The organism is Halovulum marinum, assembly GCF_009697225.1.
In the GTDB taxonomy this organism is placed as follows: domain Bacteria; phylum Pseudomonadota; class Alphaproteobacteria; order Rhodobacterales; family Rhodobacteraceae; genus Halovulum; species Halovulum marinum.
In genome coordinates, this window is sequence record NZ_WIND01000001.1 from 110,682 (window position 1) to 164,314 (window position 53,633).

The window sequence follows — 53,633 nt, forward strand, 5'->3', positions numbered from 1 at the left end:
CCTGCCCCAATCGGTTTTTCTTGATCCTCTAGCACGAATCATCCGGTTTCCAATCGTGTCCCGTCGATACAGCCCGCGATGGGCGGGATTATGTCGCCCTTGCCCACGGAATGGGCATCCAGTATCCCGCCAGTGGTGCTCGCGAGCAGGATAGGGACCCGATGTTTACCGGAATCATAACAGACGTGGGCGAAGTCGCGGAGGTGAGCGGCCGCGGCGACCTGCGCGCCCGGCTGATCACGGCCTTTCCGGCCGGGGGCATCGCGCTGGGCGCCTCGATCGCCTGCGCCGGCGTCTGCCTGACCGTGGTCGACCGCGGCAGCGGCGACGCGCCCGGCATCGCCGGCGACTGGTTCGACGTCGACATCTCGGCCGAGACGCTGTCGAAGACCACGCTGGGCGCCTGGACCCCCGGCACCCGCGTCAACCTGGAGCGCGCCCTGCGCGTCGGCGAGGAACTGGGCGGGCACATCGTTTCGGGGCACGTCGACGGCACCGCCGAGGTGCTGTCCGCCGAGGACTCGGGCGACAGCACCGTGATGACCTTCGAGGCGCCCGCGCACCTGGCGAGGTTCATCGCCCCCAAGGGGTCGGTGGCGCTGGACGGCACCTCGCTGACGGTGAACGACGTCGACGGGCCGCGCTTCACCGTCAACTTCATCCCCCACACCAAGGCCCACACCACCTGGGGCGCGGTGCGGCCGGGCGCCCGCGTGAACCTGGAGGTGGACACGATGGCGCGCTACGTCGCCCGGCTCGACGACATGCGGAGCAGCGGAGCATGAGCGACACCGGGAACTACGCCGCGGCGATCTCGTCCATCGACGAGATCATCGCGGACGCGCGCAACGGGCGCATGTTCATCCTGGTCGACCACGAGGACCGCGAGAACGAGGGCGACCTGGTGATCCCGGCGCAGATGGCGACCCCGGACGCGATCAACTTCATGGCCACCCACGGCCGCGGGCTGATCTGCCTTTCGCTGCCCGGCGCGCGGCTGGACGCGCTGGGCCTGCCGCTGATGGCGGCGTCGAACTCGTCGCGGCACGAGACCGCGTTCACCGTCTCGATCGAGGCGCGCGAGGGGGTGACCACCGGCATCTCGGCACACGACCGGGCGCGCACCGTCTCGGTGGCGATCGACCCGCTGTCGAAGCCGCAGGACATCGCCACTCCGGGGCATGTGTTCCCGCTGCGCGCCCGCGACGGCGGCGTGCTGGTCCGCGCCGGCCACACCGAGGCGGCGGTGGACATCGCCCGGCTGGCGGGGCTGAACCCGTCGGGGGTGATCTGCGAGATCATGAAGGAGGACGGGTCGATGGCCCGGCTGCCGGACCTGATCGCCTTCGCGCAGCTGCACGGGCTGAGGATCGGCACGATCAGCGACCTGATCGCCTATCGCCGCCGCTACGACAACCTGGTCCGCGAGAGCGCCGTGCAGCACATGGAATCGGAATACGGCGGCGAGTGGCTGCTGCGCGTCTACACCGACGAGACCGCCGGCGCCGAGCACCTGGTGCTGACCAAGGGCGACATCTCGACCGCCGAGCCGGTGCTGGTGCGGATGCACGCCGCCAACCCGCTGGAGGACATGCTGGGGATGCGCCCCGGCCGCTCGCACCAGCTGGCGGACGCGATGCGGATGATCGCCGCCGAGGGCCGCGGCGTCGTGGTGCTGCTGCGCGACATGTCGATGAAGCTGAACTTCGGCGACGAGGGCGCGCCGCAGACGCTGCGGCAGTACGGGCTGGGGGCGCAGATCCTGGGCTCGCTGGGCATCCACGAGATGGTGCTGCTGACCAACTCGCCCAGCCCCAAGGTCGTCGGCCTGGAGGGCTACGGGCTGTCGATCGCCGGCACGCGGCGGATCGAGCTTCCCTGAGATGCGGCGCAAACAAGTGGGCCGCATACTTCTTGCGGTTTTGGCCGGTGTACTAATACTCCCATTGGTTTGGGTAGCGAGTGCGACCACCGGCGCCGAGCGGCTGCAACGGCTGGCAGAGCTGACGGGCTATCGCCTGCGTGGTTCGAACTTCGATCCGGTGGATGGGGAAACGAAGGGTGTCTTTCGTGGCTCTCCTTCGCATGTAACTCTCACAGGACAGATCTACCACGACCTGATCGTCGCTCAGCAGTGGGGGCAACGTGTTTCCCGCCTGGATACCGCCGGTTCGGTGGTCTGGAGCGTAAAAACAAGCTTACCTGTAGTCGGCGCGGAACTCTTCGATGATCATCTCGTCGTCGCAACGTTGGACAGGGTCATTGCATTGGCCCCCGAAAACGGACGCCAGGTCTGGGAACGTATGATCGACTTCACTCCTTCGGGTCTCGGGCGCGCAACGGGTGCTGCGATATTGCTTCCTCCGGCAGCGGAAGCTGCTCCCCTGGCAGTGAGTTCGGCGGACGGCGAAACCAGCACGCTGCCCGTTCTTCCGCTTGGGATGGCGCGTCACCTGATCGTTCGAGATAACGAGATCATCATCGCCAGAACTTTCGACCACCAAGTGACCAGAACCGGTACCGACGGAAGCCCAATCAATAGTATAGATTCATATTTTCCAAACTACGTTCAAGTTCTGGACGGCGATACGATTGCCGTCGCAGAAGAACACGCCAACCGGATCGTCCGCGTCAGTTTTTCGACTGGAGCCCGGACCAGCTTTGCCAGTTGTGCACACCCATTGTTCGCCGATACGACAACGACCCCAGCGACGATAGTGGCACGACAAGCACGCACCGCTACTTCAACCCGCGGCGTCAATGCCCCTCGATCCCTTTGTGACAGCCGTGTGCAATCCGATGCTATTTATTCGCCGAACGGCTTTCATGTCGTCGATCAGCGATATATCTACGTCGCCGACACGGACAATCATCGTATTGTGCTGTTCGACGTGAACACCGGAAACCGGATCGGAACCCTCACCGGGTTCAATAATCCGATCAGGGTCATCGCGATCCAACCTAAGTGACGCCGCAGGAGACCGCGCCCATGGCCACCGCCATCACCCATCACGCCCTGCCCGCCCCGGTCTTCGACCGGCCGACGCGGGTGCTGATCGTAGTCGCCCCCTATTACAAGGACATCGCGGACCAGCTGCTGCAGGGCGCCCGCGCCGCCTGCGAGGCCGCCCGCGCGATGCACGACACCGTCGAGGTGCCCGGCGCGCTGGAGGTGCCGCAGGCGATCGCGCTGGCCGCCGCCAGCGGCGAGTACGACGGCTATGTCGGCCTGGGCTGCGTGATCCGCGGCGAGACCACGCATTACGACACCGTGTGCAACGACAGCTCGCGCGGGCTGATGGAGCTGGGCCTGCGGGGCCTGTGCGTCGGCAACGGCATCCTGACCGTCGAGAACGTCGAGCAGGCGCAGGTTCGCGCCGAGGCCGCGGGCCAGAACAAGGGCGGCGGCGCGGCCGAGGCGGCGCTGCACCTGATCGCGCTGAAGCGGCGCTTCGCGCGTCCGGCGCCGGCGCTGCCCGAAGGCAGCTTCCAGGTCGCGGGCATGCCCGGCACCGGGGGATCCGCGTGATGGCCGGCTCCGGGGACAGGGCCGACCGCAAGGAGGCGGCGCGGCAGATGCGCTCGGCCGCACGGCTGTTCGCGACCCAGGCGCTGTTCCAGATGGAGGCCGCGGACGCCACCCTGGCCGACGTGCAGGAAGAGTTCGAGACCCACCGCTTCGGCGCCGAGATCGACGGCGACACCTATGCCGAGGCCGATCTGGACCTGTTCCGCACCATCCTGCACGGCGCCGTGGACCGGCAGGCGCGGATCGACCGGCTGACCGACGCCGCGCTGGTCGAGAAATGGCCGATCGCCCGGATCGACCCGACGCTGCGCGCGCTGTTCCGTGCCGCCGGCGCCGAGATGCTGACCACCGAGGTGCCGCCGCGGGTGGCGATCAACGAGTATGTCGACGTCGCCAAGGCGTTCTTCCCCGACGGCCGCGAGCCCAAATTCGTCAACGCCGTGCTGGACCACATGGCGCGGGAGATGCACCCCGAGGCCTTTACCTGAGCCGAGCTTGCCGCTTGCAATGCCGCGGCGCACAAGCCTAGGCTTGCGCCGACACGCCGAAGGCCGAAGGGAAACTGCAAGCGGTGATCCGAACCAGCCTGATCCGCGGGCTCTTTGCGCTTGGCCTCGGCGCTGGCGTGGCCGTGTCGCAGGAGGCGCCGCGGATCACCGGCCATGCGTTCGAGACCAATCCCGCCTACGAGCGCCGGGTGCTGCTGAACCGGCTGCAGACCGATCTGGTCTACGTCGACCGGCTGCGCGGCGAGATCCCGCTGGACGCCGCACCGGCGCCCCCGGACGCGCGCGCGGCCGAACCGGCGTCGGACCGGTCCGGGGTCCTGCGGCTGACGACGCGGCTGGCGCTGCTGCTGCTGGTCGGGCTGGCGGCGGTCGCGCTGTTCCGGCGCCGCGGCTGGCTGGCAGAGCGGTTCGGCCCGCTGCCGCAGGGCCGGCGCGCGCGCCGCACGGCGGCGCCGGCGCGCCCGGATGCGGCGCCGGCGGAGGGCGCGGCGCTGCTGGCGCGGCTGCGTGCGATGACCGACCGCCGCGCCGCGCTGGTCGCGCTGCTGTCGGCGACGCTGGACGCGGCAGCCGAGCAGAACGGGCTGCGCCTGGGCCGCTCCGAGACCGCCCGGGAGCTGCTGCGCCGCCTGCCCCGCGACTGGCCGCACCTGCCGGCGCTGCGCACGCTGGTGATGACCGAGGAGCTGGTGCAGTTCGGCGGCCGCCCGCTGCCCGGGCCGACCTTCCACGCCTGCCTCGGCGCCGCCGCGCCGATCCTGACCCCGGCGCAGGGGGCGGCGGCGTGAGCGCGGGCCGCGGCGCCGAACTGGCCGCCATCGTCGCCGTCGCCGTGGTGGCGCTGAGCGTGGGCTGGATGGTCGCGCGCGGCGGCCAGGTGCCGGTCGAGCGCTCGGCCGTCGGCCTCCGCGGGCTGGTCAGCTGGATGCGCGGGCAGGACGCCGAAATCCGCTATGCCAGCTTCGGCACCGTCGCGCCCGGCAGCGTCGGGCTGCGGGTGATCCCGGTGCTCGACACCGACCTCGACGCCGAGTTCAGCCGGCCCGAGGCGCGGCGCGACTGGCTGATGACCGGGACCGAGCGCGACCTGTCGCGCGGCGTGCTGATCCGCAAGGCGGCGCTGCTGCCCAGCCTGGTGGTGCTGCCGAAGTGGACGCGCGCGGTGCGCCACACCGGCTATGCCCACGAAAGCCTGCTGCTGCCGGGTGCCGACGCCGCCGCCGCCGCGCGCGCCTTCGACGCGCTGCCGGCGCCGCTGCTGCGCCCGGGCGGCGTGCTGCGCTTCGACGCCGGCGGCGGGTACGGCGGGCTGCTCTACGAGCCGCAGCTGTTCGCGCCGCGGCTGGCCGCCGGCTGCGCGCCGGAGCTGTCGGCGGGGCCGGGGCACCTGCTGATCCGCTGCGACCGCGGCGGCGGCCCGGTCTGGCTGCTGTCCGACCCCGACCTGATCAACAACCACGGCCTGCGGCTGGCCGGCAACGCCGACGCCGCCGCGCAGCTGCTGACCCGGATCGCCGGCGGCGGGCCGATCCTGATCGACACCACCAACCACATCTTCACCCTGGCCGACGCGCCCGCCGTCCGTCGCCGCGGCTGGGCCGACCTGGCACGGTTCTTCGCCTGGCCGCACGTTCTGGCCTGGTTCGGCCTCGGCGCGCTGACCGCGCTGCTGCTGTGGCGCAGCTGGGTGCGGTTCGGTCCGGCGCAGGTGCTGTACGACGACCGGCCGGGCGCCGCGCGCAGCGTGTCGATCGCCGCCAAGGCGCGGATCCTGCGGATGGCCGGCAACGATCCGCGCCTGTTCGCCGCCCATGTCGAGAACCGCCTGCGCCGGGTCGAGCGGCGGCTGTTCGGCCAGGCCGGCAGCGCCGAACCGGCGGCGCGGATCGCCGAGTTCGTGGCGCGCACCGACCCGGAGCTGGCCAAGGGGTTCAAGCACGCCGCCGCAGCCGCTATGACACCCGGGACCGGCACCCCGCCGGCGCAATTGCTGACCCTGCTCGACGGCTTCGAGCAGCAGGCCGAGAGGGTGCTGAATGGATCTTGACGATTTCAGAAAGCTGGCCGCGCGCATCCGCGCCGAGATCGGCAAGGCGGTGCACGGCCAGGACGACGCCATCGACATGGCGCTGATCGCCCTGTTCGCGCGCGGGCACTGCCTGCTCGAGGGCCCTCCGGGCACCGCCAAGACACTGCTGGCGCGGTCGCTGGCGGCGGCCATGCACCTGGAGTTCGGCCGCATCCAGTTCACCCCCGACCTGATGCCCGGCGACGTGCTGGGGGTGAACCTGTTCGACTTCGGCACCTCGCAGTTCCGTCTGACCAAGGGGCCGGTGTTCACCCAGATCCTGCTCGCCGACGAGATCAACCGCGCCCCGCCCAAGACCCAGGCGGCGCTGCTGCAGGTGATGAACGAGCGCATCGCCACCATCGACGGCACCGATCACGCGCTGGGCGCCACCTTCTTCGTGATCGCGACGCAGAACCCGATCGAGCAGCAGGGCACCTATCCGCTGCCCGAGGCGCAGCTGGACCGGTTCCTGTTCAAGGTGCTGATCGACTTCCCCGACGAGGCCGCCGAGATCGAGATCCTGCGCCGCCACGCGGCGCAGACGCTGGACCAGAACACCCGCACCGAGGGCATCGTGCCGGTGCTGGACGACGCGCAGCTGGCGGCGGGGCGGGCGCTGATCGACGGCATCCGGCTGGACGACAGCATCCTGAGCTACATCCTGGCGCTGGTCCGCGCCACCCGCGAGGATCCCGAGATCCGGCACGGCGCCTCGACCCGCGCGGCGGACGCGGTGGCCGGCGCGGTGCGCGCGGCCGCGGCGCTGGACGGGCGCGACTACGCGATCCCCGACGACGTGCAGCGGCTGATCGTGCCGGCGCTGCGGCATCGGATCGTGCTGGGCCCGACCGCCGAGATCGAGGGGCGATCCGAGACCGACGTGATGGGCAACATCCTGAACCGGATCGAGGCGCCGAAGTGATCCGCCCCGGCCGGAGGCTGCTGCTTCTGGCGGGGGGCGCATTGGCGCTGACGGTGCTGCTGCTGGCGGCGGACGTGCTGCCGCCGCAGGCGGCGCTGGCGCTGTGGACGGTGCTGGCGGTGCTGGCGCTGGCCGACCTGGCGCTGGTGCCGGGGGCGCGCGCGCTCGACGTGGCGCTGGACGCTCCGGCCGAGGTGTTCGCCGGCGAGGACGTGCGGCTGCGGGTGCGCGTCGGCGCGCGCCGCGGACCGGTGCCGCCGGTGGCCGGCGCCCGCGCCGAGGCCGACGACGCGCTGGGCGGGCTGACCCGGTTCGCGCTGGCGCCGGTCGCGCCGGACCGGGCCGACGGCGCCGTCACCCTGCACGCCGGCCGGCGCGGGCTGTTCCGGGTGGCGGCGGTCTGGCTGCGCTGGCCCAGCCCGCTGGCGCTGTGGGAGGTCGTCGCCCGCCTGCCGACGGACCTGGCGCTGCGCGTGGTGCCGAACATCCGCCCGGTGGTCTCGGGCACGATCGACGCTCAGGTCCGCTCGGAGCTGTACGGCGTCAAGGACACCGTCAGCCGCGGCGAGGGCTCGGAATTCCATCAGCTGGTCGAGTTCACCACCGGCATGGACACCCGCGCCATCGACTGGAAGCACTCGGCCCGCCACCGCGCGCTGGTCGCCAAGGAGATGCGCGCCGAGCGCAACCACCAGATCATCCTGGCGCTGGACAACGGCTATCTGATGCGCGGCGAGGTCGCGGGGCTGGCGCGCATCGACCATGCGATCAACGCCGCGCTGGCGATGACCTGGGCGGCCGGACTGGGCGGCGATCTGGTCGGGCTCTACAGCTTCGACGCCGAGCCGCGCCGCTACATCCCGCCGCAGCCGGGCCGCGCGGCGTTCCCGGCGCTGCGCTCGCAGCTGGCGGAGATGGGCTACAGCAGCGTCGAGAGCAACCACACGCTGGCGCTGGCGCATCTGAACGCGCGGCTGAAGCGGCGGTCGCTGATCGTGATCTTCTCGGATTTCGCCGACACCACCACCGCCGAGCTGCTGGTCGAGAACCTGCAGGTGCTGAACCGCGCCCACGTCATCGTCTTCGTCACCCTGCGCGACCCGGAGCTCGAGACCCGGCAGGACGCGATGCCCGACAGCGCCGACGCGGTGGCCGAGGCGGTGGTCGCGGCCGACATGGCACGCGAGCGGCAACTGGTCCTCGACCGGCTGGCGCGGCTCGGCATACTATGTCTGGAAACCGCGCCGAACACGCTGACGGCGCGCCTGCTGAGCACCTATCTGGAGATCAAGGCGCGGGAACTGATATGAGCGTCGCGCAGAATCTGATCCGCTCGGCCCGGTTCCGCGCCGAACGCGAGGCGGACTGGCGCCGGCTGGAGGCGATCGTCACCAAGGCCGAGCGCCGCGGCCTGAAGGCGCTGGGCTTCGACGAGGCGCAGGCGATGGCGACGCTGTACCGGCAGGCGATGGCGTCGCTGTCGATGGCGCGCGAGATCAGCCTGGACCGGGCGCTGCTGGCCTATCTGGAGGCGCTGTGCGCGCGCGCCTACCTGGCGGTGTATGCCCCGCAGGAGCGGCTGGGCGGCATGATCGGCCGGCTGCTGGTGGTCGGCATTCCCGGCGCGGCGCGGCGGCTGTTCCCGCTGATCCTGATTTCCTACGCGATCATGGCGCTGGGCGGGCTGGCGGGCTGGATGCTGTTCCAGAACGATCCCACCTGGTACGACACGCTGATGCCGGCCGGAATGGCCGGCGGCCGCGGCCTGGAGTCCAGCCGCGAGGAGCTGCTGGCGGTGATCTATTCCGGGCAGGAGGCGCAGTCCGGACAGCTGGCGGCGTTCGCCTCGGTGCTGTTCTCGCACAATGCGCGGATCGCGATCCTGATCTTCTCGCTCGGGGTGCTGGCCTGCGTGCCGGGCACAGTCCTGACCTTCCTGAACGGGCTGACGATAGGCGCGTTCGTGGCGCTGCACGCCGATCGCGGGCTGCTCTACGACATCGTCGCCTGGCTGTCGATCCACGGCGTGACCGAGCTGTCGGCGGTGGTGATCGCCTGCGCCGGCGGGCTGCACCTGGGCCAGGCGGTGCTGTTCCCGGGCGAGGTGCGCCGCCGCGACGCGCTGCGCCGCAACGCCCGCGACGCGGTCAAGCTGGCGCTGCTGGCGGCGCTGATGCTGGTCGTCGCCGCGGCGCTGGAAGGTTTCGGGCGGCAGCTGATCCAGGACCCCGGCGCGCGGCTCCGCACCGGGCTGGCGATCGGCGCGCTGTGGGTCGTCTGGCTCGGCCTGTCGGGCCGCGGCCGCGCCGGGCGGGGCCTGACATGAGCCGCGACGGCGCCCCCGGCCGCGCCCGCCCCGGCCGCGCCCGCCCCGGTGGTGCCGAGCGCCGGCTGCTGGTCGAGATCCTGCCGCCCGAGGGCGTGCCGATCCGCTTCGAGGTCGCCGGGCTGGGCGCGCGCACCGTGGCGCAGATCGCCGACATCCTGGTTACCTTCGCGGTGCTGGTGGTGCTGATGGCGGTGCTGTTCCTGTCCGATCTGGTGTCGCTGGAGGCGGTGATCGCGATCGGCGCACTGCTGTTCTTCGCGATCCGCGTGCCCTACTACGTTCTGACCGAGACGCTGATGAACGGCCAGACCTGGGGCAAGCGGCTGACCGGTCTGCGGGTGATCGCCGCCGACGGGCGGTCGCTGACGGCGCACGCGGTCACCGTGCGCAACCTGCTGAAAGAGATGGAGATCTTCATCCCCGGCACGCTGCTGCTGGCGACCACCTCGCTGGACCGGCTGACGGTGATCCTGCTGCTGGGCTGGATCGGCATCCTGCTGGCGGTGCCGCTGACCAACGCCCACCGCCAGCGCCTGGGCGACATCCTGGCCGGAACCTACGTGGTGATGCTGCCCACGCCGGTGCTGCTGCCCGATCTGGCCGAGCAACCGGTGGCCGACGCCGCCTACCGCTTCCTGCCGCACCACCTGGACCACTACGGCCGCTACGAGCTGCAGACGCTCGAGGCGCTGCTGCAGGTCGACGCCGGTGCGCTGAGCCGGATCGCCGCCGAGCGGCACCGCGCCAACCTGCGCAAGGTCGCCGAAACGATCTCGCGCCGGATCGGCTATGAGACACATGTGCCGGAAGCGGATACCGAGGGCTTCCTGCTGGCGTTCTACCGCACCCAGCGCGCCTACCTCGAGAACCGCAAGCTGTTCGGCGACGCGCGCGAGGACAAGTTCCATCGCGACACCGACGGCAGCGGCGGCGCGCGCGGCTGATCCCGGCGGAGCAGGCCGCCGCCGGCATCCGGTAGCGGCCGACCGGTTTGCAACGCTGCGCCGGGCGGCGTCGCAAGACGTTTGAACCGCCGCGCGGGCAGTGCTACCAATCTGAACGGGCTGGATTTTGAGGGATGTGGGATGGCGGATGCCCCGTTTCGGCCGCCGCTGGGAATCGGGCGGCTGGTAACATCGACCTTCGGGTTGCTTCTGCGCCATGCGCCGCTGTTCCTGGCGATCTCGCTGATCCCGTCGGTGGGGCAGGCGGCGCTGCAGCTGTTCGCCTATCCGACCGATTTCGGCGACATCGCCGCGGGCGAGCCGGCCACGCTGTACCTGACGCGGGTGTTCGCGGTGATCGGCATCTCGCTGATCATCAGCCTGCTGACGATGGGCGCGATCACCATGGCCGCCTATGACGTGCGGCTGGGCAATCCGGTGCGCGTCGGCCGCTATCTGACGCGCACGCTGGGCGCGGCGCCGGCGATCGTCGTGCTGGGCCTGCTGCTGTACGTGGCGATGGGCTTCGGCTTCCTGCTGCTGGTCCTGCCCGGGCTCTACCTGATGGCGCGCTACTGGGTGATGGCCCCGGCGATCCTGGTCGAGCGCGCCGGGTTTCGCGGCCTGGGCCGCGCCGCCGAGCTGACCCAGGGCTACCGTTGGCCGATCCTAGGCGCAGGGGTGCTGATGTTCGTGGTCGTCATCCTGATCTCGATCGGGCTGGCGGAGGCGCTGGGCGTCGCCGCGGGCCCGAACGCCTTCGGCACGACGGCGATGCTGTCGCCGGGCTATACCGTGGTGCTGCTGGTGCAGGCGCTGACCGCGGCGATCCAGATCACCCTGCTGTCGATCTTCACCGCCCTGCTCTACGCGCGGCTGCGCGAGATCAAGGAGGGTCTGGGCATGGAGGACCTGGCGGCGGTCTTCGCGTGAGCGGGCTGGATCTGCGGCAGCTGGCGTCCGACGGCGCTGCGATCCTGCTGCGGCACGGCCGCCGGGCCGGGCTGGACCTGCTGGCGCTGGGCGTCGGAATGATCACCGCCGAGGCGCTGCTGGTCCCGGAACGCTTCGTCGCCGCACGCACCGGCGCCGCCGAAGGCTGGCCGCTGTCGATCCTGCTCGACCCGTTCCTGCTGCTGCACGAGGCCGGCTTCGCGCTGCTGTTCGGCGCCGCCTGCCTGCGCATTGCCGACGACATGGGCGGCGCCGCGGGGCGGCCCACCGGCGGGCGGCTGCGCCGCAACGCGGTGCCGCTGATCGTGACGATGATCGCGCTGGGCTACCTGTCCTATTTCGCGCTGCTGCTGGTGATCCTGCCGGCGCTGCTGCTGGCCGCGGCCACCACCACCGCCTATCCGGCGATCCTGGTCGAGGACCGCGGCTGGGCCGGGCTGCGCCGCAGCATCGCGCAGTGCCTGCCGCATCTGTTCCGGCTGACGGCGGCCTGGGCGGTGGTGTTCCTGCCGTTCCTGTTCGTGCTGTTCGCGATGATCCCCGAAGCCCCGGCCGAGACCGGCGCCGAGACCCCGGTCGAGGCCCGCGCCGCCGTACTGTGGGTTTCGAGCCTGGGGATGGAGGTGGTGCAGACGCTGCTGAACCTGGCCAGCCTGGGGCTGATCATGGCCGCCTACCGGCAGCTGGGCCCCGACGGCGACGCGCGGCAGCTGAACGACGTCTTCGAATGACCGCCCGCCGCCGGGACGGGCGGCGCCGGCGCTAGAGGCCGTCGCCGCCGTTGAACCTGGTGTCCCGCGGGAAGCCGCGCGGCGCCATCCGCCCGGCGCCGGCGCGCTTGCCGATCCAGTCGTCCAGCGCGGTTTCGGTCCGGGTGCGCCCGGCCGGGTCCTTCCAGCTCAGCCCGTCGGCCAGATCGAACGTGGTCACGTCCGACAGCCCCGAGGCGCTGGGGTCCAGCGGCGCCGACGAGGCCGGCACCTTCTGCAGGCGCACGCCCTTGCCGCGGGTCATTTCAGGCAGTTCGGCCAGCGGGAAGATCAGCACCTTCTTGTTGCGGCCCACGGTGGCGACATGGTCACCCCGCACCGCCTTGCAGGCCACCGCGACCACGCCCGGCTTCAGGTTCAGCACCTGCTTGCCGGCGCGGGTCTGGGCGACCACCTCGTCCTCGGGCACGACGAAGCCGTCGCCGGCGCTGGAGGCGACGATCAGCCGGCGGCCCGGCCGGTGCACGAACAGCGCCAGCGGCTCGACCTCGTTGGGCAGATCGACGATCAGACGCACCGGCTCGCCCATGCCGCGGCCGCCGGGCAGGTTGCTGGCGGGCAGCGTGTAGAACCGGCCGTTGGCGCCGAACAGCAGCACCTTGTCGGTGGTCTCGGCGTGGAAGATGTAGGCCGGGCCGTCGCCGTCCTTGAACTTCAGCTCCGAGTCCAGCGCGATATGGCCCTTCATGGCGCGGATCCAGCCCATCTTCGAGCAGACCACGGTGATCGGCTCGCGCTCGATCATCGCCTCCAGCGGCACCTCCTCGGCCTCGGGGGCCTCGGCGATCAGGGTGCGGCGCGCGCCGCCGGTGGCCTTGGCGCCGAAGGTCTTGCGCACCTCGCGCAGCTGGTCGGTGATGCGGTCCCACTGCAGCGCCTCGTCGGCCAGCAGCGCGGTCAGATCCTCGGCCTCTCCGACCAGATCGTCGCGCTCGCGCCGCAGCTCTATCTCCTCGAGCTTGCGCAGAGAGCGCAGGCGCATGTTCAGGATCGCCTCGGCCTGCACGTCCGAAAGCTGGAACTCCGCCATCATCACCGGCTTGGGCTGGTCCTCGGTGCGGATGATCTCGATCACCCGGTCGAGGTTGAGGAAGGCGATCAAGTAGCCTTCCAGCACCTCGAGCCGGTTGGCGATCTTGTCCAGCCGGTGCTGCGAGCGGCGCTGCAGCACCTCGCGCCGGTGGTCGAGGAAGGCGCGCAGCACCTCCTTCAGCGAGCAGACCTTCGGCGTCTTGCCGTCGATCAGCACGTTCATGTTCAGCGAAAAGCGCGTCTCCAGGTCGGACTGGCGGAACAGCGTCTCCATCAGCACGCTCGGCTCGACGGTGCGGGCCCGCGGCTCCAGGACGATGCGCACGTCCTCGGCGCTTTCGTCGCGGATGTCGGCCAGGATCGGGATCTTCCGGGCGGTGATCAGCTCGGCGACCTTCTCGATCAGCTTCGACTTGGGCACCTGATACGGGATCTCGGTGACGACGATCTGCCACTGGCCGCGGCCCAGATCCTCGACCTGCCAGCGGGCGCGCACGCGCATCGCGCCGCGGCCGGTGCGGTAGGCCTCGGCGATCCCCGCCCGGCTTTCGACCAGCACGCCGCCGGTGGGGAAATCGGGGCCGGGAATGTAGTTCAGCAGCGTCTCGTCGCGCGCGTCCGGCGTCTTGATCAGGTGCAGGCAGGCGCCGACCAGCTCGTCGATGTTGTGCGGCGGGATGTTGGTCGCCATCCCCACCGCGATCCCGCTGGAGCCGTTCGCCAGCAGGTTCGGGAACGCGGCGGGCAGCACCACCGGCTCGTGCTCGGAGCCGTCGTAGTTCGGGCGGAAATCGACCGCGTCCTCGGTCAGCCCGTCCATCAGCGCGAAGGCGGCGGCGGTCGAGCGGGCCTCGGTGTAGCGGGCGGCGGCGGGGTTGTCGCCGTCGATGTTGCCGAAGTTGCCCTGCCCGTCCACCAGCGGGTAGCGCATGGCGAAGTCCTGCGCCAGCCGGGCCAGCGCGTCGTAGATCGCCTGGTCGCCGTGCGGGTGGTAGTTCCCCATCACCTCGCCGGTGATCTTGGCGCATTTGCGGAACGGACCGTTCGGCTCCAGCTTCAGGGTCCGCATGGTATAAAGGATGCGGCGATGCACCGGTTTCAGCCCGTCGCGGGCGTCGGGCAGCGCGCGATCGGTGATCGTGGACAGCGCATAGGTCAGATAGCGGTCGCCCAGCGCCCGCCGCAACGGCTCGCTGAGATTGCCCATGTCCGGTATTTCGGGGTCGTCAGTCACATCAACCATAGATGTGGTGATAGCCGCGGAATCGGATCTGGTCCAGAGGATCCTGCCGCTTCCGCGGCGCGGCGCCCGGCGGCGGCATCTTCCCGCCGGGCGCGCGCGGGTCCGCTCAGGCGGCCAGCAGCGCCTGCACCAGCGGCAGGACCAGGCCGGCGGCGATGCCGGACAGCATCAGCCCGCGCAGCAGCGCGCGCCGACCGCGGGTGCGCCGGTGCAGACGCTCGGCCGCCTCGGCCTGGTCGATCGCCTCGCGCGCCAGGCGCGAAAGCTGGTGAACGTTGTCGGGGGTGCTGACTGCTGTACTCATTGCCTCGGTTCTCCGGTTACGGTCGCCAGGATTGGCTGCCGCCGACCGTGGCAGACTCTGCTGAACGCAAGGTAAATGCGCGCGTAAGTTAAGCGCGGGCGGCCGGCGGGCGCGTGCCGCCGGTCTCGGCCCCGCCGCGCCGAAGGGGGATTGAACCGCCGCCACCGCGCCGCTACCACCGCGGCGGCGCCGACCGGGCGCCGGAACGGGCGGACGAATCATGAGCCGGAAGACCGTACTGATCACCGGATGCTCGTCGGGCATCGGCCAGGACGCGGCGCACGGGCTGGCGGCGCGCGGCTGGCGCGTGTTCGCCACCTGCCGCAAGGATGCCGACTGCGCCCGGCTGCGCGACGCGGGGCTGGAGAGCTTCCGCCTCGACTACGCCGACGAGGACAGCCTGGCCGCGGCGGTCGACGAGACCCTGGCGCGCACCGGCGGCACGCTGGACGCGCTGTTCAACAACGGCGCCTACGCGATCCCCGGGCTGGCCCAGGACCTGCCCCGCGACGCGCTGCGCGCGATCTTCGAGACCAACCTGTTCGGCCAGTTCGACCTGATCAACCGGCTGATGCCGACCTTCCGCGCGCAAGGCCACGGGCGGGTGGTCAACAACTCGTCGGTGCTGGGGCTGATCGCGCTGCGCGCCCGCGGCGCCTACATCTCGTCCAAGTTCGCGATGGAGGGGCTGACCGACGTCTACCGGCTGGAGAACCGGATGCGGGACCTGCACTTCATCCTGATCGAGCCCGGTCCCGTCACCTCGCGCATCCGCGAGAACTCGGTGCCGCATTTCGAGCGCTGGATCGACTGGAAGAACTCGCCGCGGCGGAAATTCTACGAAAAGCAGGTGATCCCGCGGCTGTACCGCACCGACGGCAAGACCGACCGGTTCGAGCTGCCGGCCTCGGCGGTGACCGCCAAGCTGGTGCATGCGCTGGAAAGCCCGCGACCGCGCGCGCGCTATTATGTGACCACGCCGACCTATATGATGGGGGCCGCGCGGCGTATCCTGCCGACGCGGGCGCTCGACCGGATCCTGCGGCGGGGCTGACGGCGCGCCGGCCGCGCCCGATCCGGCGCCACCAAGAACCGAAGGAAACAGACCCGGATGACCGACAACCCGCTGTTCTACGTCACCCTTTTCGCCTGCCTTGCGGTGCTGGCCGTGCTGCTGGTCGGCGTCGGCGGCTTCGCCAGGGGCGGCGAATTCAACCGCAAGTACGCCAACAAGATCATGCGCCTGCGGCTGCTGCTGCAGTTCATCGCGGTGATCCTGATCGTGGCGACGGTCTACTTCGCGGGCCGGGGCTGAGGCGATGGTGGTGCTCAACAGGATCTACACCCGCACCGGCGACAAGGGCGAGACGGCGCTGGGCGACGGCGCGCGCGTGCCCAAGGACAGTGCCCGCGTCGCCGCCTACGGCACGGTGGACGAACTGAATGCCGCGCTGGGCGTCGCCCGGCTGCACGCCGACGGCGAGACCGACGCGGCGCTGGCGCGGATCCAGAACGATCTGTTCGACCTGGGCGCCGACCTGGCGACGCCGGAGCCGGACAAGGACGCCGCGCGCCCGCACCCGGCGCTGCGCGTCACCGGGGCGCAGGTCGACCGTCTGGAGGCCGAGATCGACGCCCTGAACGCGCGGCTGTCGCCGCTGCGCAGCTTCGTGCTGCCCGGCGGCACCGTGCTGGCGGCGCATCTGCATGTCTGCCGCACCGTGGCGCGCCGCGCCGAGCGCCTGGTGGTCACCCTCGCCGCCGCCGAGCCGATCAACGAGCCGGGCCTGCGCTACCTGAACCGCCTGTCGGACTGGTTCTTCGTCGCCGCCCGCATCGCCAACGACGACGGCGCCCGCGACGTGCTGTGGGTGCCCGGCCAGAACCGGTGAATGCAGCCCGCGATCCCGGCGCGGGCGACACGCTGGCGCGGCTGATCGCCGCCGCCTACGCGCAGTTCGATCGCCCGCCGCCGCCCACGACCGGGGTCTGCCGCGGCTGCTGCATGGACCCGGCGATCGAGGCGGACTTCCTCAACCACGCCGCCCGCGACCTGCCGCTGGCCTACATCGAGGACTGGTACTTCGCCGCCCACGCCGCCGATCTGGGACGGGCGCACATGGCCTGGCTGCTGCCCCGGATCCTCGATCTGCTGGCCTTCGCGCCCGGCTTCGGCCGCCAGGGGCTGGAGGTGACGCTGAACCGGCTGCCGCCGGCCGGCTTCCCGGACCACTGGCCCGCTGCCGACGTGGCGCTGGTCGCCGACTGCTGCCTGGCGATCTTCTCGCGCCGGCTGCGCGCGCCCGGCGCCTGCCTCGACGAATGGCTGTGCTGCTTCGGCGAGGGCGGGCTCGACATCGCGCCGTTCCTCGCCCATCTCGACGCGCTGCCGGACGCCCGGCTCGCCGCGCTGCTGGCGCGGGACTGGCCGCCCGATCCGGACGCGGCGATCCCGTTCAGCGCGTTCTGGGCGCGCCAGCCCGCCAAGGACCGGGTCTGGGAGTGGTACACCTCGCGCCGGCTGCGCGACCGGCTGGCCGGTGTCGCCCTGGCCGGCGGGCCGCTGGCCGACGCCGCCCTGGCGATGGCGGCGATGATCGAGACCCACGCCGACTGGGCGCAGCCGCCGGGCTGAGACCGGTTTTCCACCGTCCTTCAATATCCCCGCCGGAGGCCACCGCCGCCACCGGCGCGGCGTGCCGGAAGACTCAGGCCGGCTGCCACAGCTCGATCGGATTGCCCTCGGGATCGTTCAGCTAGGCGAAACGGCCGTTCGGATAGCTCTGCGGGTCTCGGCGCACCTCGATCCCGGCGGCCTCGAGCTGGACGATCATCGCCTCCAGATCGCGCACCCGGAAGTTCACCATGAACGGCTTCTCGCGGTCGCCGAAATAGTCGGTGACCTTCTCGAACGGCGCGAACACGGTCTCGCCCGCCTCCTGCCGCCAGCAGGGGGTGTCGTAGTCGCCGGGAACGCGGTCGATGCCCAGGTGCGCGCGGTACCATTCGCCCAGCGCGGCGGGATCCTCGGCCCGGAAGAAGAACCCGCCGATGCCCGTGACCTTTTCCATCGCTCTCCTCCGACCGCGCCACCGAAGCGTGCGCCCGCGCCCCGGCCGGGTCAAGCCTGCAGCCCGGACGCCGCGCCGCCGCGCCCGTCGGGTCCGGCTGCCGCCGCGTCGCGTCGTTTTTGCGCTGTTTCTCCGGGCATGTATTCGCTACACCCGTCCCGTCCGGGGCCGAACCGCCCCGTCCACTGCGAGGGGAGAGACGCGAAATGAAGGTCCTTGTGCCTGTGAAACGCGTGATCGACTACAACGTGAAGGTGCGGGTCAAGGCCGACGGCACCGGGGTCGATCTCGCCAACGTCAAGATGTCGATGAACCCGTTCGACGAGATCGCCCTGGAAGAGGCGATCCGGATGAAGGAGGCGGGCACCGCCTCGGAGGTCGTCGCCGTGTCGATCGGTGTCAAGCAGGCGCAGGAGACGCTGCGCACCGCGCTGGCGATGGGCGCCGACCGCGCGATCCTGATCGTCGCCGCCGACGACGTGCACACCGACATCGAGCCGCTGGCGGTCGCCAAGCTGCTGAAGGCGGTGATCGACGCCGAACAGCCGGGGCTGGTGATCGGCGGCAAGCAGGCGATCGACAACGACATGAACGCCACCGGGCAGATGCTGTCGGCGCTGGTCGGCTGGTCGCAGGCGACCTTCGCCTCCGAGCTGAAGGTCGAGGGCGAGCACGCCGTGGTCACCCGCGAGGTCGATGGCGGGCTGCAGACGATCAAGGTGAAGATGCCCGCCATCGTCACCGTCGATCTGCGCCTGAACGAGCCGCGCTACGCCTCGCTGCCGAACATCATGAAGGCGAAGAAGAAGCCGCTGGAGGAGAAGACCCCGGCCGACTACGGCGTCGACGTCTCGCCGCGGCTGACGGTGCTCAAGACCGTCGAGCCGGCCGAACGCGCCGCCGGGGTGATGGTCGGCTCGGTCGACGAGCTGGTGGCGAAACTGAAAGACGAAGCGGGGGTGCTCTGATGGCCGTACTTCTTCTTGCCGAGGTCACCGACGGCGCGCTGGCGCTGGACGCGACGTCCAAGGCCGTGACCGCCGCGACGCAGCTGGGCGAGGTCACGGTGCTGTGCGCCGGGGCGCACGCCGCCGACGCCGGGCAGGACGCGGCCAAGATCGACGGCGTCGCCCGGGTGCTGGTGGCCGAGGACCCGGCGCTGGGCCATCGCCTGGCCGAGCCCACCGCGGCGCTTATCGTCAGCCTCGCGGGCGACTACGAACACATCGCCGCGCCGGCCACCACCGACGCCAAGAACATCCTGCCGCGGGTCGCGGCGCTGCTGGACGTGATGGTGATCTCGGACGTCTCGGGGATTGTCGACGGCAGCACCTTCGAGCGGCCGATCTATGCCGGCAACGCCGTCCAGACGGTGCAGAGCGCGGATCCGAAGAAGGTGCTGACGATCCGCACCTCGACCTTCGACGCCGCCGGCAGCGGCAACCCGGCCCCGGTCGAGACCGTGGCGATGGCCGACAACCCCGGCCTGTCGGAATGGGTCGAGGACAAGCTGGCGGCCAGCGACCGGCCCGAGCTGACCAGCGCCAGGATCGTCGTGTCCGGCGGCCGCGGCGTCGGCTCGGAGGAGAATTTCGCGCTGATCGAGAAGCTCGCCGACAAGCTGGGCGCCGCCGTCGGCGCCTCGCGCGCGGCGGTCGATTCGGGCTACGCGCCGAACGACTGGCAGGTCGGCCAGACCGGCAAGGTCGTCGCCCCCGAGCTGTACATCGCGATCGGCATCTCGGGCGCGATCCAGCACCTGGCGGGGATGAAGGACAGCAAGGTCATCGTCGCGATCAACAAGGACGAGGAGGCGCCGATCTTCCAGGTCGCCGACTACGGCCTGGTCGCCGACCTGTTCGAGGCGGTGCCCGAGCTGGAGCAGAAGCTGGGCTGAGCCCGGCAATTGCGGTTGCGGCGGACCATGCCCCGGCTCTAAGGTCCGCCGCGACTGCCGAAAGGATCAAGGGGCATGGAAATCAGGACCGTAGGCGTCATCGGCGCCGGCCAGATGGGCAATGGCATCGCGCATGTGTGCGCGCTGGCCGGCTATGACGTTTCGATCAACGACATCTCGACCGAGGCGCTGGACCGCGCGATGCACACCATCGCCGAGAACCTCGACCGCCAGGTCGCCCGCGGGAAGATCACCCAGGGCGAGCGCGACGCCGCGCTGGCGCGGATCTCGACCCAGCCCGATCTGGGGGCGCTGGGCAAGGCCGACCTGATCATCGAGGCGGCGACCGAGAACGAGACGCTGAAGCACGAGATCTTCAAGAACCTCGCCCCGCATCTGGGCGAGCAGACGATCCTGACCTCGAACACCTCGTCGATCTCGATCACCCGGCTGGCCAGCCGCACCGACCGGCCCGAGCGGTTCATGGGTCTGCACTTCATGAACCCGGTGCCGATCATGCAGCTGGTCGAGCTGATCCGCGGCATCGCCACCAGCGAGGAGACCTACCATGTCATGCAGGGCGTGGTCGAACGGCTGGGCAAGACCTCGGCCTCGGCCGAGGATTTCCCGGCGTTCATCGTCAACCGCATCCTGATGCCGATGATCAACGAGGCGATCTACACGCTCTACGAGGGGGTCGGCACGGTGACCTCGATCGACACCTCGCTGAAGCTGGGTGCGAACCACCCGCTGGGGCCGCTGGAGCTGGCGGATTTCATCGGCCTGGACACCTGCCTCGCGATCATGAACGTGCTGCACGACGGGCTGGCGGACACCAAGTACCGGCCCTGCCCGCTGCTGGTGAAATACGTCGAGGCCGGCTGGCTGGGGCGCAAGACCCAGCGCGGCTTCTACGACTACCGCGGCGATGAGCCGGTGCCGACGCGCTGAGGCGCTGGCGCGCGCAATCGTGACGGCCGCGTGCCAGCCGATCCCCTATGATGGCGGCGGAGGGGTCCGATGCGCGTCCTGCCGCTGCTCATCCTGCTGTTCTTCCTGCCGCCAGCGGCCGCGCCCGGTGCGACCTGGGAGATCGTCCCCGGCGCGACCCGGGTCGAGGTCGACGTGCACTGGCTGGGCCGAGTCGTCACGCTGCGGTTCGACCGGCTGTGGGGCAGCATCGCGTTCGACCGGCAGCGGCCGGACCGTGCGCGGGCGCGGATCACCGTGGACGCGCGGCGGGTATCGACCGGGCTGGCGGTGGTCGATGCGTTCGTGCGCGGCCCGGATTACCTGAACGTCGAGACGTATCCGACGATCGGCTTCCGGCTGGACCGCCTGGTACGCACCTCGCAATCCACCGCCGACGTCCTCGGGCAACTGACCCTGTTCGGGATCACCCGGCCGATCAGCCTGCAGGCGCAGGTGTTCCGCTATGGCCCGACCCCCGGTGCGCCGGACCGGTTCGACGCCGGTTTCGATCTGACCGGCGCCGTGGATCGCCGCGCGTTCGGCCACACCACCGGGCTGCCGCAGATCGACGCGACGCTGCCGATCCGGATCCGGCTGCTGATGCGGTCGGTATAGATGGCGCTGCGCGACGGCCCGGGTGGCTGGGGCTGGCCCAGCCGCGTGCTGCACTGGGGGATGGCGGCGCTGATCGCGGCAATGCTGGGGCTGGGGGTCTACATGATCCGGATCGAGCGCGACCTGATCGTCCAGTACCAGCTGATCCAGCTGCACAAGAGCCTCGGCGCCACGGCGCTGCTGCTGGCGGTGCTGCGCCTGGGCTGGCGGCTGGCGCAGCCGGGCCGGCCGGCGCTGCCGGCGGCGATGCCGGCCTGGCAGCGGCGGGCCGCGACGGCGTCGCACCTAGCGCTGTACGCGCTGATGCTGGCGCTGCCGGTCAGCGGCTGGCTGACGGCGTCGGCCTCGCCGCTGAACGATGCGGACGCGGTGCCGTTCCGGATCCCCAACATGGTGTTCGGCCTGTTCGAACTGCCCGACCCGTTCCCGCGCGGCACAGAGGCGCTGGAGGCCGCGCTCGGCACCCTGCACCGCGGGCTGGCGCTGACGCTGGCGCTGCTGCTGACGGTGCATGTCGCGGCGGCGGTAAAGCACCATCTGCACGACCGCGACCAGGTGCTGCGGCGCATGTGGCGCGGCTGAAGCCGGATCAGCGCTCCTCGCCGAAACGGTTGCGCACCAGATCCGACAGTGCCGCAAGCAGGCTTTCGGCGTCGGGGCCGTCGGTCGACACCTCGATGCTGGTGCCGTTGGCGGCGGCCAGCATCATCAGGCCCATGATCGAGTCGCCGGAGACGGTCATGCCGTCGCGGCTGACCTCGGCCTCGGCCTGGTGGCTCTCGACGATTTCGACGAACTTGGCGGACGCCCGGGCATGCAACCCGCGCTCGTTGCAGATGTGCAGCGTGACCGGCCCGGCCATCAGGCGGTGATCGCGCCCTTGGTGACGCCAAGACCGTCGGCGCAGTTGATGTACTTGCGTGCCGCGTCCAGCGCGCAGTCGACGGCGACGTCCAGCGGCTTGTGGCGCGCCTTGGCCAGCTTGATCAGCATCGGCAGGTTGACCCCGTACAGCACCTTGCGGTCGGGGTCCGAGCAGGCGGCGACGGCAAGGTTCGACGGCGTGCCGCCAAACATGTCGGTCACCACCACCACGCCGGCGCCGTCGTCGACCTCGGCCACGGCGGCGGCCACTTCAGCCTGCTTGAGGGTCCGGTCATCCTCGGCGCCGATCGATATCGCGCGGGTTCCGGGGCGGCGTCCCACCACGTGCTCCATGGCGGCCAGGTACTCCCGGGCCAGCCCGCCGTGCGCGACGATCACGATACCGATCAAAGCTCCACCACATCTTTGAGCGCCCGCCCCCCCACGGTCCGCTCCAGTTCTCTATGCCGAATAGACACCTGCCATCCGGCGTTCGCAAGCCCATTCGATAGCCTTTCCGCCACGCAAACCGAGCGGTGCCGGCCCCCGGTACACCCAAGGGCGAGCGTGAAATACGATTTCCCCTCAGCCTTGTAGGCGGGCAGCAGCAGTTCGAGCATCGACAGCGTCTTGTCGTGAAACGCCTGGTACAACGGGTCGCCCACGACGTGGTCGGCCACCGCCGGGTCGCTGCCGGTCAGCGGCCTCAGGTCGGTCTTCCAGTGCGGGTTGCGCAGGAAGCGGCAGTCCAGAACCATGTCCGCGCCGCGCGGCGTGCCGCGCTTGAAGCTGAACGACTGCACCGAGACCGCCATTTCGGCGCTGCTGCCGCGGCCGAACCAGCGCCAGAGTTCGGCCCGCAACTCGTGCGGGGGCATCTGGCTGGTGTCCACCAGGATGTCGGCGCGCTCGCGCAGGCCGCCCAGAAGGCCGCGCTCGCGCTCGATCCCGACCAGCGGCGTCTCGTTCGGCGCCAGCGGATGCCGGCGGCGGGTCTCCGAGAACCGGCGCAGCAGGGTGTCGGTGTCGCAGTCGACATAGACCAGCGAGACGTTGAGTTGCGGCATCTCGGTCAGCGCCTCGACCGCCGCCATCAGCGAGTCGGCGCTGAAGCCGCGGGTGCGGGCGTCGATGCCCACCGCCAGCGGCCGCTCGTGCGCGCCGCCGGCGAACAGCCGCTCCAGCAGCGACATCGGCAGGTTGTCGATCGCCTCGAACCCCAGATCCTCGAGCGCGTTGATCGCGGTCGACCGCCCGGCGCCCGAGGGGCCGGTGACAATGGCCACGTCCTGCAACGTGGCGGAAGGGTCAATCGCGATCCGCATCGATCGGTTCCTCTGGATCAAGCAGCAGGGGCTCGCAGCCGTGGCGGAGACAGGCCATCACCTCGTGACTCAGATATGGACGGTTGCCACCGGCAATCAATGGTAGCCACATGCTGTTGACTTTTCGTTTCCGCGGCTGTGGCAACCGCGCATCTTCGTGCATCTCCAGATCCACGGCCAGCACGATCCTTGCCCGCGCAAGGTGCCGGACGCGGATCAGGCCGATGCCGCGCGCCTCGATCTTGCCGGCCAGCGCCGCCGGCGCTTCGGCCACCAGTCCGCCCGCGGAGGCGTGCACCAGCACCTGGTCGTCGGCGACCAGATCGGCGCCCAGCGCCATCATCTGCAGCGCCACCGCGGACTTGCCGCTGCCCGACCGGCCCAGCAGCAGCGCCGCACGCCCGCGCCAGGCCACGCAACTGCCGTGCACCGGGTGCGGCTGCGGCTGCGCGGGGTCCGGGGGCGCCATTGCCGGGGCTCAGACCGGCAGCACGACGACGAACCGCGCGCCGTCGGGCGGACGGTCCTGGCCTGCCCCCTCGGGGCGGATGTTCTCGGCCCAGATCTCGCCGCCGTGCGCCTCGACGATCTGCCTGGAGATCGCGAGGCCGAGGCCCGAGTGGTTGCCGAACTCCTCCTTCTGGGGGCGCTCGGAATAGAACCGTTCGAACACGTCGGCAAGGTTCCCGTCCGGGATGCCGGGGCCCTGATCGTCGACGGTCACGCGGACCTTGCGGCCTTCGGCCTGGGTGCGCACGGTGATCGCGTCGCCCTCGGAGGCGAACGAGACCGCGTTGGTGATCAGGTTCACGAACACCTGCGCCAGCCGGCCCTCGAGGCCGGTGATCCGCAGCGGTGCCTCGGGAAAATCCGCGACCAGCCGCGCGCCCGCGGCGGCGGCCACCTTCTCGTTGAACGAGATGAGGTTGGCCAGCAGCCCGTGCAGGTCGAACGGCTCCATCCGGTCGCGGACCAGTTCGCTGTCCAGCCGCGAGGCGTTCGAGATGTCGGTGACCAGCCGGTCCAGCCGGTCGACGTCGTTCTTGATGACGTTCAGCAGCTTCTCGCGCGACTCGTCGGTCTTGGCATAGGGAAAGGTCTCGACCGCCGAGCGCAGCGAGGTCAGCGGATTCTTGATCTCGTGCGCCACGTCGGCGGCGAAGGACTCGTTCGCCTCGATCCGGTCGAACAGCGCGCGGGTCATCAGCCGCATCGCGCCGGACAGATAGCCGATCTCGTCCGGGCGGCCGGTCATGTCGGGGATGTTGATGCGCTCGGGGTTCAGCTGCTGGGCGTTGCGGGTGCCGCCTTCGTGCGCCGCCTCGGACAGGTCGCGCAGCGGGCGGACGATGGTGTTGGCCAGCACCAGGCTGAGCACGATCGAGCTGATGATCGCCAGCGCGAAGACCTGCAGGATCTTCTCGCGCTCGGCGCGGATCACCGCGTCGACGTCGCCGGGCGCGGTGGTCAGCACCAGCGCCCCCAACGCCGTACCTTCGGGCCCGGGCACCGGCAGCGCCACCGACAGCACCTGGTCGCCGGCCTGGGTCGCGCCGGTGCTGCGCACGATGCGGTTCTCGGCCAGCGCCGCCTCGGCCAGGGGTCGCGCCGCGCGCAGCGACAGCGCGGCGAAATCCTCGCCCTCGCGGGCGGCGAACACGCGGCTGGCGCGGTCCCACAGCTGGCCCATGATCGAGATGAACGCCGAAGGCGGCTGGCTCTGCACCGGCGGGGCGTCGATCGCCTGGCCCGCGGGCGCGGGGCCGCCGGAATCGACCCGCGTCACCAGCCGGCCCTGGGCGTCGAACAGCATCAGCCGCGCCGAGGTCACGCCCTGCACGGTGACCAGCGCATCGATCGCCTTCAGCCCGTCGACGCGGCCGCCCAGCCGGTCGGACAGCACCGTCGCCACCAGCCGGCCCTCGGTCACCAGCGCACGGGCGCGCATCTCGACCAGCCCGCCCTGGAACTGGTTCAGGTACAGAACGCCGGTCAGCAGAACGCCCAGCGCGACCAGGTTGAAGGTGATGATCTTGCGCGACAGCGGCGAGCGGCGGCCGAAGCGCGCCTTCCAGTCCATCAGCGCCGGGCCCTCGCGGTCGCCGCCCCGAGCCGGCTCGGCCGACAGGATCACCTGCGGCCGGGTCTTGATGGCGCCGCCGTCAGCCATGACGCCGCACCATGCCCAACTCAGGCCTCGTTGTAGCGGTAGCCGATGCCGTAGAGGGTCTCGATCGAGGCGAACTCGCTATCATGCGCCTTGAATTTCTTGCGGATGCGCTTGATGTGGCTGTCGATGGTGCGGTCGTCGACGTAGACCTGGTCATCATAGGCGACATCCAGCAGCTGGTCGCGGCTTTTCACGAAGCCGGGGCGCTGCGCCAGCGCCTGCAGGATCAGGAATTCGGTCACCGTCAGGGTGATCGGCTGCCCCTTCCAGATCACCGAGTGCCGCTGCGGGTCCATGCTGAGGCTGCCGCGCACCAGGGTGTTGGTCTCGCCCTCGGCGGGCTCGCGCAGGACGCTTTCGCGGCGGCGCAGGATGGTGCGGATACGCTCGACCAGCAGGCGTTGCGAGAACGGCTTGCGCATGTAGTCGTCGGCGCCCATGCGCAGGCCGATCAGCTCGTCGATCTCCTCGTCCTTCGAGGTCAGGAAGATCACCGGCATGTCGGTCTTGGTGCGCAGCTGGCGCAGCAACTCCATGCCGTCCATGCGCGGCATCTTCACGTCCAGGATCGCCAGGTCCGGCATCGTCTTCTCGAACGCGGACAGCGCCGTCGCCCCGTCGTTGTAGGTCCGCACGGCATAGCCCTCACCCTCGAGCACCATCGAGACAGAGGTAAGGATGTTCCGGTCGTCGTCCACCAACGCGATATTCGCCGACATTGTCTGCTCCTCCGGACTCGTATTATCCACAGAGTCTTACACAGGCCCCAATTTTCTGGCCATTTCGTTAAGCGGCGCACAGGCACAATTTGCGCGATGTGCCGCACCTTCGCCACACAAAATCAAGTGGAATAGTGGCGACATGATGGTACGCTTGCCCTCGGAACCGCTGCAAACATGGCAAAATTGAGATATTTTCCACCGGACTGGCCCTCCGGCGTTCGCAGTCTCCGCTGGGGAGAGAGACGCCGCCCATCGCGAGGCGGTCGTCTGGCATGAGGAGGAGTCCCTGATGAGCACGGGTACGGTGAACCCTGAGCAAACCCTGGAGGCGACCGGCTTTCCCGGCGCCGCCGTAATTCACTACAACCTGCTCGAACCCGCCCTGATCGAGGCCTCGATCCGGCGCGGCGAAGGCGAGCTGGGGCGCGGCGGCACGCTGCTGGTCAGCACCGGCAAGCACACCGGGCGCTCGCCCAGGGACAAGCACGTCGTCCGCGAGCCGTCGGTCAGGGACAAGATCTGGTGGGACAGCAACGCGCCGATGGAGCCGGACGCGTTCGAGCGCCTGCGCGCCGACATGGTCGCGCACATCGACGGCGGCGAGCTGTTCGTCCAGGACCTGTACGCCGGCGCCGATCCCGACTACCGCCTGAACGTGCGGGTGATCACCGAGCTTGCCTGGCACGGGCTGTTCATCCGCCACCTGCTGCGCCGCCCGGACATGTCCGAGCTGGCCGGCTTCGCGCCCGAGTTCACGATCCTGAATTGCCCCAGCTTCACTGCCGATCCCGACCGGCACGGCTGCCGCTCGGGCACCGTGATCGCGATCTCGTTCGAGCGCAGGATGATCCTGATCGGCGGCACCTCCTACGCCGGCGAGAACAAGAAGTCGGTGTTCTCGGTGCTGAACGCGCTGCTGCCCGAGCGCGGCGTGATGCCGATGCACTGCTCGGCCAACCACGCGCCGGGCGATCCGCACGACACGGCGGTCTTCTTCGGCCTCAGCGGCACCGGCAAGACCACCCTGTCGGCCGACCCGTCGCGCGTGCTGATCGGCGACGACGAGCATGGCTGGTCCGACAAGGGCACCTTCAACTTCGAGGGCGGCTGCTATGCCAAGACCATCGACCTGAACCCGCAGGCCGAGCCCGAGATCTACGCCACCACCGCGACCTTCGGGACGGTGATCGAGAACATGGTCTACGATCCCCACACCCGCGTGCTGGACTTCCAGGACGACAGCCTGACGGCGAACATGCGCTGCGCGTATCCGCTCGAGTTCATCTCGAACGCCTCCTCCACCGCGCGCGGCGGGCAGCCGAAGAACGTCATCATGCTGACCTGCGATGCCTTCGGGGTGCTGCCGCCGATCGCCAAGCTGACCCCGGCACAGGCGATGTACCACTTCCTGTCGGGCTTCACCTCGAAGGTCGCCGGCACCGAGAAGGGCGTGACCGAGCCGCAGCCGACATTCTCGACCTGCTTCGGCGCGCCGTTCATGCCGCTGCGCCCCGAGGTCTATGGTGCGATGCTGCGCGACAAGATCGCCGAGACCGGCGCGACCTGCTGGCTGGTGAACACCGGCTGGACCGGCGGCGCCTACGGCGTCGGCAGCCGGATGCCGATCAAGGCCACCCGCGCGCTGCTGGCGGCGGCGCTGGACGGCTCGCTGAACAAGCAGACGTTCCGCATGGACGACGCCTTCGGCTTCGCGGTGCCGACCTCGTGCCCGGGGGTGCCCGACCTGCTGCTGGACCCGCGGCGGACCTGGGACAAGGCCGACGCCTACGACCGGCAGGCCGCGCGCCTGGTGCGCATGTTCGAAGAGAATTTCCGCCAGTACGAGGACTTCGTCGACGACGACGTGATGGAAGAGGCCGTCGTCTTCCGCGGCGCCATGTGACCGCTGCGGCCGCCGGCAGGACCGGCGGCCGCTTGCGCCCGCGGGGGGCGCTCGGCTAGACCTGCGCCGATGAACGGACCCGCGACCCCATGACCTATGCCGTCGCCACCGGCCATGCGCTGACCACCGAGGCGGCCGAGCAGATCCTGCGCGCCGGCGGCAGCGCCGTCGACGCCTGCATCGCCGCCGCCTGCACCGCCTTCGTGGCCGAACCGGTGCTGGCGCAGCCGCTGGGCGGCGGCTTCCTGATGCTGGCCCCCGGGGCCGGGGCGCCGCATGTGCTGGACGCGTTCGTGCAGACACCGCGCCGCCGCCGCCCCGAAGGCGAGCTGGACCTGGCCACGATCACCGTGGATTTCGGCACCGCGACGCAGGACTTCCACATCGGCGCCGGCACCGTGGCGACGCCGACACTGATCCCGGCGCTGTTCGAGGCCCACGACCGGCACGGCCGGATGCCCTGGGCCGACCTGGTGGCGCACGCCGCGCAGCACGCCCGCGCCGGCGTCACGGTCACCGCCTTCCAGGCCGAGGTCGCCGGGCTGGTCGCGCCGATCCTGACTGCGGACGCGGACGTCTCGGCGCTCTGCGCCCCCGGCGGCAAGCCGGCGGCGGAAGGCACGGTGCAGTGCAACCCGCAGCTGGCCGACGTGCTGGAGGTGCTGGCCGCCGAGGGCCCGCGGTTCTTTACCGAGGGCGAGGTGGGACAAGGCCTGACCGCGCTACCCGGCAGCCACCTGACCGGCGAGGACCTGCGCCACGCCCGCCACGCCTGGCGTCCGGCGCTGACGCTGCGCCGGCAGGGCCACGACATCGCGCTGAACCCGCCGCCCTCGCTGGGCGGGGTCCAGATCGCGCTGGCGCTGAGCGCCCTGCCCCGCGCGCCGCGCCCGGTGCTGGTCGCGCGGGCGCTGGCCGAGGTCGCCCGGCTGCGCGCGGACCTGGACATCGACCGTCAGCCCGACCGGGCCGGCGCGCTGCTGCTGGACCCGGACCGGGTGGCGCACCTGCGCCGGCTTCTGGCGTCGCACACGCCCGCGCTGCGGGGCACGACGCACATCTCGGTGATCGCCGCCGACGGCTCGGGCGCGGCGCTGAGCCTGTCGAACGGCGAGGGTTGCGGCCGGCTGATCCCCGGCACCGGGATCCAGCCGAACAACATGCTGGGCGAGGAGGACCTGTCGCCGGACGGGCCGGTGGGCTGGGTGCCGGACCGGCGGCTGGCCTCGATGATGTGCCCCACCGCGATGCGCGGCGACGACGGCACGCTGACGCTGCTGGGCTCGGGCGGGTCGAACCGGATCCGCTCGGCGCTGGCGACGACGCTGCTGGCGCTGGTGGACGCCGGCCTGCCGCCCGACGCGGCTGTGGCGGCGCCGCGCATGCATGTCGAGAACGGGAACCTGTCGTTCGAGGGCCTGGGCGCGGACGGCCGCCGCGAGGCGCTGCTGGCCGAGTGGCCGCAGGCCACGGTCTGGGACCGGCCGGCGATGTATTTCGGCGGCGTGCACATCGCACGGCGCGACCGACGCGGCGGCGTGCAGGCGGCGGGCGATCCGCGGCGCGCGGGGGCGGCGGCGTCCGGCTGATCCGCGGTCCCGCACGCGCGGCCGGCGCCGGAGGCCTCCGGCGGGGATATTTGGGGACAGTGGAAGGCGGGAGCGGCCCGATCGTCAGCCGAACAGGCCGCGGCGCAGCAGGTTGAGCCCGGCCAGCACCAGCACGAACAGCGTCAGCCGGCGGAACCGGTCCTGGTCGAGGCGGTCCTGCAACGCCTGCCCGGCGAGCATGCCGGCGACCGCGGGCACGATCAGCCAGACCGAGAACGGCAGCGTCCGGCCGTTGAGCACCCCCGAGACAAGATGTGCTCCGGTCAGGATGAACGAGCCGACCATGAAGCTGATGCCCTGGGCGCGGACCAGTTCGACCTTGGGCGTGTCGCGCGCCAGCAGGTAAAGCAGGATCGGCGGTCCCCAGACCCCGGCCAGCCCGCCGAAGAACCCGGCGACGAGCCCGGTCAGCCACTCCACCAGCCCCGTCAGCCGCGCCGCGAAGCGCGGCCGCCAGCCCGCCAGTTGCACGCTGCCGGCCACGGTCACCATGCCGCCGAGGATCATGAAATAGGCCGCGTCCGACAGCAGCGTGACCAATTGCGCGAACAGCCCGATCAGCAGAAACAGCGCCAGGTTCAGCCGCCAGTACTTGCGCAGCGTGCCCGCCGCCTCGGTGACGCCGTTGCGGAACGACTGCTGCACGTTGGTGACCAGCGCCGGCAGGATCAGCGCGGCAAGCGCGGTCTCGGCCGACATCAGCGAACCGACGCCGCTGATCGCCACCATCGGCAGCGCGAAGCCGACCGCGCCCTTGACGAAACCGGCGAAAAGGAACACCGCGAACGCGGCCGCCACCGTCCAGATCCCGTATTCCGCGACCAGCTGTTCCATGCGCATTCCCAACCCGACGGCCCCGGGTCTGGCACCGGCCCGGGAGGAACGCAATGCTAATAATATTCCCTATTCACTCCCTGAATCGACAATTAATTGCGCCGCGTTATTGACCGCCCGCACGGGCCGGCCTAGCTTTGCCGCAACGCAGCAGCGATACCGCATCGCAGCAACATCTTCGCATGGAGCGCCCGGATGACCGACCAGAGCCATGATTTCGCCGCCGCCCTGCTGCCCGATCTGGCCACGCTGACCGGTCCGGCGCTGCAAGCGGCCGAGACGGTGGAGCGGGCCGCGCGGCAGGCGCTGGCGGCGCGGATCGGCGGCGGCGCCGGCAGCCGGATCCCGGGCGCGGCGCTGGAGGCGGACCAGCACGCGGCGCACGGACTGGCCTGGCTGGCGACCTATGTCGAGGCGCTGCGCCAGCTGCACGCCTGGGCCGGGCGGCTGGATGACGCCGGCTTACTGGGCGAGGTCGAGGCGCTGATCCTGCAGATCGGCTTCGGCGAATACCTGGCGCAGATCGACGGCGGCATCGCGATGAGCCAGGGCGAGGTGGCGCGGCTGGCCGATATGGGCGTGGTCGAGGCGGACCGGGCCGCGTTCCGCACCGGCGCGGGCGCGCTGCTGACCGAGGGCAACACCGACGCCGCCCGCCGGGTGCTGGCGGCGCGGCTGGGCGAGGCGCGGGGCGCGGCGACCTTCGGCGCGACTGGGCTGGACCCGGACATGGAGATGATCCGCGACCATTTCCGCCGCTTCGCCGACGAGCGGGTGGTGCCGCACGCCCACGGCTGGCACCTGGGCGACGCGCTGATCCCGATCGAGGTGCTCGACGAGATGGCGGGGCTCGGCGTGTTCGGCCTGACCATCCCCGAGGAATTCGGCGGCGCCGGCATGGGCAAGACGGCGATGTGCGTCGTTTCGGAGGAGCTGTCGCGCGGCTATATCGGCGTCGGCAGCCTGGGCACCCGCTCGGAGATCGCGGCGGAGTTGATCCTGGGCGGCGGCACCGCCGCGCAGAAGGCGCGCTGGCTGCCGGCGATCGCCAGCGGCGAGGTACTGCCGACGGCGGTGTTCACCGAACCGGGCACCGGGTCGGATCTGGGCGCGCTGCGCACCCGCGCGACGCGGGACGGCGACGACTGGGTGCTGGCCGGCAACAAGACCTGGATCACCCATGCCGCGCGCACCGACCTGATGACGGTGCTGGCGCGCACCGACCCCGCCACCGACGACTATTCCGGCCTGTCGATGTTCCTGGCCGAGAAGACCCGCGGCACCGACGCGGCGCCGTTTCCGGACGAAACCATCGCCGGCGGCGAGATCGAGGTGCTGGGCTATCGCGGCATGAAGGAATACACGCTGGCGCTGGACGATCACCGGGTGCCGGGCGATGCGCTGCTGGGCGGGCAGACCGGGCAGGGCTTCCGGCAGCTGATGCGGACCTTCGAGAGCGCCCGGATCCAGACCGCGGCGCGGGCGATCGGCGTGGCGCAGAACGCGCTGGAGCTGAGCCTGGCCTACGCCGCCGACCGCGCCGCCTTCGGCAAGCCGATCGCCGCCTTCCCGCGGGTCTACGGCAAGCTGGCGATGATGGCGGTCGAGATCATGATCGCCCGGCAGCTGAGCTATCACGCGGCGCGCGAGAAGGACGCCGGCCGGCGCTGCGACCTGGAGGCGGGCATGGCCAAGCTGCTGGGCGCCCGCGTGGCCTGGGCCGCCGCCGACAACGGCGTGCAGATCCACGGCGGCAACGGTTTCGCGCTGGAGTACCCGATCAGCCGGGTGCTGTGCGACGCCCGCATCCTGTCGATCTTCGAGGGCGCGGCCGAGATCCAGGCCCAGGTGATCGCGCGCCGGCTGCTGGAGAGCCGGGTGAACTGAGGCGCGCGGCGGGATTCTCACCCGTGAAAACCAGCGCAACCTGCTGAAATACAACCGGAACCCTGCAGAGTTTTACCGGATCGAAGGGTTTGGCGCGGTGACGCAGCCGCCGTGTCGGCCCCAGATGCCGCCGGACCGGCGGCAGGTCGCGGGCGCGCGCGTCGCCGGCCGCCGCTCGGCCGGCGGCGAGACGTGGTAGCATTGTCCGGCGGCGAGGGATGGGGGATCCGATGCCCGACGACCGACCGCAGCCGACCGCCCGGCCGGGCGCACGCCCCGCACGCAGAGGTGCGGCGCACCGGATGCTGCGCGCCCTGCCATTCCTCGCCTTCGTCCTGTGGTGGGCGCTGCTGGCGCTGGCGCTGAAGGCGGTCACGCTGGATGCGGGCGACCTGCCGGTCGACTATCGCACCTATGCCGAAGCCGCCGAGCGGGCGCGGCAGACCGGCTCGCCCTACCGCCAGGTCGCGGCGGCGCAGGCGGTCTGGGCCGACATCCATGCCGCGGCCCGCGCGCGCTTCGACGGCGGCGGCGCGGCGGTCGCGCCGATATCGGGGCCGTATCTGTACCCGCCGAGCCTGGCGCTGTGGCTGCCGCCGGGCCCGGCAACGGGGCTGGTCTACCTGGCGCTGCACACGCTGGCCGCGGCGGGGCTGTGCCTGGGCTGGCTGCGGCTCGCCGGGGCGCGGTCGGGCTGGTGGCTGCTGCCGGCGGCGTTGTCGGCGGATCTGCTGGCGGTCTATGCCGGCGGCAATGTCGAGATCCTGCTGCTGGCGGCATCGCTCGCCGCCTGCGGGCTGCTGTGGCGCGGGCCGGCGGTGCTGGCGGGGGTGCCGGTCGCGCTGGTGCTGCTGGTGAAGCCGCAGTTCGCGCTGCTGTTCGCGGCTTTCGCCGCCTTCGTCCTGCTGGCGCGCGGCCGCGCGGCCGCGGGCGGTCTGGCGGCGGCCGCCGCGGTCGCGCTTGTGCTGGCGGGCCTCGAGGTGCTGCGCTGGCCCACCCCGGCGCGGGCCGGCGCGCTGGCCTATCTGTCGGAGCCGGCGGCGCGGCAGTACTTTGCCCTGCCGCCGGCATCGTGGTGGCCGATGGACCACTGGAACCGCGCCCCGCTGCAGGCGCTGCTGAGCGCCGGCCTGCCCCGGGGCGCGGCGATGGCGGCGACGCTGGCCGGTTTCGCCGCGCGGCTGGCGACGAGCCTGCTGGCGCTGCGGCGGCATCCGCCGGGCTTTGCCTTGGCGTTCGCGCTGTCCTATGTGCTGCTGCTGATCGGCCGGCCGATCGACTGGGCGCTGCCGCTGCTGGGGCTGCTCACCCTGGGCGCGGCCGCGCCCGGGCTGGGGCGCGGCGCCCGGCGCGCGGGCGCCGCCGCGGCGCTGGCGCTGGGGCTGGCGCACTGGGCGGCGTTCATCGGCTTCGCGACCGGGCGCTGGCCCGGCCTGCTGTCATTGCAGACCCCGGCCTGGCCGTGGGAGACGCTGGTCGTGCTGCCCGGCGCGTGGCTGCTGCTGCTTCGTGCCGCGCGCGCGGCTCCCGGTCAGGGCGCAGGCCGCCCCGACCGGACCCTCGGGGCGTGCGCGCCTCAGTAGAGCTGGCCGATTCCGCGCCACGGTTGCGACGGCAGCACCACCACGGTCGCGCCATGCACCGAGCGTTCGGCAAGGTCGATCACGTCCTGGTTCAGCATCCGGATACAGCCCGAGGACACCGCCTTGCCCAGCTCCCACGCGTTGGCGCTGCCGTGGATGCGGTAAAGCGTGTCCACGCCGTTCTGAAACAGGTAGAGCGCGCGCGCCCCCATCGGGTTATCGGGCCCGGGATCCATCCCGCCCGTGCGCCAGGAATAGGGCGCAAGATCCGGCTGGCGCTCGATCATGCTGTCGGGCACCTTCCAGCGCGGCCAGTCGCGTATGAACTGCAGTCGGGCGGTCCCCTCCCAATCGAAGCCGGCGGCGCCGACGCTGACGCCGTAGCGGGTGGCGATCTGCGGCGACTCGACGAAATGCAGCAGCGCCGCGTCCGGATCGACGACGATGGTGCCGGGCGCGTGCTCCGGCCAGGGATTGGCCACCGGCTGCCGCCACAGATGCGGCGGCACCATGCCCTCCGGCACCGCCGGAATCGGAAACGGCTCGTCGGTGATGGCGCCGTAGAAGTCGGGCAGCGGCGGGATCGGCGGCCTGACCGCGGTCGCAGCCGCGCTGACCGACTGGGTCTGGGCGCTGGCGGTGGCGGCGGCGGTGGCGGACAGGCTTGCGGCCGCGCTGGCGGCCAGGAAATGGCGTCGGGTGAGCATGGCTCTCCTCCTGGGCTACTGAACGATATGCGGCGCGGCGCGCCAGGGTTTCGGTCAGTAGCCGCGCGGAGGGGCCCGGGGCGGCGTCGGAGACAGGCTGCGCGCCGGGCGCAGGTCGACCGGAAGCGGCAGCGCGACCCGGCTTTCGCCGCGCGCCGCGGCGGCGGCGGCGGCGAGGATCAGTTCGACGCCGCAAGGCGATCCGGGCAGCGTCGCGCCCGGACAGTTGCGGATGAGGGTGGCGCGCACCGGCGCCGGGATGGTCTTGGCGGCCCCGGTCTCGGCGGCCCCGGTCTCGGCCGCGACCGGCCCGTACTCCGGCCCGTACGTGGTCGGCAGGTACCTGGCCGGCAGATCGCCGGCGGCCACACGCGCGTAAGCCCCCCATGGCATCATGAGAAGCATCAACACCGCGAAGATCAGGGCGCGCACCGGCTGCATGCCCGGAACATGACCCCTGTCCGGCGGCGTGTCGAGCGGACGCAACGTCGCGCTCACCGGCTTGTGAACCGCGACCTGTGAACCCCGGCGTGCGATTCCCGCCGGCGCTCGGATCGTGGCGACGGCGGCGGCGAACCGTGCCACATCGTCCTCGGTGTTGTAGCAGTGCACCGAGGCGCGCAGCAGCGCCGGCAGGCCGCGCCCGTCCAGGTCGAACCGCGCCATGTCGGCAGTCGAGACCGAGGTGGCGAAGCCGCGCGCGCGCAGCGCCGCCTGCATCCGCTGCGGATCGCGGCCGGTCTTGAGCAGCGTGACGAGGCCCGCGCCGGGCGCCGCGGTCGTGGACGGTGACGCCCGGAACCGCCGCCGGCGCCGCGCGCAGCGCCGCGGCCAGCGCCGTCGCCCGCGCCGCGATCGCCGCCAGGCCCAGCGCCCGGGCGTTAGGCCACCGCCGCGCCCGGGCCGATCCGTGTGCCGCGCGACCCGCGCAGGTACTCGCGCCCGGTCCCAGGCAGCGCGTCGCAGACGGTGGCGGCCACGTCGAGGGCGATCTGCCCGGCCGACTGGCAGGCGTCGAGCAGGTAGAACAGCCCGTGCGCGCGGGCGAACGCGCCCGCCGTCTCGGCCGGGTTCACCAGCCCGCCCTGCGTCGGCACATGGGGTCAGCGCCGGCAGCCGGGTGCGCGGGGAGACCAGCCGCGCGGCGGCGGCGCCGATCGCGCCGTCCGCGTCCGACGGCACGAGGTCGATGGCGATCCGCAGCCGCCGCTGCAGGTGCAGCATCATCAGCGCGTTCGAGGCAAATTCCGCGGCATGGGTCGGCACCCGGTCGCCGGGCCCCGGCCGAAGGCCGTGGAACACCAGGTCCCAGGCGCGGGCGGCGCTTTCGGCGAAGCCGATCTCGGACGGCGCGGCGTTCAGCGGCGCCGCGGCCTCGGCCTAGAACGCGTCGAGCGCCGGGGCGGCGCGGCGCGGGGCCTCGCAGCCGCCGACGCGCGGCTCGTGATCCAGGTGCGCGCGGACGGCCGCCAGCACCGGATCCAGCATCAGCGCGGCGCCGGCGTTGTCGACGTGCACCCCGTGGGCGCAGCCGGGGGTGTCGGCCCGGACCCGGTCGATGTCGATCATGCCGCCTCCTGTCGCGCCATCAGAAGGACCGCGCCGGGCGGCCACGCCAAGCGCCGGGGCTTCACAGATCGGCGCGGCGCGCTAGGCTCGGCGCCAGCACCGCAACCGAGGAGCGCCCGATGAGCCCGATCCGCGCCGCCGCCTGCCTGCTGGCCCTGTCCGCCTGCTCGCCCCTGCCCGACACCGTGGGCGAGGCCGCCCCCGCGCGCACCGTCTGGCGGCTGGACCAGGTGAACAACGCCGCCGCCACCTTCCCGGCGACGCTGCGCCTGCTCGAGGACGGCCGGGTGATCGGCGCCGCGCCCTGCGGCCGCTTCGAGGCGCGGCAGGTGGCGCCGCTGCCGTGGGTCGAGTTCGCCGACTTCGCCCCCGCCGCCGACACCTGCCGCCGCGCCGAGGAGCAGCGCGGCTTCTTCCTGGCGCTGCGGGCGATGGACTTCGCCGAGGTCGCCGGATCCAGCCTGCTGCTCAGCAACGACGCCGGCCAAAGCCTGTATTTCCGCGCCGCGGAAGGCCCCGGCAGCTAGAGACGGGCGAAGGCGCGCTCCAGCCGCTCGCGCGCCGGCGGCACGCCGTCGCGGTTCAGCGCCGGGCACAGGTGGTGGGCCAGGAAGTATCCGGTCAGGCGCAGCCCGGCGCGCAGGTCGTCGGCGGTGATCGGCGCCTCCCCGGCGTCGCGGCGCAGGAACGGCGGCAGCGGCAGCAGCCGGTCGGCCCAGTCGGCGCCGGCGGCGCGGCAGACGGCGCGCCCGGTGCGCGGCGAGACCCAGGTCAGGTCGGTCTCGGCGCCGGTGACGGCGCAGGCGCTCAGGTCCAGCCCGAAGCCCAGCGTCGCCAGCAGCTCCAGTTCCCAGCCGACGTACTGCACGGGCCAGGGGCCGGCATCCTCCATCAGGTCCAGCAGCGCCACGGTGCGCCGGTACAGCGCCGGATAGGCCATGCGCTCGGCCAGCGCCATCGACACCAGCGCGGTGACCGCACCCAGCCCGGCCAGCGCCGCGCGGTCGGCCAGCACGCCGGCGCGGGCGCGCACCGGCTCGACGGTGAAGGTGCCCAGGTGCTCGGACAGCCGGCCGCGCCAGGCGACGTCGAGCTGTGCGCCGGGCTGCAGCACCGGGCCCATGCGCCGGCCGGCGCCGCCGCGCACCAGGCCGGCGTGACGGCCGTGTTCTTCGGTGAAGATCTCGATGATGGCGCCGCTCTCGCCGTGCCGGCGCACGGACAGCAGCACGCCCTCGCCGCGCCAGTCCACCGGCGCTAGCCGGAGCGCGGCGCTGCCGGTCCGGGCGCGCGCCCCGCTTCCACTTTCCGGAAGATATCCCCGCCGGAGGCCCCCGTCCGCCACCGGGCGCGGCGCCGGGGCGTGGGCACCGACACGGGCACCGGGACGGGCACCGGCAGGCCCGCGATCAGGCGATGGCGGTCACTCGCCACCGTCGCCGGTCAGTTGCGCGATCTGCTGCTTCACCACCACCGAATATTCGGCATAGAGCGCCTCGACCTCGGTGCGGGCCTGCTCGACGGCGGTGTCGTACTGCGCCAGCCAGGGCTCCGCCGGCGGATAGGCCCGGGCGATCTCGTTCTGGTACAGGTAGACGGCCGACGCCGCGGCGACCAGCACCAGCGCGGTAACGAGGCCGGCCATGACGCTGCCGCGCCGGCGCCGCACGGGCTCGGTATCGTAGGACTGGATGGCGCGCGCCAGCGGATCGCGGCGGCCCGAGGCGGCGGCGCGGCGCTGGCGCTCGCGCTCGTGCGCCTCGAGATCCCACTTGCGCTTGCGCTCGGCCTCGTCCGCGGCCTCGGCGACCGAGACGCCGACCGCCTCGGCGGCCTTGCGCAGGTCGCGGCGGCCGGACTTGGCCGGGCCCTTGTCGTCGAACCTGCCGCCCTCGGCGGCGATCTGCGCACGCAGCGCGGCGACGATCTCGTCCTCGTCCTCCGACGTCGGAGCATTGGTGGTGGTGTCGTCGTCGTCGGGATCCTCATCGCCCCGCGCCGCCAGTTCGTCTTCGACGGCGCGCGCCAGCGCGCTGCGCTCCTCGGCGTCGAGCCGCTCGGATGGGCGCGGCGGCGTCACCACGGCACCCGGATCCAGACGCAGCGGCGTCTCCTCGTCGACCGGATACTGGACCCAGACGTGCTCGCAGCTGGAGCACTGGACCTCGCGCCCCTCCTCGGGAAACAGCGAGGAGTCGACCTCGTAGTGGGAGGCGCAGTTGGGACAGACCAGACGCATGTTCGTCCTCTCGTTGACCGGGCAGCGAACTTCGGCGGCCGGGCGGACCGAGCGCGGGATGCTGCCGGATCCGATCTTTAACGACTTGTCCATGTGTTGCAAGAAAGCGCTGAGAGGTTGCGGCGGACCTGTTGCTCTGCGATGTTCGCGGCGCCGCGCGGCACGGCGCGGGTCAAGGCAGGTTGGACCAGGTGATCGCGTTCGAGAAAGCAAGCTTCGGCTATGACGGCCATCCGGTGCTGGAGGACGTCTCGCTGACGCTGGAGGCAGGCGGATTCTACTTTCTGACCGGGCCCTCCGGCTCGGGCAAGACGACGTTCCTGAAGCTGTGCTCGCTGGCGCTGCTGCCGCGCGGCGGAAGGGTGGCGTTCTTCGGCGAGGACGCCACGCTGCTGGACCGCGACCGGATCGCGCTGATGCGCCGCCGGATGGGGATGGTGCACCAGGACTGCCAGTTCATCGACCATCTCAGCGTGCGCCGCAACATCGCCCTGCCGCTGGAGATCGCCGGCCGTCGCACCCCGGCCGCCGACAAGGACATCGAGGATCTGATGGGCTGGGTGGCGCTGGGCCACCGCGCCGACGCCTACCCGCCCGAGCTGTCCGGCGGCGAGCGGCAGCGCGCCGCGCTGGCGCGCGCAGTGATGCTGTCGCCGGACCTGCTGATCGCCGACGAGCCCACCGGCAACGTCGACCGCGAAATGGGAGAGAGGATCCTGAGCCTGCTGATCGAGTTGAACCGGCTGGGCCGCACGGTGCTGATCGCCACCCACGACCTGGAGCTGATCCGCACCGCCAAGCGCGAGGTCAGCGCCCGCGTGCTGCGGCTGGCCGACGGCCAGGTCCGCCTGGCGGGGCACGAGCTGTGAGCGCGGCGCGGACGGTCGCCGGGCGGACGGTCGGCATGCTGGCGCTGCTGCGCGGCGACCCCTCGGCCGACAGCACGGTGCCGCCCAGCGGCGCCACCGGCCACCTGACCACGCTGGCCGCCGCCGCGATGGCGCTGCTGGCGCTGATCGCGATCGCCGCGGCGCAGACCGCCGGGCGGGTCGCCGACGACTGGGCCGGGGCGCTGGACGGCGCCGCGACACTGGAGATCGCCGCCGATCCCGCCACCGCCGAGACCGCCGCCGAGCGCGCGCTGATGATCCTGCGCGAGACGCCCGGCATCGACAGCGCCCGGCGCATCGGCGCCGACGAGGCGCGCGCGCTGCTGGCGCCGTGGATGGGCGACACCTCGATGCTGGCGGACGCCGACCTGCCGCTGATGCTGGCGGTCGAGGAGGCGCCGGAGCTGGACCGCGCGGCGCTGGAGCTGCGGCTGGCGGGCGAGTTCGACGACGCCGTCTACCTTCGCCACGACCGCTGGAGCGGCACCGTCACCGCCGCCGCCGGCCGGTTGCGCCTGCTGGCGCTGGGCGCGCTGGCGCTGACCTTCGTCGTGACCGCGGCGGTGGTGACGCTGGCCGCCCGCGCCGCGCTGGCGATGAACCGGCCGGTGATCGCGACGCTGCGGCTGATCGGCGCGCAGGACAGCTACATCGCCCGCGCCTTCGTGCGCCGCTTCACCCTGCGCACGCTGCTGGGCGCGGCGCTGGGCACCGGCGCCGGCACCGCCCTGCTGCTGGCGCTGGCCTCGGGCGGCGCACTGCCCGCAGCGGCGCCGACCGGGCCCGCCGGCTGGCTGGCGCTGCTGGCGGTGCCGCCGGCGTTCGGCCTGCTGGCCTTCGCCGCGACCCGCGCGGCGGCGTTCCACGAACTGCGGCGGGTGCGCTGATGCTGCTGCTGCGCTCGATGCTGTTCGACCTGCTGTTCTACACGCTGATGCTGGTGATGGGGCTGCTGTGCGCGCCGCTGGCGCTGGCCTCGCCGCGCGGCGCGCACTGGAGCGTGCGCAGCTTCTGCCGCATCGGGCTGGTGATGCTGCGGCTGATCTGCGGCCTGCGCACCGAGGTGCGCGGCCCGGTGCCGACCGGCGACGTGATCGTCGCCTCGAAGCACCAGTCGTTCCTCGACATCCTGATTCACGTCGCCGCCCTGCCCCGGTCCCGGTTCATCATGAAGAAGGAGCTGAGATGGGCGCCGATCCTGGGCCTCTACGCGATGCGCATGGGCTCGACCCCGGTGGCGCGCGGCCGCAAGGGGCAGGCGGTCACGCAGATGGTGCAGGGCGCGACGCGCAACGCCACCGAGCCGGGGCAGCTGGTGATCTATCCGCAGGGCACGCGGGTCGCGCCCGGCGCGGTGCTGCCCTACAAGGTCGGCGCCGGGGTGCTGTACCAGCGCATGGGCAAGCCCTGCGTGCCGGCGGCGACGAACGCGGGCGTGTTCTGGGGCCGGAAGTCCTGGCTGCGGCGGCCCGGGCTGGCGGTGGTGGAATACCTGCCCGAGATCCCCACCGGCCTGTCGATGGAGGCATTCGTGAAGCGGCTGGAATCGGAGATCGAGCCTGTGTCGAACGCGCTGATGGCCGAGGCCGGGCACCGGCCGGAGCGCCACAGGGCCTGAGCCCGGCGCGCCGGTCGCCGCGTCAGGCGACGAGCGCCTTCGAGCCCATGTCCAGGTACTTGCGCCGCCGCAGCCGGATCAGCTCGTCCGCCGGCAGTTCGCGGACCTCGTCCAGCAACTTCGGCAGCGCCTTGCGCACCGCCTCGATCGTGGCGCGGCGGTCGCGCTGCGCGCCGCCCAGCGGCTCCTTGACGATGCGGTCGATCACGCCCAGCTGCTCCAGGTCCTGCGCCGTCAGGCGCAGCGCCTCGGCGGCCTCGCGCATCTTCTCGGCGTCCTTCCACAGGATCGAGGCGCAGCCCTCGGGCGAGATCACCGAGTAGACCGAGTGCTCCAGCATCGCCAGCCGGTCGGCGGTGGCGAAGGCCACGGCGCCGCCGGAACCGCCCTCGCCGGTGATCACCGAGACCAGCGGCACCTTCAGATTGAGACATTTCTCGGTCGAACGGGCGATGGCCTCGGCCTGGCCCCGTTCCTCGGCGCCCTTGCCGGGATAGGCGCCGGGCGTGTCGATCAGGGTGATCACCGGCAGCCCGAAACGGTCGGCGAGGTCCATCAGCCGGATCGCCTTGCGATAGCCCTCGGGGCGGGCCATGCCGAAGTTGCGATCCAGCCGCGAGCGGGTGTCGGAGCCCTTCTCGAGGCCGATCACCATCACCGGCGCGTCGTCGAGCCGCGCCAGCCCGCCCATCACCGCGTGGTCGTCGGCGAAGTTGCGGTCGCCGGCCAGCGGCGTGTAATCGGTGAACAGCGCGTCGATGTAGTCGATGCAGTGCGGCCGGTCCGGGTGCCGCGCGACCTGGCATTTCTGCCAGGGGGTGAGGCTGCCGTAGAGTTCCTTCAGCAGCGCGGCGGCCTTCTTGTCCAGCGCCTTGGCCTCGGCCTCGACGTCCATGCCGTCGTTGGTGCGGGCCATCGCGCGCAGTTCCTCGGCCTTGCCCTCGATCTCGGCCAGGCCCTTTTCGAATTCAAGGTATGCGTGCATGCGGTGCGTCGGTCCCGGTCAGTTGCGTGACGGCACATATGACCCGCGACGGCCGCGATTGCAACGGCGCGCGGGGCGGTCGGGACGCTCAGGGGCGGCGGGCGGCGAACAGGTTGATCCGCGCCGGAACCGACAGCGCCCCGTCCGGGGCGAGGTAGCCGGCCAGCGCCGCGCGCAGCGCGTCGGCGATGGCATGGCGGTCCTCGGCGCTGCCGTCGCGCTCGCGCAGCAGCCGCCCGGCCGGGCCGAGCTGGGTCATCAGCGGCAGCGCCGCGTCGATCCCTCCGGGGTGGGTCAGGTGCAGATCATGCGCCGTGCCGCGGACGTCCGCGTACCCGGCAGCGCGCAGGATCGCCTCGACCCGCGCGATGTCGGCGAAGGCCATCGGCCCCGGCGCATGCGGATCGCCCGGCGCCTCGGGGCCCAGCCGCTGCTGCGCGATCCGCTGCGGCAGCCGGAACCACGGGTTGCCGGCGTAGCCGGCCCAGCACGCCAGCGCGATCCGGCCGCCCGGCTTCAGCGTGCCGCGCAGCGTGCGGTAGCCGTCCACCGGATCGGCGAAGAACATCGCCCCGAAGCGCGAGACCAGCAGGTCGTGCGCCGCCGGCGGCAGACCGGCGTCGGCGGCGTCGCCCTGCACGAAGCGGACGTTGCCGACCCCGGCCTCGAGGCTGTCGCGAATCGCCCGCTCGACCATCAGCGGCGACAGGTCCAGCCCCAGCACGGACCCGCCCGGCGCCACCGCCGCCGCGAAGGTGCGGCTGGTGGCCCCGGCGCCGCAGCCCAGATCGAGCACCGCCTCGCCCGGCGTCGGCGCCGCCGCATCCAGCAGCAGCCCGTCCACCGGCGCGAAGAAGACGTCGAGCGCGGCGGTGTGGCGCAGCCAGGTCTCGCCCGGCTTGCCGGACCAGAATTCGCGCTGGCCGCTGTTGTCCTGGCTCATGCTGTTCCCCCGCCGCTTCCCTGCCCCACGCGTGCCACGCGCGCGCCCGCGCGCCATAGTTCACGGTCACGGTCACGGTTCACGATAGCGCCTGGCGCGGCGGACGAAAGGGAAAGCGTGGGCTTTGCCCTAGGGCGCGATCACTTCGGCCTGGCGGACGATCACCCTGGCCTGGCGCACCGAGGCGATGTCGACCAGCCGGCCCTTGTAGACCGCGGCGCCGGCGCCCTCGGCCTCGGCCCGCTCCATCGCCGCGAGGATCTCGCGCGCCTCGGCCACGGCGGCGTCGGACGGGGTGAACACCGCGTTCGCGGCGGCGACCTGGGCGGGGTGGATCGCCCATTTGCCGACCATGCCCAGGGTGGCGGCGCGGCGCGCCTGCGCCTCGAAGCCGGCTTCGTCCGAGAAGTCGCCGAACGGGCCGTCGACCGGCAGCACGCCGTGGGTACGGCAGGCGGCGACGATCGCCGCCGTCACCCCGTGCCACGGGTCGGCCCAGTGCCGCGCGCCGTCGGGGGCGAGCATGTAGTAGTCCTGCTGGGTGCCGCCGATGCCGGTGGTGGCCATGCCCATCGATGCCGCGAAATCGGCGGCACCGAGGCTCATCGCCTCGAGCCGCGGCGACGCGGCGGCGATCTGCCCGACATGGGCGAAGCCGGCGGCGGTCTCGATGATCACCTCGAAGGCGACCGGCCTGGTGCGGCCCCTGGCGGCCTCGATCGCCGAGACCAGCGCATCGACGGCGTAGACATCCGCGGCGCAGCCGACCTTGGGGATCATGATCCGGTCCAGCCGGTCGCGGCCCTGCTCCAGCAGATCCACCACGTCGCGGTACCAGAACGGGGTGTCGAGGCCGTTGATCCGGACCGACAGCGTCTTGCGGCCCCAGTCGACGTCCCTGGTGGCGGCAATCACGTTGGCCCGCGCCTGGTCCTTGTCGCCGGGGGCGACGCTGTCCTCGAGGTCGAGGTTGATCACGTCGGCGGCCGAGGCCGCCATCTTCGGAAAGATCGCCGGGCGCGAGCCGGGACCGAACAGCTGGCAGCGGTTCGGTCGGGCGGGCGGCGCGGGCTGGACTCGGAAGCTCATCGACAGATCCTTGCGCAACTAAATTTCACGGCGTTGTGTCAAGGGATCACGATGTTTCGCGCGGATGTCAACGACGGATCACAGCGGATCGCCGCCCTGCGCCTCGACGACGCGGGCCCGGAGCACGACGTAGACCGAGGCGGCGATGCCCATCGACAACGTCGCCAGCATCATCAGCAGCAGCGGCCACGCGCCGGAGCCCGGCCCCAGCAGCGCGCCGGTGATCGCCGACAGCGCCGCGCCGCCGCCGATCATCAGCGCGCCGCCCAGCCCCGAGGCCGAGCCCGCCAGGTGCGGTCGCACCGACACCATGCCGGCGTTGGCGCTGGGCAGGGTCAGGCCGTTGCCCAGACCCACCAGCAGGATCGGGCCGAACAGCGACAGCGGCGTCTGGATGCCCACCAGGAACAGCGCGCAGGCGATCACCATCCCGGCGACCGCGGTCACCGAGCCCATCATCGCCATGCCGTTGATGCCGATCGACTCGGCGTAGCGCCCGGACAGCCCGTTGCCGATCATGTAGCCCACCGCGATCAGGCCGAAGTAGAGGCCGGTCTCGCCCGGGGTCATGCCCAGCACCCGGCTGGCGACGTAGGGCGCGCCGCCGAGGAAGGCGAAAAACCCGCCCGAGGCGAAGGCGGCGATCAGCGCATAGCCCCAGAACCGGCGCGAGCGCACCAGCTCGGGATAGCTGCGGAACTGCTCGCCGAAACTGGCCGAGCGGGTGCGGTTGGTCTCGCCCATGTCGAGATAGACGATCGCGCTGACGCCCAGGCCGAACAGCAGCGTGAAGATGAAGGTCGACTGCCAGCCGAAGGTCTCGCCCAGGATGCCGCCCAGCACCGGGCCCACCATCGGCACCAGCGACATGCCCATCGTGACGTAGCCGATCATCGAGGCAGCCTTGTCCGCGCTGACCATGTCGCGCACCACCGCGCGGCTGAGCACGATGCCGGTGGCCACGGTCGCCTGGATCATGCGGAACACCAGGAAGGTGACGATGTTAGTCGACAGGATGCATGCCACCGTCGCCACCAGGAAGATCGCCAGTCCCGCCAGCATCACCGGCCGCCGCCCGTAACGGTCCGACAGCGGCCCGACCACCAGCTGCAGCAGCGCGGTCACCCCCAGATAGGCCGACACTGCCAGCTGCACCAGCGCGTAGTCGGTCTGGAAAAACGCCGCCATCGCCGGCAGCGTCGGCAGGAAGATGTTCATGTTCAGCGCGCCGAGCCCGGCGATCAGGACCAGCGTAAGCACGCGCGGCGCGGTGGCGCGGTCCAGCCAGATCGACGGGGGCGCAGCGGAAGGATCGGCAATTTTCGTCATAGAAACGGCTTTCGGGGCCCGGAGACGGGCAAAGGCAATGTGTCCGGCCGGAAATCGGCCGGAGGTTCAAGCTGGCCCCGATCGCCCGGACGTGCAAGCCCGGCCGTCGCGCACCTACCGCAGATCGGCGAAGGCGTGCTCCAGCCGCTCCAGCGCGTCGTCGACCAGCCCGCGGCGGGTGCCAAGGTTGAACCGCAGCCAGTTCTCGCCGCCCTTGCCGAAGCTCGGCCCCTCGTTCACCGCGATGCGCGCCTCTTCCTTGACGCGGCGGGTGAATTCCTCGCGCGTCATGCCGGTGACCGAGAAGTCGACCCAGGCCAGGTAGGTGGCGTCGAGCGGCATGCAGCGTATGCCCGGCAGCGCGTTCACCCGCTGCTCGAACGTGCGACGGTTGTCGTCGAGATAGGGGATCAGCGCGTCGAGCCAGTCGGCGCCGTGCGCGAAGGCGGCGGTGCACATCATCGCCGCCGCCCGGTTCAGCCCCAGCCCCGCGGCCGACAGCGCGTGCGCCACCTTGCGCCGCAGCGGCGCGTGCTCGATCACGATCTGGCCGATCAGCGCGCCGTTGATGCCGAAGGTCTTCGCCGGCCCCACCAGGGTGATCAGCCGGTCCTCGATCCCCGGCACCGCCAGCGCCGTCATCCGGTGCCGGTGGCCCGGATAGACCAGGTCCATGTGCACCTCGTCGGACAGCAGCAGCAGGTCGTGGCGCACGCAGAACGCGCCCAGCGCGCGCAACTCGTCCCCGGACCAGACACGACCGCCGGGATTGTGCGGCGAGCACAGGATCAGCATCCGCTCGCTGCCGTCGAGCTGCGCCGCCAGCGCGTCCAGGTCCATCCGGTAGCGCCCGTCCTCGAGCGCCAGCTCGCTCTGCACGACGCGGCGGTCGTTCGCGGCGACGATCCGGTGGAAGGCATGGTAGACCGGGGTGAACAGCACCACGCCGTCGCCCGGCGCGGTCAGCCCCTGCAGGCACATCGCCACCGCCGAGACCAGCCCCGGCGCCGACAGCACCCAGTCGGGCTGCGTATGCCAGCCGTGGCGCGATTCGAGCCAGCCGGTCACCGCGGCCCTGTAGGCCCGGTCGTCGCCGAAATAGCCGTGGACGCCGTGCTCGGCCAGCGCGCGCAGCGTGGCGTTCACCGCCGGCGGCGCCTCGAAATCCATGTCGGCGACCCACATCGCCAGCCCGTCGTCCGGCGACACGCCGGTCGCGGCCAGCATGTTGTCCCATTTGGAGGTGTTGGTCCGGCGCCGGTCGATCGGCCTGTCGAAGTCGAAGGTCATGCGGGTGGGATCCATCTGATGTACGTCGTCAACCTAACGCCCCGCACCGCGCCCGCAACCCCGCGCGCTTGCAGCGGCGCGCCGGATCGCCTAAGTGCCTGCGCATGACGCTGAGGCCCATCCTGATCCATCCCGATCCGCGCCTGCGCAAGGTCGTCCCGCCCGTGGAAACGGTGGACGACGAGGTGCGCAAGCTGGCCGCGGACATGCTCGAGACGATGTACGACGCGCCCGGCATCGGTCTGGCCGCGCCGCAGATCGGCGTGCTGCGCCGGATGTTCACCATGGACTGCGAGCGGGACGAGCCCGGCGCCGCGCCCACGGTCTGCATCAACCCCGAGATCACCTGGACCTCGGACGAGATCGTCACCTCGGAAGAGGGCTGCCTGTCGATCCCCGACTACTACGCCGACGTCGACCGGCACGAGAAGATCCGCATGTCGTACCTGGATGAGAACGGCGTGCTGCAGGAGCGCGAGTTCGACGGCCAGTGGTCTATCTGCGCCCAGCACGAGCTGGACCATCTGAACGGCAAGCTGTTCATCGACTATCTCAGCCCGGTACGCCGGACGATGGTCACCCAGAAGATGAAGAAGCTGAAGAAGGAGCGCGCCCGCGGCTGACCCGCGGGCGTCCGGTCCCCTGCCCCGCCCCTACCTCATCTGGCCCGACAAGCGCCTGTCGCAGGTCGCGGCGCCCGTCGCGGCGGTGGACGACGCGGTGCGCGCGCTGTGGGACGAGATGCTGGAGGCGATGTACGCCATGCCCGGCGTCGGCCTTGCGGCGCCGCAGCTGGGCGTCGGCCTGCGCGTGGTGGTGGTCGACGCCGGCGCCGACCGCAAGCCGCTGCGCATGGCCAACCCGAAGATCCTGGAATGGTCGCTGGAGACCGAGGCGGGACAGGAGGGCAGCCCGAACCTGCCCGGGCTCCGGGCCGAGGTGATCCGCCCGTGCGATGTGACCGTGCAATGGCTGGACGAGACCGGCGCGCGCCGCGAGCGGCACCTGACCGGTCTTTGGGCGCGATCCCTGCAGCACCAGGTCGACCACCTCGAGGGGCGGCTGTTCATCGACCGGCTGGGTCCGGTCAAGCGGCGGATGCTGCTGCAGAAGCACGCCAAGCGGCAACGCGCGGCGAAAAGGAGCGGCTGATGCGCTTGATCTACATGGGAACCCCGGAGTTCGCCGTGCCCGCGCTCGACACGCTGCATGCGGCGGACCACGAGATCGCCTGCGTCTACACCCAGCCGCCGCGCCCGGCGGGCCGGGGCAAGAAGCCGCGCCCGTCGCCGGTGCAGGCCCGCGCCGAGGCGCTGGGTCTGCCGGTGCGCCACCCCGCCAGCCTGAAAGGCGCCGAGGCGCAGGCGGACTTCGCGGCGCTGAACGCGGAGCTGGCCGTGGTCGCGGCCTACGGGCTGATCCTGCCGCGTGCGATCCTCGACGCGCCGGCGCAGGGCTGCCTGAACATCCACGCCTCGCTGCTGCCGCGCTGGCGCGGGGCGGCGCCGATCCACCGGGCGATCATGGCCGGCGACACCGAGACCGGCGTCTGCATCATGCGGATGGAGGCGGGGCTCGACACCGGCCCGGTGCTGGCGCGCCGCGCCACGCCGATCGGTGCCGAGGAGACCACCGGCGAGCTGCACGACCGGCTGGCGCGGATCGGCGCGGCACTGGTGGCCGAGACGCTCGCCGCGCTGCCGCTGCCGGAGGTGCCACAGCCCGAGGACGGCGTCACCTACGCCGCCAAGATCGACAAGGCCGACGCGCGGATCGACTGGACCCGGCCGGCCGACGAGGTCGCCCGGCAGATCCGCGGCCTTGCCCCCTTCCCCGGCGCCTGGACCGAGGCCGGCGGCGAGCGCATCAAGCTGCTCGGCGCGCGTCCGGCGAACGGCGCCGGCGCCCCCGGCACCGTCCTTGCCGGGCTGACCGTCGCCTGCGGCACCGGCGCGGTCGAGATCACCCGCGCCCAGCGCGCCGGCCGCGCGGCGCAGGACGCCGACAGCTTTCTGCGCGGGTTGGCGCTGCCCGCGGGCACGACGCTGGGCCGAGCGGTTCCGCCGCCGGCGCGCAGCCGCTAGACTGGCCGCCGGGCAACGGGGGACGCGACATGGGATTTCTGCTGCTGATGGCGCTGGGCGCGGTGGTCGGGCTGATCGGCGACCGGGCGATGGAGCTGCGCATCGGCTCCGGCCTGGCGGCGGCGCTGGGTGCGGGCGGCGCGCTGGTCGGCTATGCGGTGCTGTGGCTGGGCCTGTGGCTGCTGGGCGCCTTCGTCGGCCTGCTGGGCGCGATCCTCGGCGCGCTCGGCGCGCTGTGGCTATGAACCCGGTTCCGCGAACGCTGAGCCGCGCGGGCCGGATCCGCCGGCCGCGCCCTGCGCCGGCCCCGGAGCCTCAGCCCGCGCGCTTGAACGGCGCCATGCCGCCCCGGGCCAGCTCGTCCGCGCGCTCGTTCTCGGGGTGGCCGGCGTGGCCCTTGATCCAGTCCCAGGTGACGTCGTGGGCGCGGGCGGCCTCGTCCAGTTCGCGCCACAGCTCGGCGTTCTTCACCGGCTTCCGCGCCGCGGTCTTCCAGCCGTTGCGCTTCCAGCCGTGTACCCATTTGGTGATGCCGTCGCGGACATAGGTGCTGTCGGTGACGATCCGCACCGCGGTGGGCTTGCCGAGCGCACGCAGCGCCTCGATCGCGGCGGTCAGCTCCATCCGGTTGTTGGTTGACAGCGCCTCGCCGCCGGACAGCTCGCGCTGCTTGATCACCCGCTCGCCGTCGCGCGCCTGCAGCACCACGCCCCAGCCGCCGGGGCCGGGATTGCCGGAACAGGCGCCGTCGGTATAGGCCACGATCTCAGCCATGGGCGAGGGCCTGCACATACAGCGTCAGCACCGGCTTGCCGTCGAACAGCCGCCCGGTGCCGTGGTCGTAGTCCGGCATCTCGAAGCCGTTCGCGGCCAGAAGTTCGGTCATCTCGTCCTCGCGGAAGGGGCAGAACAGGCAGCCGCGCTCGTCGCGCCAGTCGACGGGGCCCTTGAGCACCGACAGGAACAGCGGCGCGCCGGGGCGCAGCGCGGTGCCCATGCGCTCGAAGATCGCGGCGCGGTCGGCGCGGTCGGCGTGGTGCAGCGCGTCGGCGCACCAGATCCCGTCGTAGCGCTGGCGCACCGAGAGCGTGCGGAACACCGCGCGCCGCGCCGCGACGCCGTGGCGGCGGGCGGCCTCGGCAATCATGCCCTCGCTGGCGTCGGTGGCGTCGGCGCGAAAGCCCCTGGCCGCCAGCGCCGCCGCCGCCCAGCCGGTGCCGCAGCCGTAGTCCAGCACCCGGCCGCCGTCCGGCAGCAGCGCCGCGAAGGCCTCCAGCCGGACGTGGTCGGCCTGCGCCTCGGCGTGATCGCCGAAGGCGCGTGCCTCGGCGTCGTAATAGGCCATGGTAGCGGGATCCGCGCTCACGCAAGCGCCCCGGCGATCAGGCAGATCAGCACCACCGCGGTCAGCGGCAGCCGCAGCCGCAGCCACCAGGCGGGGCCGAGGCCGCGCGCCACCGACACCGCGTCGAGCAGCATCAGTACGACGAAGCCCGCGATCAGCGCCTCGATCGCGTCGGCGGCGAAGTTCGCGCCGAACGCCCACAGCGCCGGGATCGCCGACAGGCCCAGCGCCAGCCAGCCGGCGCGCGCCGCCTGCGCGGCAAAGCCCCACAGGCAGCCGCCCATGAACGCCAGGATCGCCGCACCGTAAGTCTGCAGGACCAGCAGCCCGGTGAACGGGTTCGAGATGCCGGGCATCAGCCCCCAGGCCGCCAGCGCGCCGGCGGCGAAAGGCAGCAGCCCCGCCACGCCCAGCGCCGCGGCGGGCAGCGGCACCCGCGCGCCGGCCATCAGGCGCGGACCGCCTCGGGGCCTTCGCGCAGCACGCGGGGCACCTTGAACTCGACGTTCTCGACCGCGGTCGTCACCTCCTGCATGGTCACCGCATAGCGGGCGCGGAAGGCGTCGATCACCTCCTCGACCAGCGCCTCGGGGGCCGAGGCGCCGGCGGTGATGCCCACTGCCCGCGCGCCTTCCAGCGCGCGCCAGTCGATGTCGGCGGCGCGCTGCACCAGCTGCGCATAGCCGCAGCCCGAGCGCGCGCCGACCTCGACCAGCCGCCGCGAGTTCGACGAGTTCGGCGCGCCGATCACCAGCAGCGCGTCGATCTTCGGTGCCATCGCCTTGACCGCCTGCTGGCGGTTGGTGGTGGCGTAGCAGATGTCTTCCTTGTGCGGCCCGATGATCTCCGGGAATCGCGCCTTCAGCGCCGCGACGATGCCGGCGGTATCGTCCACCGAAAGCGTCGTCTGGGTGATGAAGGCCAGCCGCGCGGGATCGCGAGGCTCCAGCCTGCCGACATCGGCCTCGGTCTCGACCAGCAGCACCTCGCCCTCGGGCAGCTGGCCCATGGTGCCGATCGTCTCGGGGTGGCCGGCGTGGCCGATCATCACCATCTGCAGGCCGTTGCGGTGATGCCGGTCCGCCTCGATGTGCACCTTCGAGACCAGCGGGCAGGTGGCGTCGACATAGACCATCCGGCGCCGCTCGGCCTCGGCCGGGATCGCCTTGGGCACGCCGTGCGCGGAAAAGATCACCGGCCGGTCGGGCGGGCAGTCGTCGAGATCCTCGACGAACACCGCGCCCTTGTCGCGCAGCCCGTCGACGACGAACTTGTTGTGCACGATCTCGTGCCGGACGTAGACCGGCGCGCCCCATTTCTCGATCGCCATCTCGACGATCTTGATGGCGCGGTCGACGCCGGCGCAGAAGCCCCGTGGCGCGGCCAGATACAGCGTCAGCGGTGTCATGCGGACCTCCGGTGTTCGGGTTCGGGCGGACTATATGGACTGGCACGCCGGGATGCCAGACGGCGCGCGGAGAAAGCCGGTCAGAGAAGCCCCACGCCCCAGAGCAGCAGCACATAGCGCGCGGTCTTGACCGCCCCGACGATGGTCACGAACACCCACAGCGGGCAGCGCATCACCCCCGCCACCACCGTCACCGCGTCGCCGAACGGCGCCCAGCTGACCAGCAGCGACCACAGCCCCCAGCGCACATACCAGTCCTGCGCCTTCGCCAGTTGCGCGTCGGTCACCGGAAACCAGCGCCGGCCGCGGAATCGCTCGATCCCGCGCCCGATCGCCCAGTTCAGCACCGAGCCCAGCGTGTTGCCGACGCTGGCCACCAGCACCAGCAGCCAGGGCGCGGCCACGCCGCGCAACTGCAGGCCGACGAACACCACTTCGGACTGGAACGGCAGCAGGGTGGCGGCGCCGAAGGCTGCCACGAACAGCCCGACCAGCGACAGCAGGGATTCGGTCATCGCACCTCAGAACTCGGCGGCGACCGCGCCGACAACAGCATGGAACATCTGCGGCGTCAGCCGCCCCGTGTTCATGTTGTAGCGCGAGCAGTGGTAGCTGTCGAACACTGCCAGCCCGGACACCGCGTGCCGCGCGCCGTGCGCGAAGGGATGGTCTGCCAGCCGCGCGCCCAGCGCGCGCAGCAGCGCCTCGTGCGCGACGCGGCCCAGGCACAGCACCGCGCGCAGCCGCGGCAGCGCCGCGAGGCGCGCGGCAAGGTAGGGGCGGCAGCCGGCGGTCTCGGCCGCCGTGGGCCGGTTCGCGGGCGGCACGCAGCGCACCGCATTGCTGACCATGCAGTCGACCAGGTCCAGCCCGTCGTCGGGGCGGCCGTCGAAGGTGCCGCGGGTGAAGCCGTGCGCCGCCAGCGCCGCGTAGAGCGTGGGCCCGGAGGCGTCGCCGGTGAAGGCGCGCCCGGTGCGGTGTGCGCCCATCCGCCCCGGCGCCAGACCCAGCACCAGCAGCCGCGCGTCGTCCGGACCGAAGGACGGCACGGCGCCGCCCCACCAGTCCGGGTGCGCGGCGGCGAGCGTGCGGCGGTAGGCAACCAGTCGCGGACAGCGCGCGCACTCGCGCGGCGGCTCGGGCAGCGACTTTGCGGCGATCAGCTTTCTTCCGCCTCGCGCTGCTGGTAGCGCGGGTTGTCCTCGCGCGGGGGACGGCCGATGACCTCGCGCAGATCCTCGAGTTCGATGAAGTTGTCGGCCTGCCGGCGCAGCTCGTCGGCGATCATCGGTGGCTGCGAGCGGATCGTCGAGACCACCGAGACCCGCACGCCCGAGCGCTGCAGGCTTTCGACCAGCGGGCGGAAGTCGCCGTCGCCGGAGAACAGCACGATGTGGTCGACATGCGGCGCCAGTTCCATCGCGTCGACGGCCAGCTCGATGTCCATGTTGCCCTTGACCTTGCGGCGGCCGGCGGCGTCGGTGAACTCCTTGGCGGGCTTGGTCACCATGGCGAAGCCGTTGTAGTGCAGCCAGTCGACCAGCGGGCGGATCGGCGAGTACTCGTCCGTCTCAAGCAGAGCGGTGTAGTAGAACGCACGCAGCAGTTTGCCGCGGCGCATGAACTCGGCCCGCAGCAGCTTGTAGTCGATGTCGAAGCCCAGCGCCTTCGCGGCCGCATAAAGGTTTGATCCGTCAATGAAAAGCGCGAGGCGCTCATCGCGATAAAACATGGTGGGGGCGCGCTCCTGAATGCGTTTGGCCCGCCGGCTGCAATTCCGCGGGGCTTGTAAATGCGACAACGGTGTGAAGGTAGTTCGCCGTGCGCGCAGGTAAAACCCCGAATATCCGGAATGCCTTGCATATATCCTATCGGATAGGTCCGGGCGCGGATACTGACCCGTGGCCCGGGCCACGCGATCGCGTGGGGTCCGCCTGCCCGGCCCCCGGCGCCGCGGATGCGCCCCCGCCGGCGTCGCTTCGCCCTTGCATTTCCCGCCGCCGATGCGTATCTGAGTGCTTTCCGCAGCCTGACACTTGACCGGAGGTGGCTTTCATGGCCCGCGTAACCGTCGAAG

At 71.7% G+C, this 53,633-nt stretch carries 63 protein-coding genes and 1 pseudogene (1 of these 64 only partly in view); 35 read left to right on the forward strand and 29 right to left on the reverse strand.

Annotated elements, in window-relative coordinates; genetic code table 11:
* Window positions 1-161: 161 nt before the first annotated feature.
* The 13 genes from GE300_RS00565 (at window position 162) to GE300_RS00625 (ending at window position 11,989) form a co-directional block, all read left to right on the forward strand.
* Window positions 162-785: a riboflavin synthase gene (locus tag GE300_RS00565; RefSeq protein ID WP_154443857.1), complete on the forward strand. Its 624-nt coding sequence runs from the start codon at window positions 162-164 to the stop codon at window positions 783-785.
* Window positions 782-1,882 carry a 3,4-dihydroxy-2-butanone-4-phosphate synthase gene (gene ribB / locus GE300_RS00570; RefSeq protein WP_154443858.1) on the forward strand — a complete coding sequence of 367 codons (1,101 nt, stop codon included), beginning with the start codon at window positions 782-784 and terminating at the stop codon, window positions 1,880-1,882. Before GE300_RS00565 ends, ribB begins: the two co-directional genes overlap by 4 nt.
* A 1-nt stretch (window position 1,883) precedes the next feature.
* Complete coding sequence (locus GE300_RS00575) at window positions 1,884-2,969, forward strand: outer membrane protein assembly factor BamB family protein (RefSeq protein WP_154443860.1); 1,086 nt, start codon at window positions 1,884-1,886, stop codon at window positions 2,967-2,969.
* Window positions 2,970-2,989: 20 nt separating this feature from the next.
* Window positions 2,990-3,529 carry a 6,7-dimethyl-8-ribityllumazine synthase gene (locus tag GE300_RS00580; protein WP_154443862.1) on the forward strand — a complete coding sequence of 180 codons (540 nt, stop codon included), beginning with the start codon at window positions 2,990-2,992 and terminating at the stop codon, window positions 3,527-3,529.
* A complete protein-coding gene (gene nusB, locus GE300_RS00585; protein ID WP_233416683.1) occupies window positions 3,529-4,017 on the forward strand; it encodes a transcription antitermination factor NusB in 489 nt (162 codons plus the stop codon). The genes GE300_RS00580 and nusB overlap by 1 nt, the downstream gene beginning before the upstream one ends.
* Before the next feature lie 83 nt (window positions 4,018-4,100).
* A complete protein-coding gene (locus tag GE300_RS23645) occupies window positions 4,101-4,826 on the forward strand; it encodes a DUF4129 domain-containing protein (protein ID WP_154443864.1) in 726 nt (241 codons plus the stop codon).
* Window positions 4,823-6,085, forward strand: coding sequence for a hypothetical protein (locus GE300_RS00595; protein WP_154443866.1), 1,263 nt, complete (start codon window positions 4,823-4,825; stop codon window positions 6,083-6,085). Before GE300_RS23645 ends, GE300_RS00595 begins: the two co-directional genes overlap by 4 nt.
* A complete protein-coding gene (locus GE300_RS00600; protein WP_154443868.1) occupies window positions 6,075-7,031 on the forward strand; it encodes an AAA family ATPase in 957 nt (318 codons plus the stop codon). Before GE300_RS00595 ends, GE300_RS00600 begins: the two co-directional genes overlap by 11 nt.
* A complete protein-coding gene (locus tag GE300_RS00605) occupies window positions 7,028-8,341 on the forward strand; it encodes a DUF58 domain-containing protein (RefSeq protein ID WP_325063044.1) in 1,314 nt (437 codons plus the stop codon). The genes GE300_RS00600 and GE300_RS00605 overlap by 4 nt, the downstream gene beginning before the upstream one ends.
* Window positions 8,338-9,357, forward strand: coding sequence for a stage II sporulation protein M (locus GE300_RS00610; protein WP_233416684.1), 1,020 nt, complete (start codon window positions 8,338-8,340; stop codon window positions 9,355-9,357). Before GE300_RS00605 ends, GE300_RS00610 begins: the two co-directional genes overlap by 4 nt.
* Window positions 9,354-10,304, forward strand: a complete 951-nt coding sequence (locus GE300_RS00615; RefSeq protein WP_154443872.1) for an RDD family protein — start codon at window positions 9,354-9,356, stop codon at window positions 10,302-10,304. The genes GE300_RS00610 and GE300_RS00615 overlap by 4 nt, the downstream gene beginning before the upstream one ends.
* Window positions 10,305-10,445: 141 nt before the next feature.
* Window positions 10,446-11,237: a hypothetical protein gene (locus GE300_RS00620; RefSeq protein ID WP_154443874.1), complete on the forward strand. Its 792-nt coding sequence runs from the start codon at window positions 10,446-10,448 to the stop codon at window positions 11,235-11,237.
* Window positions 11,234-11,989 carry a hypothetical protein gene (locus GE300_RS00625; protein ID WP_154443876.1) on the forward strand — a complete coding sequence of 252 codons (756 nt, stop codon included), beginning with the start codon at window positions 11,234-11,236 and terminating at the stop codon, window positions 11,987-11,989. The genes GE300_RS00620 and GE300_RS00625 overlap by 4 nt, the downstream gene beginning before the upstream one ends.
* Window positions 11,990-12,020: 31 nt before the next feature.
* On the opposite strand, the gene parC is transcribed toward GE300_RS00625, so the two are convergent.
* Window positions 12,021-14,303: a DNA topoisomerase IV subunit A gene (parC, locus tag GE300_RS00630; protein WP_154443878.1), complete on the reverse strand. Its 2,283-nt coding sequence runs from the start codon at window positions 14,301-14,303 to the stop codon at window positions 12,021-12,023.
* A gap of 106 nt (window positions 14,304-14,409) precedes the next feature.
* Window positions 14,410-14,607, reverse strand: a complete 198-nt coding sequence (locus GE300_RS00635; protein WP_154443880.1) for a hypothetical protein — start codon at window positions 14,605-14,607, stop codon at window positions 14,410-14,412.
* A 220-nt stretch (window positions 14,608-14,827) separates the two neighbouring features.
* Here GE300_RS00635 and GE300_RS00640 point away from each other — a divergent pair, with 220 nt between their 5' ends.
* Genes GE300_RS00640 through GE300_RS00655 form a run of 4 tightly spaced genes read left to right on the forward strand, consistent with a single transcriptional unit; the run spans window position 14,828 to window position 17,242 of the window.
* Entirely contained in the window at window positions 14,828-15,661 is an 834-nt protein-coding gene (locus tag GE300_RS00640; protein WP_154443882.1) for an SDR family NAD(P)-dependent oxidoreductase, read from the forward strand.
* Between the two features lie 57 nt (window positions 15,662-15,718).
* A complete protein-coding gene (locus GE300_RS00645; protein WP_154443884.1) occupies window positions 15,719-15,922 on the forward strand; it encodes a twin transmembrane helix small protein in 204 nt (67 codons plus the stop codon).
* 4 nt (window positions 15,923-15,926) lie between these two features.
* On the forward strand, window positions 15,927-16,499 hold the full coding sequence (locus GE300_RS00650) for a cob(I)yrinic acid a,c-diamide adenosyltransferase (protein WP_154443886.1): 573 nt from the start codon (window positions 15,927-15,929) through the stop codon (window positions 16,497-16,499).
* The gene (locus GE300_RS00655; RefSeq protein ID WP_154443888.1) at window positions 16,496-17,242 is read left to right on the forward strand and encodes a hypothetical protein; all 747 of its coding nucleotides are present in this window, start codon (window positions 16,496-16,498) and stop codon (window positions 17,240-17,242) included. Before GE300_RS00650 ends, GE300_RS00655 begins: the two co-directional genes overlap by 4 nt.
* A gap of 121 nt (window positions 17,243-17,363) precedes the next feature.
* Here the strand turns inward: GE300_RS00655 and GE300_RS00660 are convergent, their stop codons facing one another.
* On the reverse strand, window positions 17,364-17,678 hold the full coding sequence (locus tag GE300_RS00660; protein WP_154443890.1) for a VOC family protein: 315 nt from the start codon (window positions 17,676-17,678) through the stop codon (window positions 17,364-17,366).
* Between the two features lie 206 nt (window positions 17,679-17,884).
* On the opposite strand from GE300_RS00660, the gene GE300_RS00665 reads away from it, so the two are divergent.
* The 5 genes from GE300_RS00665 to GE300_RS00685 all read left to right on the forward strand — a co-directional run bounded on the left by GE300_RS00665 (window position 17,885) and on the right by GE300_RS00685 (window position 21,744).
* Window positions 17,885-18,646: an electron transfer flavoprotein subunit beta/FixA family protein gene (locus tag GE300_RS00665; protein ID WP_154443892.1), complete on the forward strand. Its 762-nt coding sequence runs from the start codon at window positions 17,885-17,887 to the stop codon at window positions 18,644-18,646.
* Window positions 18,646-19,575: an electron transfer flavoprotein subunit alpha/FixB family protein gene (locus tag GE300_RS00670; RefSeq protein ID WP_154443894.1), complete on the forward strand. Its 930-nt coding sequence runs from the start codon at window positions 18,646-18,648 to the stop codon at window positions 19,573-19,575. Before GE300_RS00665 ends, GE300_RS00670 begins: the two co-directional genes overlap by 1 nt.
* A 75-nt stretch (window positions 19,576-19,650) precedes the next feature.
* Entirely contained in the window at window positions 19,651-20,526 is an 876-nt protein-coding gene (locus GE300_RS00675) for a 3-hydroxybutyryl-CoA dehydrogenase (RefSeq protein ID WP_154443896.1), read from the forward strand.
* A gap of 69 nt (window positions 20,527-20,595) precedes the next feature.
* Window positions 20,596-21,162: a YceI family protein gene (locus GE300_RS00680; protein ID WP_154443898.1), complete on the forward strand. Its 567-nt coding sequence runs from the start codon at window positions 20,596-20,598 to the stop codon at window positions 21,160-21,162.
* On the forward strand, window positions 21,163-21,744 hold the full coding sequence (locus GE300_RS00685; RefSeq protein ID WP_154443900.1) for a cytochrome b: 582 nt from the start codon (window positions 21,163-21,165) through the stop codon (window positions 21,742-21,744).
* Window positions 21,745-21,751: 7 nt separating this feature from the next.
* On the opposite strand, the gene GE300_RS00690 is transcribed toward GE300_RS00685, so the two are convergent.
* The 6 genes from GE300_RS00690 to GE300_RS00715 form a co-directional block, all read right to left on the reverse strand.
* On the reverse strand, window positions 21,752-22,024 hold the full coding sequence (locus GE300_RS00690; protein ID WP_154443902.1) for an HPr family phosphocarrier protein: 273 nt from the start codon (window positions 22,022-22,024) through the stop codon (window positions 21,752-21,754).
* Complete coding sequence (locus GE300_RS00695; RefSeq protein ID WP_154443904.1) at window positions 22,024-22,437, reverse strand: PTS sugar transporter subunit IIA; 414 nt, start codon at window positions 22,435-22,437, stop codon at window positions 22,024-22,026. The genes GE300_RS00690 and GE300_RS00695 overlap by 1 nt, the downstream gene beginning before the upstream one ends.
* Window positions 22,434-23,351 carry an RNase adapter RapZ gene (rapZ, locus tag GE300_RS00700; RefSeq protein WP_154443906.1) on the reverse strand — a complete coding sequence of 306 codons (918 nt, stop codon included), beginning with the start codon at window positions 23,349-23,351 and terminating at the stop codon, window positions 22,434-22,436. Before rapZ ends, GE300_RS00695 begins: the two co-directional genes overlap by 4 nt.
* The gene (locus GE300_RS00705) at window positions 23,335-23,766 is read right to left on the reverse strand and encodes an HPr kinase/phosphorylase (RefSeq protein ID WP_325063045.1); all 432 of its coding nucleotides are present in this window, start codon (window positions 23,764-23,766) and stop codon (window positions 23,335-23,337) included. The genes rapZ and GE300_RS00705 overlap by 17 nt, the downstream gene beginning before the upstream one ends.
* Before the next feature lie 63 nt (window positions 23,767-23,829).
* Window positions 23,830-25,521 (reverse strand): sensor histidine kinase, encoded by a 1,692-nt coding sequence (locus GE300_RS00710; protein ID WP_154443910.1) that lies wholly within the window; start codon window positions 25,519-25,521, stop codon window positions 23,830-23,832.
* A 20-nt stretch (window positions 25,522-25,541) separates the two neighbouring features.
* The gene (locus GE300_RS00715) at window positions 25,542-26,240 is read right to left on the reverse strand and encodes a response regulator transcription factor (protein WP_154443912.1); all 699 of its coding nucleotides are present in this window, start codon (window positions 26,238-26,240) and stop codon (window positions 25,542-25,544) included.
* Window positions 26,241-26,532: 292 nt separating this feature from the next.
* Here GE300_RS00715 and GE300_RS00720 point away from each other — a divergent pair, with 292 nt between their 5' ends.
* Entirely contained in the window at window positions 26,533-28,146 is a 1,614-nt protein-coding gene (locus GE300_RS00720; RefSeq protein WP_154443914.1) for a phosphoenolpyruvate carboxykinase, read from the forward strand.
* A gap of 89 nt (window positions 28,147-28,235) precedes the next feature.
* Window positions 28,236-29,735, forward strand: coding sequence for a gamma-glutamyltransferase (locus GE300_RS00725; protein WP_154443916.1), 1,500 nt, complete (start codon window positions 28,236-28,238; stop codon window positions 29,733-29,735).
* 84 nt (window positions 29,736-29,819) lie between these two features.
* Here GE300_RS00725 and GE300_RS00730 read toward each other — a convergent pair whose 3' ends face one another.
* Entirely contained in the window at window positions 29,820-30,590 is a 771-nt protein-coding gene (locus GE300_RS00730) for a sulfite exporter TauE/SafE family protein (protein ID WP_154443918.1), read from the reverse strand.
* A 195-nt stretch (window positions 30,591-30,785) separates the two neighbouring features.
* On the opposite strand from GE300_RS00730, the gene GE300_RS00735 reads away from it, so the two are divergent.
* Together GE300_RS00735 and GE300_RS00740 are read left to right on the forward strand one after the other, a co-directional pair.
* Complete coding sequence (locus tag GE300_RS00735) at window positions 30,786-32,477, forward strand: acyl-CoA dehydrogenase family protein (protein ID WP_154443920.1); 1,692 nt, start codon at window positions 30,786-30,788, stop codon at window positions 32,475-32,477.
* Between the two features lie 230 nt (window positions 32,478-32,707).
* Window positions 32,708-34,060 (forward strand): hypothetical protein, encoded by a 1,353-nt coding sequence (locus GE300_RS00740; RefSeq protein ID WP_154443922.1) that lies wholly within the window; start codon window positions 32,708-32,710, stop codon window positions 34,058-34,060.
* On the opposite strand, the gene GE300_RS00745 is transcribed toward GE300_RS00740, so the two are convergent.
* The 5 genes and pseudogenes from GE300_RS00745 to GE300_RS00755 form a co-directional block, all read right to left on the reverse strand.
* Window positions 34,054-34,767: a L,D-transpeptidase gene (locus tag GE300_RS00745; protein ID WP_154443924.1), complete on the reverse strand. Its 714-nt coding sequence runs from the start codon at window positions 34,765-34,767 to the stop codon at window positions 34,054-34,056. The two genes, GE300_RS00740 and GE300_RS00745, sit on opposite strands and share 7 nt — an antisense overlap.
* A 54-nt stretch (window positions 34,768-34,821) precedes the next feature.
* Window positions 34,822-35,487: a hypothetical protein gene (locus GE300_RS22800; protein WP_233416685.1), complete on the reverse strand. Its 666-nt coding sequence runs from the start codon at window positions 35,485-35,487 to the stop codon at window positions 34,822-34,824.
* A gap of 161 nt (window positions 35,488-35,648) precedes the next feature.
* Window positions 35,649-35,864: an aminotransferase class V-fold PLP-dependent enzyme gene (locus tag GE300_RS23485; protein WP_325063046.1), complete on the reverse strand. Its 216-nt coding sequence runs from the start codon at window positions 35,862-35,864 to the stop codon at window positions 35,649-35,651.
* A 16-nt stretch (window positions 35,865-35,880) separates the two neighbouring features.
* Window positions 35,881-36,129 (reverse strand): annotated as a pseudogene (locus GE300_RS23490) (aminotransferase class V-fold PLP-dependent enzyme); the annotation flags it as partial.
* A gap of 18 nt (window positions 36,130-36,147) precedes the next feature.
* Complete coding sequence (locus GE300_RS00755; RefSeq protein ID WP_154443928.1) at window positions 36,148-36,336, reverse strand: hypothetical protein; 189 nt, start codon at window positions 36,334-36,336, stop codon at window positions 36,148-36,150.
* Between the two features lie 119 nt (window positions 36,337-36,455).
* Between GE300_RS00755 and GE300_RS00760 the strand changes: the two genes are divergently transcribed.
* Complete coding sequence (locus tag GE300_RS00760) at window positions 36,456-36,863, forward strand: META domain-containing protein (RefSeq protein WP_154443930.1); 408 nt, start codon at window positions 36,456-36,458, stop codon at window positions 36,861-36,863.
* On the opposite strand, the gene recO is transcribed toward GE300_RS00760, so the two are convergent.
* Entirely contained in the window at window positions 36,860-37,588 is a 729-nt protein-coding gene (recO, locus tag GE300_RS00765) for a DNA repair protein RecO (protein ID WP_325063047.1), read from the reverse strand. The two genes, GE300_RS00760 and recO, sit on opposite strands and share 4 nt — an antisense overlap.
* 171 nt (window positions 37,589-37,759) lie before the next feature.
* Window positions 37,760-38,575, reverse strand: a complete 816-nt coding sequence (locus GE300_RS00770) for a zinc-ribbon domain-containing protein (protein ID WP_233416686.1) — start codon at window positions 38,573-38,575, stop codon at window positions 37,760-37,762.
* 191 nt (window positions 38,576-38,766) lie between these two features.
* Between GE300_RS00770 and GE300_RS00775 the strand changes: the two genes are divergently transcribed.
* Genes GE300_RS00775 through GE300_RS00785 form a run of 3 tightly spaced genes read left to right on the forward strand, consistent with a single transcriptional unit; the run spans window position 38,767 to window position 41,083 of the window.
* The gene (locus tag GE300_RS00775; RefSeq protein ID WP_325063048.1) at window positions 38,767-39,444 is read left to right on the forward strand and encodes a cell division ATP-binding protein FtsE; all 678 of its coding nucleotides are present in this window, start codon (window positions 38,767-38,769) and stop codon (window positions 39,442-39,444) included.
* Window positions 39,441-40,352 carry a cell division protein FtsX gene (locus tag GE300_RS00780; RefSeq protein WP_325063049.1) on the forward strand — a complete coding sequence of 304 codons (912 nt, stop codon included), beginning with the start codon at window positions 39,441-39,443 and terminating at the stop codon, window positions 40,350-40,352. The genes GE300_RS00775 and GE300_RS00780 overlap by 4 nt, the downstream gene beginning before the upstream one ends.
* Window positions 40,352-41,083: a lysophospholipid acyltransferase family protein gene (locus tag GE300_RS00785; RefSeq protein ID WP_233416687.1), complete on the forward strand. Its 732-nt coding sequence runs from the start codon at window positions 40,352-40,354 to the stop codon at window positions 41,081-41,083. Before GE300_RS00780 ends, GE300_RS00785 begins: the two co-directional genes overlap by 1 nt.
* A gap of 22 nt (window positions 41,084-41,105) precedes the next feature.
* Here GE300_RS00785 and GE300_RS00790 read toward each other — a convergent pair whose 3' ends face one another.
* The 5 genes from GE300_RS00790 to GE300_RS00810 all read right to left on the reverse strand — a co-directional run bounded on the left by GE300_RS00790 (window position 41,106) and on the right by GE300_RS00810 (window position 46,719).
* Window positions 41,106-42,068 carry an acetyl-CoA carboxylase carboxyltransferase subunit alpha gene (locus GE300_RS00790; RefSeq protein ID WP_154443936.1) on the reverse strand — a complete coding sequence of 321 codons (963 nt, stop codon included), beginning with the start codon at window positions 42,066-42,068 and terminating at the stop codon, window positions 41,106-41,108.
* A gap of 88 nt (window positions 42,069-42,156) precedes the next feature.
* Window positions 42,157-43,011 (reverse strand): class I SAM-dependent methyltransferase, encoded by an 855-nt coding sequence (locus GE300_RS00795; protein ID WP_233416688.1) that lies wholly within the window; start codon window positions 43,009-43,011, stop codon window positions 42,157-42,159.
* Between the two features lie 129 nt (window positions 43,012-43,140).
* Window positions 43,141-44,100, reverse strand: coding sequence for an L-malyl-CoA/beta-methylmalyl-CoA lyase (locus GE300_RS00800; RefSeq protein WP_154443940.1), 960 nt, complete (start codon window positions 44,098-44,100; stop codon window positions 43,141-43,143).
* 78 nt (window positions 44,101-44,178) lie between these two features.
* Entirely contained in the window at window positions 44,179-45,429 is a 1,251-nt protein-coding gene (locus tag GE300_RS00805) for a multidrug effflux MFS transporter (RefSeq protein ID WP_154443942.1), read from the reverse strand.
* Between the two features lie 114 nt (window positions 45,430-45,543).
* A complete protein-coding gene (locus tag GE300_RS00810) occupies window positions 45,544-46,719 on the reverse strand; it encodes a MalY/PatB family protein (RefSeq protein WP_154443944.1) in 1,176 nt (391 codons plus the stop codon).
* Window positions 46,720-46,823: 104 nt separating this feature from the next.
* Here GE300_RS00810 and def (GE300_RS00815) point away from each other — a divergent pair, with 104 nt between their 5' ends.
* The 4 genes from def (GE300_RS00815) to GE300_RS00830 are packed head-to-tail and all read left to right on the forward strand — an operon-like array spanning window position 46,824 to window position 49,048.
* Window positions 46,824-47,342 (forward strand): peptide deformylase, encoded by a 519-nt coding sequence (gene def / locus GE300_RS00815; protein ID WP_154443946.1) that lies wholly within the window; start codon window positions 46,824-46,826, stop codon window positions 47,340-47,342.
* A 19-nt stretch (window positions 47,343-47,361) separates the two neighbouring features.
* Entirely contained in the window at window positions 47,362-47,871 is a 510-nt protein-coding gene (gene def / locus GE300_RS00820; protein WP_154443948.1) for a peptide deformylase, read from the forward strand.
* Window positions 47,871-48,803 (forward strand): methionyl-tRNA formyltransferase, encoded by a 933-nt coding sequence (gene fmt, locus GE300_RS00825; RefSeq protein WP_154443950.1) that lies wholly within the window; start codon window positions 47,871-47,873, stop codon window positions 48,801-48,803. The genes def (GE300_RS00820) and fmt overlap by 1 nt, the downstream gene beginning before the upstream one ends.
* 29 nt (window positions 48,804-48,832) lie before the next feature.
* Window positions 48,833-49,048: a GlsB/YeaQ/YmgE family stress response membrane protein gene (locus tag GE300_RS00830; protein WP_154443952.1), complete on the forward strand. Its 216-nt coding sequence runs from the start codon at window positions 48,833-48,835 to the stop codon at window positions 49,046-49,048.
* A gap of 70 nt (window positions 49,049-49,118) precedes the next feature.
* Here the strand turns inward: GE300_RS00830 and rnhA are convergent, their stop codons facing one another.
* The 7 genes from rnhA to GE300_RS00865 all read right to left on the reverse strand — a co-directional run bounded on the left by rnhA (window position 49,119) and on the right by GE300_RS00865 (window position 53,288).
* On the reverse strand, window positions 49,119-49,577 hold the full coding sequence (gene rnhA / locus GE300_RS00835) for a ribonuclease HI (RefSeq protein ID WP_154443954.1): 459 nt from the start codon (window positions 49,575-49,577) through the stop codon (window positions 49,119-49,121).
* Complete coding sequence (locus GE300_RS00840; RefSeq protein WP_154443956.1) at window positions 49,570-50,148, reverse strand: class I SAM-dependent methyltransferase; 579 nt, start codon at window positions 50,146-50,148, stop codon at window positions 49,570-49,572. Before GE300_RS00840 ends, rnhA begins: the two co-directional genes overlap by 8 nt.
* 17 nt (window positions 50,149-50,165) lie before the next feature.
* Window positions 50,166-50,597: a DUF3429 domain-containing protein gene (locus GE300_RS00845; RefSeq protein WP_154443958.1), complete on the reverse strand. Its 432-nt coding sequence runs from the start codon at window positions 50,595-50,597 to the stop codon at window positions 50,166-50,168.
* On the reverse strand, window positions 50,597-51,556 hold the full coding sequence (ispH, locus tag GE300_RS00850; RefSeq protein WP_154443960.1) for a 4-hydroxy-3-methylbut-2-enyl diphosphate reductase: 960 nt from the start codon (window positions 51,554-51,556) through the stop codon (window positions 50,597-50,599). Before ispH ends, GE300_RS00845 begins: the two co-directional genes overlap by 1 nt.
* Window positions 51,557-51,636: 80 nt before the next feature.
* Window positions 51,637-52,071 carry a YqaA family protein gene (locus GE300_RS00855; protein ID WP_154443962.1) on the reverse strand — a complete coding sequence of 145 codons (435 nt, stop codon included), beginning with the start codon at window positions 52,069-52,071 and terminating at the stop codon, window positions 51,637-51,639.
* Window positions 52,072-52,077: 6 nt separating this feature from the next.
* Complete coding sequence (locus GE300_RS00860; RefSeq protein ID WP_325063050.1) at window positions 52,078-52,605, reverse strand: uracil-DNA glycosylase family protein; 528 nt, start codon at window positions 52,603-52,605, stop codon at window positions 52,078-52,080.
* Window positions 52,606-52,715: 110 nt separating this feature from the next.
* A complete protein-coding gene (locus tag GE300_RS00865; RefSeq protein WP_154443966.1) occupies window positions 52,716-53,288 on the reverse strand; it encodes a LabA-like NYN domain-containing protein in 573 nt (190 codons plus the stop codon).
* 323 nt (window positions 53,289-53,611) lie between these two features.
* Here GE300_RS00865 and rpoZ point away from each other — a divergent pair, with 323 nt between their 5' ends.
* Window positions 53,612-53,633 carry the 5' end (the start) of a DNA-directed RNA polymerase subunit omega gene (gene rpoZ / locus GE300_RS00870; protein WP_154443968.1) on the forward strand. It continues 332 nt past the right edge of the window, so 22 of the gene's 354 nt are visible here — the first part of the coding sequence; the start codon lies at window positions 53,612-53,614; its stop codon lies beyond the right edge, outside the window.

Coding starts and splice junctions, on each gene's coding strand:
- GE300_RS00710 (WP_154443910.1), bottom strand. CDS start 25,521: ATGGCTGACGGCGGCGCCATCAAGACCCGGCCGCAGGTGATCCTGTCG.
- parC (WP_154443878.1), bottom strand. CDS start 14,303: ATGGTTGATGTGACTGACGACCCCGAAATACCGGACATGGGCAATCTC.
- GE300_RS00760 (WP_154443930.1), top strand. CDS start 36,456: ATGAGCCCGATCCGCGCCGCCGCCTGCCTGCTGGCCCTGTCCGCCTGC.
- GE300_RS00755 (WP_154443928.1), bottom strand. CDS start 36,336: ATGATCGACATCGACCGGGTCCGGGCCGACACCCCCGGCTGCGCCCAC.
- GE300_RS00675 (WP_154443896.1), top strand. CDS start 19,651: ATGGAAATCAGGACCGTAGGCGTCATCGGCGCCGGCCAGATGGGCAAT.
- GE300_RS00830 (WP_154443952.1), top strand. CDS start 48,833: ATGGGATTTCTGCTGCTGATGGCGCTGGGCGCGGTGGTCGGGCTGATC.
- GE300_RS00660 (WP_154443890.1), bottom strand. CDS start 17,678: ATGGAAAAGGTCACGGGCATCGGCGGGTTCTTCTTCCGGGCCGAGGAT.
- rnhA (WP_154443954.1), bottom strand. CDS start 49,577: ATGGCTGAGATCGTGGCCTATACCGACGGCGCCTGTTCCGGCAATCCC.
- GE300_RS00855 (WP_154443962.1), bottom strand. CDS start 52,071: ATGACCGAATCCCTGCTGTCGCTGGTCGGGCTGTTCGTGGCAGCCTTC.
- fmt (WP_154443950.1), top strand. CDS start 47,871: ATGCGCTTGATCTACATGGGAACCCCGGAGTTCGCCGTGCCCGCGCTC.
- GE300_RS00680 (WP_154443898.1), top strand. CDS start 20,596: ATGCGCGTCCTGCCGCTGCTCATCCTGCTGTTCTTCCTGCCGCCAGCG.
- rapZ (WP_154443906.1), bottom strand. CDS start 23,351: ATGCGGATCGCGATTGACCCTTCCGCCACGTTGCAGGACGTGGCCATT.
- GE300_RS00865 (WP_154443966.1), bottom strand. CDS start 53,288: ATGTTTTATCGCGATGAGCGCCTCGCGCTTTTCATTGACGGATCAAAC.
- GE300_RS00725 (WP_154443916.1), top strand. CDS start 28,236: ATGACCTATGCCGTCGCCACCGGCCATGCGCTGACCACCGAGGCGGCC.
- ispH (WP_154443960.1), bottom strand. CDS start 51,556: ATGACACCGCTGACGCTGTATCTGGCCGCGCCACGGGGCTTCTGCGCC.
- GE300_RS00845 (WP_154443958.1), bottom strand. CDS start 50,597: ATGGCCGGCGCGCGGGTGCCGCTGCCCGCCGCGGCGCTGGGCGTGGCG.
- def (WP_154443946.1), top strand. CDS start 46,824: ATGACGCTGAGGCCCATCCTGATCCATCCCGATCCGCGCCTGCGCAAG.
- nusB (WP_233416683.1), top strand. CDS start 3,529: ATGGCCGGCTCCGGGGACAGGGCCGACCGCAAGGAGGCGGCGCGGCAG.
- GE300_RS00635 (WP_154443880.1), bottom strand. CDS start 14,607: ATGAGTACAGCAGTCAGCACCCCCGACAACGTTCACCAGCTTTCGCGC.
- GE300_RS00665 (WP_154443892.1), top strand. CDS start 17,885: ATGAAGGTCCTTGTGCCTGTGAAACGCGTGATCGACTACAACGTGAAG.
- GE300_RS00840 (WP_154443956.1), bottom strand. CDS start 50,148: ATGGCCTATTACGACGCCGAGGCACGCGCCTTCGGCGATCACGCCGAG.
- GE300_RS00795 (WP_233416688.1), bottom strand. CDS start 43,011: ATGAGCCAGGACAACAGCGGCCAGCGCGAATTCTGGTCCGGCAAGCCG.
- GE300_RS00565 (WP_154443857.1), top strand. CDS start 162: ATGTTTACCGGAATCATAACAGACGTGGGCGAAGTCGCGGAGGTGAGC.
- GE300_RS00575 (WP_154443860.1), top strand. CDS start 1,884: ATGCGGCGCAAACAAGTGGGCCGCATACTTCTTGCGGTTTTGGCCGGT.
- GE300_RS00615 (WP_154443872.1), top strand. CDS start 9,354: ATGAGCCGCGACGGCGCCCCCGGCCGCGCCCGCCCCGGCCGCGCCCGC.
- GE300_RS00730 (WP_154443918.1), bottom strand. CDS start 30,590: ATGGAACAGCTGGTCGCGGAATACGGGATCTGGACGGTGGCGGCCGCG.
- GE300_RS00685 (WP_154443900.1), top strand. CDS start 21,163: ATGGCGCTGCGCGACGGCCCGGGTGGCTGGGGCTGGCCCAGCCGCGTG.
- ribB (WP_154443858.1), top strand. CDS start 782: ATGAGCGACACCGGGAACTACGCCGCGGCGATCTCGTCCATCGACGAG.
- GE300_RS00785 (WP_233416687.1), top strand. CDS start 40,352: ATGCTGCTGCTGCGCTCGATGCTGTTCGACCTGCTGTTCTACACGCTG.
- GE300_RS00735 (WP_154443920.1), top strand. CDS start 30,786: ATGACCGACCAGAGCCATGATTTCGCCGCCGCCCTGCTGCCCGATCTG.
- GE300_RS00810 (WP_154443944.1), bottom strand. CDS start 46,719: ATGACCTTCGACTTCGACAGGCCGATCGACCGGCGCCGGACCAACACC.
- GE300_RS22800 (WP_233416685.1), bottom strand. CDS start 35,487: ATGCAGGCGGCGCTGCGCGCGCGCGGCTTCGCCACCTCGGTCTCGACT.
- GE300_RS00645 (WP_154443884.1), top strand. CDS start 15,719: ATGACCGACAACCCGCTGTTCTACGTCACCCTTTTCGCCTGCCTTGCG.
- GE300_RS00620 (WP_154443874.1), top strand. CDS start 10,446: ATGGCGGATGCCCCGTTTCGGCCGCCGCTGGGAATCGGGCGGCTGGTA.
- GE300_RS00745 (WP_154443924.1), bottom strand. CDS start 34,767: ATGCTCACCCGACGCCATTTCCTGGCCGCCAGCGCGGCCGCAAGCCTG.
- GE300_RS00740 (WP_154443922.1), top strand. CDS start 32,708: ATGCCCGACGACCGACCGCAGCCGACCGCCCGGCCGGGCGCACGCCCC.
- GE300_RS00580 (WP_154443862.1), top strand. CDS start 2,990: ATGGCCACCGCCATCACCCATCACGCCCTGCCCGCCCCGGTCTTCGAC.
- GE300_RS00650 (WP_154443886.1), top strand. CDS start 15,927: ATGGTGGTGCTCAACAGGATCTACACCCGCACCGGCGACAAGGGCGAG.
- GE300_RS00800 (WP_154443940.1), bottom strand. CDS start 44,100: ATGAGCTTCCGAGTCCAGCCCGCGCCGCCCGCCCGACCGAACCGCTGC.
- GE300_RS00610 (WP_233416684.1), top strand. CDS start 8,338: ATGAGCGTCGCGCAGAATCTGATCCGCTCGGCCCGGTTCCGCGCCGAA.
- GE300_RS00790 (WP_154443936.1), bottom strand. CDS start 42,068: ATGCACGCATACCTTGAATTCGAAAAGGGCCTGGCCGAGATCGAGGGC.
- GE300_RS00715 (WP_154443912.1), bottom strand. CDS start 26,240: ATGTCGGCGAATATCGCGTTGGTGGACGACGACCGGAACATCCTTACC.
- GE300_RS00720 (WP_154443914.1), top strand. CDS start 26,533: ATGAGCACGGGTACGGTGAACCCTGAGCAAACCCTGGAGGCGACCGGC.
- GE300_RS00805 (WP_154443942.1), bottom strand. CDS start 45,429: ATGACGAAAATTGCCGATCCTTCCGCTGCGCCCCCGTCGATCTGGCTG.
- GE300_RS00670 (WP_154443894.1), top strand. CDS start 18,646: ATGGCCGTACTTCTTCTTGCCGAGGTCACCGACGGCGCGCTGGCGCTG.
- GE300_RS00640 (WP_154443882.1), top strand. CDS start 14,828: ATGAGCCGGAAGACCGTACTGATCACCGGATGCTCGTCGGGCATCGGC.
- GE300_RS00600 (WP_154443868.1), top strand. CDS start 6,075: ATGGATCTTGACGATTTCAGAAAGCTGGCCGCGCGCATCCGCGCCGAG.
- GE300_RS00770 (WP_233416686.1), bottom strand. CDS start 38,575: ATGCGTCTGGTCTGTCCCAACTGCGCCTCCCACTACGAGGTCGACTCC.
- GE300_RS00690 (WP_154443902.1), bottom strand. CDS start 22,024: ATGGCCGGGCCGGTCACGCTGCACATCTGCAACGAGCGCGGGTTGCAT.